A 54930-nucleotide genomic window follows, 5' to 3' on the forward strand; every position below is an offset into this window, starting at 1 on the left:
GGCTGTAGTAGCTCCAGTTCATGCCGAACTGGAATTCCATCACGATGCCGGTCGCGACGCCCATGGCGAAGTTGATGCCGAACAGCGTGCCCCAGAACAGCGTCATCCGGCGCCAGACCGGATTGCCGCTCATCACATAGACGCTCTCCATAATGGCGACCAGGATGGAGAGCCCCAGCGTCAAGGGCACGAAGATGAAGTGATACATGGCTGTCGCTGCAAATTGCAGTCGTGACAGATCGACAATGGTGAAATCAATCATAGACGCCAAACCCGGTCCAATACTGGCGTTGCGCCAGTTTCAAGTTTCCCTAAACGGGCAACCCGAGTCGGGCATTGATTGAAATCAATGCCCCAAGCAGCCCGCGGCGGCTAAAGATGGTGGGATTGTGCTTCGATTGATTTTGCTTTTTCAAGATAAAATCTAAAGTGCGCAACACTTTGTGCTGCAAGAAAAGCAATGGCTATACTGGCATCATTGGTGAACCATCGCAGCCAATGTTACTTCGGAATGTAAGATGAGGCTCGTGTGAAGCAGGCAGGCGAGACATCCGGTCCCCGGATCGCAGCAGGATCGAGCAGGGAAGATCGTTCCGCCCTTGCCACTCTCGCCGGTCATGCGCGGCGAGAACTGGCGATCGCCACCATCCTGCCGCTGGTCTCCGGGGCTCTCCTCGTCGCCCAGGCCTATCTGTTGGCTTCCGTGCTGCATCGGGCCGTGGTGGGAGGAGAGAGCATTGCGGCGCTCGGCAGTCCGATCCTCTTGGTCGCTGTTTTGATCGCCTCGAGGCTCGGACTGGGAGCCCTGGGCGAGCAGGCAGGCATCGTCGCGGCCGAGCGCATCAAATTCGATCTGCGCAGCCGGCTCGCCGCGAAATTGTCGGCCGGTTCGCTGGAATGGTCGGCATCCCGTTCTTCCGGCGCCTTGAGCGCTGCGGTCGTCGACCAGGTCGAGGCGCTCGACGGCTTCTTCGCCCGCTTCCTGCCCGCGAGCATACAGGCGGCCGTGCTGCCGCTGGCCTTTGCCGCGGCGGTGCTTCCGGTCGACTGGGTGGTCGGGTTGCTGTTCCTGCTCACGGCCCCGCTCATCCCGCTGTTCATGGCGCTGGTCGGCTGGGGAGCGGAGGCGGCGACCAAGGCCCAGGCCAATGCGCTTGTGCGGCTGTCTGGGCATTTCGCCGATCGCTTGCGCGGCATGACCACGCTGAAACTTTTCGGCCGGGCCGAGTTCGAGACCAGAGACGTCGAACGGGCGAGCGAGGATCTGCGCCGCCGGACCCTGCGCGTGCTGCGCATCGCCTTCCTGTCCTCTGCCGTGCTGGAATTCTTCGCCGCCCTCGGTGTTGCCGGCGTGGCGCTTTATGTGGGCCTGACCTATCTGGGGCTTGTGGACCTGCGTGGCTCCGCCCTTACCTTGCAGGCGGGCCTGTTCTGTCTGCTGATGGCGCCGGAAGTCTATCAGCCCTTACGCCTGCTCGCCGCCCATTATCACGACAGGGCTTCCGCCAAGGCGGCGATTGCCGAGATCGAGGCACGCTTCGCGGGACTGCCGGAGGCCACCACCGGCCCGGAGCGCCCAGCGCATCTTCCTGCGGCGTCCGGCGGATTGCCGCTCACTGTCGAGCACCTGACCATCGGGGTGCCCGACAGTGAGCGCATCCTGCTCGACGACGTCTCGCTGGAAATCGGAGCGGGCCGGCATCTGGCGCTTTTCGGTGAAAGCGGCATCGGTAAGTCAAGCCTGCTGGAAACGCTGGCCCGGCTGAGACCAGGCGACGGCATCCGCATCGCAGGGCTCGACCTCGCTGCGATCGACGAGGACAGCCTGCGGGCGGGCGTCGCCTTCATCAGCCAGCGCTCGCGCCTGTTCCATGGTTCGATCGCCGACAATATCAGGCTGGGCAAGCCTTCCGCCTCGGCCGCGGAAATCGCGCAGGCGGCGGAACAGGCATGCGTCCTGGATTTTGCCTCGAAACTGCCAGAGGGGCTCGATACCCCGATCGGAGAGGGAGGCGTCGGCCTGTCGGGCGGGGAGGGCCATCGGGTCGCCCTGGCACGCCTGTTCCTGCGTGACCCCGGCCTGATTCTCCTGGACGAGCCGACGGCGCATCTGGATGCCGCCACGCAGGCCCGCGTGCTCGAGGCGCTGGTCGATTTTGCTGCCGGACGCACCATGATCATCGCGACCCATTCGCCCGCCGTGGCCGCTCGGCTGGACGAAGCCTGGCGGCTGGCCGGCGGCAAGCTGCTGCCGATGCCGCATCCTCATGTCGACAGGCAGCAGAAACAGCCGAGGTGGACCGCATGATAGCCTTGCTGTCCTTCTGGCCGCTGTTCCGCCAGCATATCGGCCGCATGGGTCTGGCGCTGTTGTTGGCCGTGCTGACCCTGGCCGCCGGCGTTGCACTGCTCTGGGTCTCGGGCTGGTTCCTGACGGCAGCGGCTCTCACCACAGCAGCGGCGAGTTTCAACCTGTTCGGACCGTCCTCGCTGATCCGGGGGCTGTCCCTGGTGCGGATCCTTTCGCGCTATGGCGAAAGGCTGGTCGGGCACGACGCCACCTTGCGTCTCCTCTCGGCCCTCAGGGGCTGGCTGTTCGCCCGCCTATTTCCCCGTGTTCCCTTGCCCTCCCGCGATCTCAGGCATGGCGATCTCGTCAGTCGCCTCACGGCCGACGTCGATACGCTCGACACGGTCTTCCTGACGGCATTCGGCCCGATCCTCACCGCCTTGCTGATCGGGACCGGCATGACAGTCGGGCTTTTCATCCTGCTGCCGGCCGCTGCTCCGCTCTATGCCATGGCCATGATCCTCGCCCTTGCCGGTGTTCCCACCGTGCTGATCCTGTTCTCACATCGGCTCGGAGCGGAACTGGTGGAAGCCTCCGCCGCCTTGCGTATCGCCATGCTGGATCGCATCGACGGCCATGCCGATCTGGTTGCCTTCGGGGGACTTGCGGCGGCAGGGCAGGAATTCGACAAGGCGGCCAAACGCCTCGCCCGTGCCCGCAGGCGTTCGGCGCGCGCCGGCCTGCTGGCCGCAGCCTCCGTCCAGGCCCTGGCGGGGATCGCCCTTGTCGGTGTGCTCTGGTGCGGCATCGAGGCCTTGCGGCAGGCCGAAATCGGCGGTCCTCTGCTCGTCGGGCTGCTGCTTGCAGTGCTCGCCAGTTTCGAAGCGACGGCCATGCTGGTGCGCAGCGTCGCCAAATTCGGCTCTGCCGTCACATCGGCCGAGCGGGTGCGGGCGATCGCGCAGATGGCGCCGGCGATCAGCGATCCACACCGCCCCGTGATACTGCCGAATGGCGCGCTCAGCGTGAACCAGGTCACTTTCGGCTTCGACCCGGCGCGCCCGGTGCTGTGCGATCTCAGCTTGACCATCTCGGCCGGCGAGCGCGTGGCGATCATCGGCGAAAGCGGCAGCGGCAAGTCGACCCTGCTTGCCTTGCTGCTCAGGCTGCACGATCCCCAGGCCGGTTCGATCGCCATGGGCGGCACGGATATCCGCACCGTACGCCAGGCCGACCTCCACGCGCGGCTCGCCCTATTGAGCCAGAGCGCGCCCGTCTTTCTCGGCTCGGTGCGCGACAATCTGTCGATCGGCCGGGCAGAAGCGAACGACGCCGAACTCTGGGCGGCGCTCGAAGCCGCGCGGATCGCCGATTTCGTGCGGAGCCTTCCCGAAGGGCTCGATGCCTTCGTCGGAGAGGCGGGCCGCACTTTGTCCGTCGGGCAGGCGCGGCGGCTCTGCCTCGCCCGCGTCTTGCTGTCGCCGGCCGACATCCTGGTCTTCGATGAGCCGACCACCGGTCTCGATCGCGCCATGGAGACGGATTTCCTTGCCGATCTCGCAGCCGCCACCCAAGGACGCAGTGTCATCCTGGCTACTCACGCCGAGATCCCGGAAGGCGCGGTCGACAGGGTGCTTGCGCTCGCCGATGGCCGCCTGATGCCCGTGGAACTAACTGGCGGCTAGCCGAAGATGTTCGGGCGACAGGCCGATGCCGGCAATCTCGGCGAGCCGGCCCTCGTGCAGAATTTCGACCAGATGGGCTTCCGGCAGGCGGATCAGCCCCTGCGCCTTCAACCGGGTGAAACAACGGCTGACGGTCTCGATGGTCAGGCCCAGATGGTCGGCGATATCGGTGCGCGACATTGCCAGTTGCAGCCGCCGCCCATGGTGGGGGTGATGGTTGGTCCGGGCATCGAGCATGAGCAGGAAGCCGGCCAGCTTTTCGAGCGGTGCCAGCCTGCCCAGCATGAGCTGACTGTCATGCGCCTGGCGCAAGGCCGCCCTGGTCATGCGATGGAGCCGCTCCCGCAGACTCGGAAACTCGTCCATCAGCAGCTCCATCTGGTTGATGGGAAAGGCGCACAGGCTGGAGGCAACGACGGCTTCGGCCGATTGGGAATGGAAATCGTCATCCACCAGGCCGAGATAGTCGCCCGGCATCAGGAAATCGGTGATCTGGCGCCGGCCATCGGGCAGGTCGGTAAACAGCCGCAGCATGCCGGATGTCAGGCTGTAGACCTTGCGGCAGGGATCGCCCTGGCGCAGCAGCGCCTGATTGGGCTGGAGAAGCACCGGGCTCGTGATGTCTTCGAGGCGGTGAAGATGCTCGTCGGCCATGGCCGTGCAGAGGGCCTGGTGCCGAACCTCGCACGCGCGGCAGGCTCCACAGGCCTTGCGCACAAGCGTGAGAGAAGAGCGAAAACCGGCTGCTGCGCCCATGATGAGAACCAATCGCGTTGCGACCACGTCCATGGGGTAGCAGGTAGGTAGACGCTGAACGACTGGACATTTCGTCCAGTCGGATTGCTTATCAATCGCCTCCACAGGCAGGTTTTCGCATTGTCGGGGCGCCGACCGACCGTGATTGCAGCTACGCCGCTGCGCGCGGGCCGACGGCCTTGCCATGCAGCGAAAGCGCCGCCGTCTTCAGGCAATCGAGATAATGCTGGCGGTTGCGGATGCCGTCCTCGCGCGGGGTCACCAGGCAGAGCGTGGCGGTGCAGCGATCCTGTCCGTCGAAGACGGGCACGGCAAAGCAATGGGTGAAGCTGTCGACAATGCTGTTGAAGGTAAACTCGCCCGCGGCGGCGGCCTGGCGGACTTCGGCGATGAAGTGGCCCGGATCCAGCAGGCTGCCATTGGGCAGACGGAAATCACCGGGCGGAACGAAATCCCGGATCTCCTGGTCGCTCAGATGCGACAGCAGAAGGCGCCCCGACGCCGTCCAGGGAATCGGCACGGCACGCCCGACATCGGAGGAAATCCGGAAAGGCCTGACGCCCTCCTTCATGCGGACGACCGTATATTTGTTGCCATCCAACATGCAGAACTGGGCGGTCTCGCGCGTCTCCGCCGCAATCTGGGCCAGGACCTTGTCGCATTCGCGCATGAAATCGAAATGGTCCTCATAGGCCGCGCCGAGGAAATAGAGCTTGCGGCCGAGATAGACCCGGCCCTCGCCATCGGCATATTCGAGAATACCGTTGCGCAAGAGAAGGTTGACCAGTTCGTAGACCGATGAGCGCGGCGCCCCGATCCGGGCAGCGATCTCGTTGGGCTTGGTCGGCTCGCGCTTCATGCGCAGGAAATCGAGAATTTCGAAGGCACGATCAAGCCCGCGTGTGCGCCTGGCAATACCTTCGTCGCTGATTGAATCCATTTCCTATCCTACCTGACCCGCTCGAGCGGGCTGCCCGCCGCCGTTGTTTCACTGATGAACGTTACGGCACGCATCAATGCAAGCCTCAAACCGCTCGTTTCAGCAACGATATTTCGGATGGCGGCTGCAACGCCTTCAAAAATTTCGCCACCTGCTTGTCAGCCTCGAAAAACCACCTATAGTTCGCGCTGTCCGATATTGTGACCATATGTACAGTATATTGTACATCATGCAAGAGCCAAGGCTGCGAACAAGGCCCGCTGGCTCACAAGAGGGGAACGACATGATCAAGACTTCTTTGCTGCGGAAGCTTACCGATCGGCGCGCCTTGATGGCGGGAGTAGGGCTCGCCGTACTGGCCTTCGCGGCCACGGCCGGCGTGGCTCAGGCTGCCTCGAATTGCGTCAAAGGCGATCGCAAGGCGCCTTATCGCATCGGCTGGGCCAACATCTACTCCGTACCGACCTGGATGAAGCAGACGGAAGGCACCATCGTCAGCGAAGTCGACGCGCTCAAGAAGGAGGGGCTGGTCAAGGACCTGATGATCACCGACGCCCAGGGCAATGCCCAGACCCAGATCCAGCAGATCCAGTCGATGATCGACGCCAACCTCGATGCCATCATCGTCGAGGCCGGTTCGTCCACGGCGCTTGACCGCGTCGTCTCCGATGCCTGCGCCAAGGGCATTGCCGTGATGAATTTCGACAGCCTCGTCGACACCGACAATCTTACCGCCAAGATCAACACGGATTCGCTCGAATGGGGCAAGCAGGCCGCCGAATGGATGGTCAAGCAGCTCGGCGGCAAGGGCAAGATCATCATCATGAACGGCCCGGCCGGCGTCTCGGTCAGCGACGATCGCCGCAAGGGTGCCCAGCCGGTGCTCGACGCCAATAAGGGTCTTGAAATCATCACCGAGACCAATACCGAATACAATGTCGCACCGGCCCAGGAAGCGATGACCAGCCTGCTCTTCGCCAATCCGCAGATCGACGGGGTGCTGTCGCTCGGGGGCGCCCTGTCGGCCGGCTCGGTGCTCGCCTTCGACCGCCAGGGCCGCGACCAGGTACCGACCACCGGCGAGAACGCCCGCCAGTTCCTGGAACTGTGGAAGGAGAAGAAGCTGAAGGGCTGGGGCACCATGCAGCCCAATTGGCTCGGTGCCTTCTCGGTCTATGCGGCGGTCCAGGCCTTGCAGGGCAAGACCATCCCGGCCAAGGTCAAGGTGCCGCTGCCGGTGATCGACGACAGCAATATCGACTCCTATCTCGCCCGCGCCGACAAGTTCCCGGCGGATGGCTACATCTACTCCGACTATGACCGCGCGCTCTTCGACAAGCTGCTGGCGCAGTAGACGTCGAGGTTCGCACGGAGAGTTTGTTTCATGAGCGATCGTCCGCCTTTGCTGGAAGCCCGCCAGGTCCTGAAGGGCTTCTACGGCAATCCGGTACTGAAGGGTGTCAGCATCACGTTGCGCCCGGGCCGGGTCCATGCCCTGCTGGGCGAGAACGGCGCCGGCAAGTCGACCCTGATCAACCTGTTGTCCGGTGCCCTGGCACCGGACGGCGGCGAGATCGTGCTCGACGGCAAGTCCCTCACGCGTTTCAGCCCCGATCTCGCCCGCAAGGCCGGGATCGCGGTGGTGCAGCAGGAACTCAGCCTCACGCCGGAGCTTTCCATCGCCGAGAATATCGGCCTCGGCGCCTATCCCCGCCGTTTCGGCCTGGTGGACTACCAGGAACTGCAGCGGAGGGTCGCGGAGGTCTGTGGCCTTGTCGGCCTGACGGAAGCGCCCGACACCCTGGTCGGCGACCTCGCGCTCGGCCGCCGCCAGATGGTGGAGATTGCCAAGGCGCTGTTTCGCCGCCCGCGCGTGCTGATCCTGGACGAGCCGACTTCCTCGCTGTCGGGCCATGAGGCCGGCATCCTGGCGGGATTGATCGGCAGGCTGTGCGAAGAAGGGCTGGCGCTTCTCTACATCTCGCATCGCCTCAACGAGGTGCGGGCCCTGTGCTCGCATGTTACGGTGCTGAAGGACGGCGTTGTCACGGCCGACCAGCCGCTCGCCGGCGTCGACGCCGAGGGACTGGTACGCCTGATGGTGGGGCGCGATGCCGGCGACCTCTTCCCGGCCTGGACACCGCGGAGCATCGGCGAGGAACGCATCCACCTTCAGGGCTTTTCCGCCGGCATGGTGCGCGACGTCGATTTCAGCGCTCGCTCGGGCGAGATCGTCGGTATTGGCGGCCTGGTGGGGCAGGGCCAGGAGGATTTCCTGCTTGGGCTCTATGGCGCCATGCCTGCTTCGGCTCGCAGCGCCCATCTATGCGGCAGGTCGGGCCTGTTCACCACGGTGGGGGCCGCCAACGACGCGGGCCTTGCCTATGTGCCCGCCGACCGCAAGAAGGAGGGGCTGATCCTGCCCCATTCCATCGCCTCCAACCTGTTGCTGCCTTCGCTCGACCTGCAGGCGCGGCGCGGGCTGCGGGACAGCGGCCGCGAACGCTCGCTGGTCGCGGAGCTTGCCAGGCGCCTCACCATCAAGGGCGACACCGAGCGCCCGGTCCAGGCCCTGTCCGGCGGCAACCAGCAGAAGGTGGCACTGGCCAAATGGCTGCCGCTCGATCCTTCGGTGCTGCTGCTCAACGATCCCACGCGCGGCGTCGATATCGAGACCAAGCGGGAGATCTATCTGATGCTCCAGGGCTTCGCCGCCGACGGCAAGCTGGTGATCCTGTTGAGCTCGGATACGCCCGAACTCGTGCATCTGTGCGACCGGGTGGTGGTGTTCAGCGAGGGGCGGGCGGTGTCCGCGCTCGAGGGCGATGCCATTTCCGAGGAAGCCATCGTCGGCTCCGCCATGGGCGTCTCCAACCGGGAGGTCGCGGCATGAGCGGCACTGTCTCCTCATCCAAGCTCTATTGGGCAGTCCAGCGCCGCCGCAATCGCGGCCTCGGCGGTCTCTACGTGGTCGTCGCCGTCTTCCTGCTGCTCTATGCCTGGCTCTTTCCCGGTATTCTGAGCCTCGGTGGCTTTTCCAAATTCACCCAGAACTGGTTCCCGCTCGCTTTGGTCACCATGGCGCAGGCCCTGCTGATGCTGAATGGCGGCATCACCCTGGCGGTCGGGCCGATGGTGAGCCTCGGCGCCGTGATCGCCGCCACGACCATGGGCGGGCCGGCGGGCTCGGTCGGCGGCATCCTGCTGGTGGCCCTGGCCGGGCTGGCGATCGGCAGCCTGATCGGCGTGATCGTCGCCTATCTGCGCCTGCCGGCCATCATCGTCACGCTCGCCGGTTCCTTCATCATCACCGGCGTGGCCCTGCTGATCCTGCCGCGGCCCGGTGGCTTCGTGCCGCCCTGGTTCTCCGAATTCCTGGCCGGCGACGGACCGACGGCCTTCATCCTGCTCCTCATCGTGCTGGTGGCCTGGAAGCTGTTCCTGGCCACGCCGACCGGCCTCGGCATCTATGCTGCCGGCGACAATCCGGTCGGCGCCTATCGCTCGGGCGTGCCGGTGGAAAGGGTGAAGGTGATTTCCTTCGCCGTCTCCGGCCTCCTCGCCGTCCTCGCCGGCCTCTTCGTGGCAGCCCAGACCGGATCGGGCGACCCCGTCATCGGCAATCCCTTCACGCTGAATTCGATCGCCGGAGCGGTGCTGGGCGGCGTCGGCTTTCTCGGCGGCAAAGGCACCATGCGTGGCGCCATCTGCGGCAGCTTGCTGCTCTCGGTGATGATCAATGTGATGTTCTTCCTCGGCTTCCCCCCGGTCGCCCAATATGTCGCCCAGGGCCTGATCATCGTCGGGGCCGTGGCCATTCCCGAACTCTCCGCGCGCTGGAGGAAGAAATGAGCGGCCTCGTCACGACCGTCAGGGGGCTGTTCAGGAACCCGGCGCTGCTCACTTTGATCCTGGTGGCGCTGGTCTGGCTCGTCGCCAGCTTCAGCCTGCGCGGCTTCGGCGCCTATGGCCATCTGCGCTATCTCCTGGAACTGGCCGCCGTGATCGGAATCGTGGCGGCGGGGCAGACCTTGGTGATCATCATGGGCGGCATCGACCTCTCGGTCGGGGCCGTGATCACCGTCACCGCGATCATGCTGCCGCTGATCTCGCCGGGCTGGGACGCCACCGGGCTGATCGGCATCGTCGGCGCCTTGGCGATAGCCACCGGTATCGGCCTGGTGAACGGCGCCGGTGCCGCCTTCCTGCGCGTACCGCCGATCATCATGACCCTGGCGATGGCGACCTTCCTGCAGGGCCTGCTGGTGATCGTCGCCGGCGGCAGCGCGGTTTCCGTCACCAACAAGGCCGTGATCTGGCTGGGCTCGGCGCGGCCGCTGGGCATTCCCGCCGGCATCATCCTGTGGATCCTCGTCTCCGTCGCGGTGCTCATCCTGCTGCATCGCATGCCGATGGGCGTGCGTTTCCTGGCCCTTGGGGCCAATCCGGTGGCGGCGCGGCTGTCGGGCGTGAGCGTCACCCGCAACACGCTGCTGCTCTATGCTCTGTCCGGCTTCTTTGCAGGCCTCGCCGGCACGCTGATCCTCGGCATGAACCGGCAGGGCTATGTCGGCATCGGCGATCCCTATCTGCTGATGTCGATCGCCGCGGTGGTGCTCGGCGGCACCTCCATTCTCGGCGGCAAGGGCAGTTATGCCGGCACCATCCCGGGCGCCATCCTGCTGGTGACTACCACGGCGCTGATCACGGTGGTGAACGCCTCGCCTGGCTGGCGCTCGATCATGTTCGGTTCGCTCATTCTGGCCCTGCTGCTGATCTCGGGGCGTGAGGCGCGCCGATGACCGCTCTCTATGGCGGGCCGGTGATCGACCCGCATCATCACCTCTGGGATCTGTCGCTGGGGCGCCACCCCTGGCTGCGCCCGCCGGAACGGGAAGAAAGGGAAATGGTGTTCGGCAGCCTGGCGCCGATCCGCCGCGACTACGGCGTCGCCGACTATCGCGCCGATGCCGCCGGTCAGAACATCGTCGCCACCGTGCATGTCGAAGCGGGCTGGTCTTCCGAATACCCCTTGGAGGAAAGCCGCTGGCTCGAAAGCCTCGACAGGCGTTCCGGCGTGGCGCGGCGCATCGTGGCTCGCGTGCCACTCGATCGTCCCGACGCTGCGGTGCTGCTGGAGGCGGAAGCGGCAAACGACCTGGTCGTCGGCATCCGGGATATCGTCAGCTGGCACCCCGAACCCGCCAAGAGCTTTGCCCGTTCGAAGGACCTGATGGGCGATCCGCGCTGGCGCGACGGCCTGCGCCAGGCGACGCGGCTCGGCCTGTCCTTCGACCTCATGCTGTTTCCCTGGCAAATGACGGAAGCCCTGCGTCTGGTTGCAGATTTTCCCGATACGATCTTCGTGCTCGACCATTGTGGCAGCCCGGCTGACCGCAGTCCGGAGGGCATGACGCTGTGGCGGCGGGGCCTGCAAGCTTTGGGGCGAGCCGACAATGTCCTCGTCAAGATCTCGGATCTCGTTGCCTATGACAATGACTGGAGCCTCGACAGCCTGAGGCCGGTGATCGAACACTGCATCGCCTGTTTCTGTCCGGGGCGTGCCATGTTCGCCAGCGATTTCCCGGTTGCCGGGCTGCATGCCAGCTTCGCGGAGGTCTACGAGGCCTTTCGAACCGTTGCCTCCGAATTCAGCGCGGATGAACAGCGGGATCTCTTCTTTGCCACCGCCGACCGGGTCTACCGCCTCGGCCTCGATAAAGCTGCTACCAGCGAAACCTGATCCATGTCCGACCTTCATCTTTCCCTCGATGCCATCGATGACCGCATGCGCGGCTTTCCCGCCGGCCATGCTCCCTTGCCGCTCGCCGAAATCGGCCGGCAGGGCTGGAAGCCTTATGACGGCACCATGTCGCTGCCGCTGATGTCGCTCGACCGCCCGGCCTTCGATGGCAATGTCGCTTTGATGATGCGCTATGTCCGCGACCATGGCGTCGCCATCGCCCCTCATGCCAAGACGCCGATGTCGACTGATATCGCCAAGGAACTGCTCGAGGCCGGAGCCTGGGGTATGACGGTCGCCGATATCCGCCAGGCTTCGGTCCTGCTCAAGGCCGGTTTCGATCGGCTGATCCTGGCCAATGAGATTGGGGGCAAGGCCGCTGCTCGGCGGCTTGCGGCCTTGCTCGCCGGGCATCCGCAGGCGCAGATGCATGTTTTCGTCGACTCGGCCGAATTGGCTGACAGCCTGCTGGAGATCTGGCAGGCGCGGGATGACCTGCCACCCCTCGGCCTGCTGCTGGAGGTCGGTGCCGGACGGGCCGGAGCAAGGACGATCGAGGCCGCACAGGCCATTCTCGATGCGATCCTCGCCGGTGAGAATGCAGGCATCAGACTGAGCGGCATCGGTGCCTATGAAGGCGCCGCGGCGACGGCGGATCCGGAGGAAAGCATCCGCCGCATCGACGAATTGATGGCCCTGACGGTCGAGACCCACCACCTCGTCCGGAATCGTGTAGGAACGGAACGGCCGCTGATCCTGACGGCCGGCGGCTCGGTGTTCTTCGACCGGGTCATCGCGGGCCTCGGGCTGGCCTATAAGGGAGATGCCGCCACGACGCTGGTCCTGCGCAGCGGCGCGATCTTCTTTCACGATCACGGCGTCTATGAGCGCGGCCTCGCCGCCCTGGATGGCCGATCCGGCTTTGAACTCTCGGGAGAAACCATCAGCGCTTCCAGGGGCTTCAAGCCGGTTCTGCGCGTATGGGCTGAGGTTCTGTCACGCCCCGAGCCTGACCTGGCGATCTGCGGCATGGGCCTGCGCGACGTCGCCATCGACCAGGGGCTGCCTCGTCCATTGGCGCTCTATCGCGAGGGACGCCGTATCGGCGCCCTCGATGCGGCGGCAGTTGCCCGGCTCAACGACCAGCATGCCTTCGTCACGACCGGCGGTGGGGATCTGCGCATCGGCGATGTCATCGAGTTCGGCCTGTCGCATCCCTGCACCTGCCTCGACCGGCATGCCCTGGTCTATGGACTCGATGTCGATGGCACGGTGATCGGCGCTTTCGCCACCTCCTTCGGCTAGAACCTCGAAGGGTTCATATTTTTACGATCTTACAAAGGATTATGATAAAATGATCATGCGACATCAGAAGGGCTCGCGCATGAGCCAGGCCGTCAGCTATGCCGGTCTCGTCCATATTGCCGGCCAGGTCGCAGATGACCGCAAGGCCGGCATAGAAGCCCAGACGCTGGACGTGCTTTCCAAGATCGAGGCCCTGCTCAAGGAAGCCGGCACGGACCGCTCGCGCCTTCTGGCCGTCAATGTCTTCCTGCCGGCCATCGTCGACTTCGACGCCATGAACGGCGTCTATGATGCCTGGATCGACCCGGCCAATCCGCCGGCGCGCGCCTGCGTCGAGGCCCGGCTCGCCGATCCGGACCTGCGGGTCGAGATGACGGCCATCGCGGCCCTGTAGAAAGCACTCCGCCATGCATAGCGGCCTCGCCCATCCCCTCGATTTCGACGCCGATGGCCGCCAGAGCGGCTATCTGAGCATTCCCTATTCCGTCGATCGTTCGCCCTATTACCAGATCAGGATACCGATCCTGCGGGTTCGGAACGGGCCGGGGCCGAGCCTCCTCCTGATGGCCGGCAATCATGGCGATGAATATGAGGGCGAACTGCAGTTGGCGCGCCTCATGCGCCGTCTCGATCCGGCGGCGATGCGCGGCAGCGTCACCGTCCTGCCGGCGGCCAATCTTCCGGCGGTGATGGCGGCCAGGCGGTGCTCGCCCTTCGACGGCGGCAATCTCAACCGGGCCTTTCCCGGCGATCCCGTGGGAACGCCGACCGCCCGGCTCGCCCATTTCCTCGAGCATGAACTGTTCCCGCGCCACGAGGTGCTGCTCGACATTCATTCCGGCGGCACCTCCATGGCGCATCTCCACTGCGCCCTGATCGAGCGCCAGCCGGACGAGGAGCGCTCCACCCGCGCCAAGGCCCTGCTCAGGGCGATGGCGCCCAGCCATGCCTTCATCGCGGATAATGGTTCGCGCTCGCCGACATCCATGGGCGCCGCCATGCGGGCGGGCATCATCGGCCTCAGCGGCGAATTCGGCGGCGGCGGCACGGTGACGCCGGCCAGCATGGCGTTCACGGCACGAGCGATCGACAATCTGATGCTGGCGCTCGGCATCATCGACCGTCCCTTGCTGGGTGGCGATGTCACCGCCAAGCCTGGCTTGCAGCTGCTGTCGCTTTCGCGCCATAGCCAGGGCATCTATGCCACGCACCGCGGCTGGTTCGAGCCGGCCGTCGAGCTCGGGGCTCGGGTTGCGGCCGGCGACCTTGCCGGCTGGTATCACGATCTCGAACGCCTGGAACAGCCCGAGGAAGCCCTCCGCTTCGCCGAGGGCGGCATCGTGATTTCACATCGGCTGCATTGCGACAGCCAGGCCGGTGACTGCCTGATGCAGGTGGCCGAACCGATCGAGGATTGAAGCGTTTTGCGATTTGGCGGAATCGCCAAGAGGCGTAAACACGTCGAGGCAAAGGGCATAGGCAAGGTAGCGTTTCTTCCCAACGCTCCTTGCTCCAGAAAGGACCAGGCGTCATGGCCGATACACTCATCCGGGGCGCGCGCATCATCGACGGCACGGGAGCCCCCTGGTATCGCGGCGACGTGCTGGTTTCGGGCGGCGCCATTGCCCGCATCGGCCAGGACCTCAAGGCTGATGACGACGCCACGATCGTCGATGCGGCCGAGCGCTATCTCGCACCCGGTTTCATCGACGCCCATTGCCATGACGACCTCATCTTCCTGCGCGAGCGGAACCGGCCCGAAAAGGCGCTGCAGGGCGTCACCAGCATCGTGGTCGGCAATTGTTCCTTCTCGCTCTACCCGGCCGTGCCGGCTTCGCGCGAGAACCTGCGGCTGCATTTCTCCGGCCTGCTCGGCGAGACCCTGGACAGCGAGATCTTCGCCGACCTCGACGGCTATCGCCGGGCACTGACCGGGGAGGGTATCGCGCTCAACCTGGTGTCGCTCGTCGGCCATGCCGCGCTACGCCTTGCAGTGATGGGACATGAGCGCCGCCCGGCAAGCCCGGCTGAGATCGAGGCGATGTGTGCCCTGCTCGCCACCCAGCTCGACCAGGGCGCCGCAGGCCTGTCGCTCGGTCTCGTCTATCCGCCGAGCGCCTTTGCCGAAGAGGACGAACTCTTCGCGCTGGGGGACACCGTGCGCAGCCGCGGCAAGGTGCTCGCAGCCCATGTCCGTTCCTACGAGGCTGGCCTGATGGACGCCATCCGCGAGTTCGGCGGCATTCTCAGGCATTCCGGTTCGGCGGGCCTGCTGTCGCATCTGCAATCGGCCGGACGGCCGAACTGGGGCCAGATCCCCGCGGCGATCGAACTGCTGGAAGGCATGCGCTGCGAGGGCATCGACATCAGCTTCGACATGTATCCCTATCCGGCCGGCAGCACCTGGCTCCTGCAATTGCTGCCGCCCGCCGCCATGGATGGCGGGCTCGACGGCCTCAAGGCCCGGCTCGCCGATCCCGAAAAGCTCGCCACCCTCCGCGAATGGGTCGAACATGGCGGCCCGGCTTTTCATGGCCAGAGCAAGGTATCGCTGATCGGCTGGGGCAATGTCCGCCTATCCGCCGTCGGCAGCGCCGAGCTCAAACATCTGGAAGGCCTCGACATGGAGAAAGCGGCGGGTGAGCTCGGCGTCACGCCTTTCGACCTGATGCTGCGCTTCATCGAGGAGGACGACGGCCAGACCGGCATCATCCTGTTCCAGCTCGACGAAGACGATCTGCATGCCGCCTGCTGCCATCGCCTCTACATGGCGGGCTCCGATGGCCTGCCGCGCCCGGGTTCCAAGCCGCATCCGCGCGCCTTCGGCACCTTCCCGCGCATTGCCGGGCCGCTCCGGCGCGACAAGGACTGGTTCAGCCTGGAGGATGCCGTGCGCCGCATGACCTCCGTGGCCGCGCAGCGCTTCCAGCTCGCCGATCGCGGCCTGGTCCGCCCGGGGCTCGCCGCCGATCTCGTGCTGTTCGAGGACGCCATCACCGACCGGGCGACCTTCGAGAACTCGACGCAATTGCCGACCGGCATTTCCCATGTCTGGGTGAATGGGGGGACCGTGGTTGCCGAGGGCCGCCAGACGGGCGAGCGGCCGGGCAAGGTGCTCTAAGTCGTGCCGTCTTTCGACGCGATGGCAGTGACGGCAGCGCGAACCCAATCGAGCCTTTTCGCCGGTATCAGGCCGTAATTGTAGAAATTGATGCCTTCTGCACCGGCGGCTACGGCCGCCTCAACCCGCGCGACCAGGTCGGCGGCACCGCGGTTTTCCGGATAGAACACCCGGAAACCGGCCCCCAGGAACTTGCCGGGAGGCAGGGCCCTGCGGCCGGCGGCGAGCACTTCGCCGATCTCGGCGGGCGTCATGTCGTAGCAGCACAGAATGAGGCCATCGCATATCCCGCCCACGGCGGCATGGTCCACGCCGCCGAGCCAGCCATCCTTGAGGTCGATCAGCACGATCTTGGTGGCAGGATCGGCCTTTTGCCGGATCTCGCGGATCAGGCTGGTCACCGGTTCGCTGCGCCAAGTCAGGAAGGCGTGGAGATCGGGCCAGGCCCTGAAGGCATCGATGCCGGCAGCCGGAAAATCGGGAAATTGCCGCTCCGGGATTTCGCGTTCACAGAGGTCGGCGATGAAGCGCCGCACGATCTCGCGCGCCGCTCGCCCGTCGACGCCGTCGCGAGAGGCCCTTGCCAGGCAATGCTCGCAAAAGCACAGCGACAGCAGGAAGTCATCCTCTGCATTCAGGCCGACGCCGTCCTTCTCATGGTGGTATTCATGCGCAAACCCCATGAAGTTCGGGCTTTCGAGCTCCAGCATGTCCGGCTTGTAGTTGCGCGTGACGTCCTCGACCAAGGTCACCACATAGTCGCGCGCAGCCGGACTCGACGGGCAGAGATTGTAGTAATTGGGGTTGCCGAAGGCATTGCGCGTGACATGGCCGGGATGGAGCATGCCAAGCCTGGTATTGTGCAGGCACACCGTCCAGCAGGAGACGCGTGGACCGCCAAGGGCGCGCTGCTCGACCAGGGCTGCCAGCATGTCGCCGCGCTCGGCGAGGTTTTGCGCCATCAGCGGCCGGATTTCCTTGTCCTGCCAGAGCCGTTCATCCGGCCTGAAATAGACCGTGCCGTCCTCGGGGAAGTAGGCTTTTCCAACAGGGCTGCGTGGCTGCAGGAAGCGGCCGGCGTGATAGGATGTCGCCAGCGAGATCGTATTGAGCCCGGCGCGCTCCCTCAGATCCGCGACGGTGCCAGCCAGCCCCTGGTCCTGGATGTCCCAGGGATAGGTCCACATGGATAGATGCATGGTCGCTCCGCCATAACGCTCTGCGATTTGACGAATCTATCGGAAATCGCAAAGACATTTAAAAACAAACGGTTATGGCGTGATGCTCTTACCTTGATGCACGCCTTGTCCTGGATCGAATCGGTTCGTCTGACAATAGAATTCAGGCCTCGCGGGAACCAAGCGGAATATGCCGCCGGCAGCGAAACGCCGCAGGATTCCGAGAGCGCGGCAAGGCCGCATCGCGCCGCCCGCACGAACTCGATTGCTCAAGCCTTGGCCTGAGTCGATCGTTTCAGGAACGGGGGACACAGCAGATAGAGCAGGGCACCCACCAGCCAGGCCCAGCCGCTCCAGGACGCCAGGGAGGCGACGTAGATCGCGGTGAAGAGCAAGGGGCCGATGATGGACGTCAGGCTGGTAAGGGCAGACAGCGATCCCTGCAACTGGCCTTGATGGTTCTCGCCAACCTCCCGCGACAACATCGCCTGCAGGGCGGGGGCGCCGATGCCCCCTGCCGCCAGGGGGATCATGATGGCGAAAGCCATCCAGCTTTGCGAGGCGAAGGCCAGCAGCACATAGCCGAGCGCGTCGGCGGACATGCCGAGGATGACGGCGCGATTTTCGCCGAGCCGCTGGGCCAATGGGCCGGTCACGAACCCCTGGGCGATGGCGTGGAGAATGCCGAAGGCGGCCAGGGACAGCCCCACCGTGCTCGTATCCCAATGGAAGCGGCTTTCACCGAACAGGACCCAGATCGACCCAGGCACCTGGCCGACCAGTTGCATGACGAAGAACACCGCCATCAGGGCCATCACCACCGGCAAGCCATGCACCCAACGGAAGGAGGCGATCGGATTGAAGGCAGTCCGGGAGAGAGGCCGGCGCTCGCCTTGATGGGTTTCAGGCAGGAGCAGGAGAGCGAGCAGCCCGTTGAGACCGTTCAGGCCGGCAGCCATCAGGAAGGGGGCATGCGGGGAAAAGCCCCCGAGCAGGCCACCGAGGGCGGGGCCGCCCACCAGGCCGAGGCCGAAGAACGCGCTCATCAGGCCGAAGCGCCGTGCACGCCGATCTTCCGGCGTGATGTCGGCGATCGCAGCGCCAGCCACGGCCGCCGTCGCGCCGGTGATGCCCGCAACGGCGCGGCCGACATAGAGCACCCACAGGACGGGTGCCGTCGCCATGATGGCGTAGTCGATGGTCGCGCCCGCCAGCGAAGCAAGCAGCACCGGGCGGCGGCCGAAACGGTCCGACAGGGCCCCGAGGGCGGGCGAGCACAGGAACTGCATCAGGGCATAGATCGCCAGCAGCACACCATAATGTCCGGCTACCGCATCGGTATGGACGAGAGTGCGCAAGAGCTCGGGCAAGACCGGCATGACCAGGCCGATGCCGATGGCATCCAGGGCCCCGACGCCCAGTATGAGGGGCAAGGCGAATTTGCTTGTCATGGAAACAGACAATCGGTCCGGGTTAAAATTTATCAGTGATAAGTGATGCCATCAAACTTATCATTGATAAATAGTCAAGGCCGAATTTGCGCGCCGGCTTACTGAATCGGGACCGATGGGGTAGGTATCATGACTGCATCGCCGTGCGGGAGATGGAATCTCCTGAGATGGTGCATGGAAGGACGCCATGGCGAAACTACAGCGCGAGAAGGTCATCCGAGCTGCCCTCGATCTCCTGAACGAGGTCGGTGTCGATGGCCTGACCACCCGCAGGCTGGCCGACCATCTCGGCGTGCAGCAGCCGGCGCTCTATTGGCATTTCAAGAACAAGCGGGCGCTGCTCGATGCCCTGGCTCATGCCATGCTCGCCGAACGGCATACGCATGCGGTGCCGCGGCCCGAAGATGATTGGTGTTCCTTCATCACCGGTAACGCCCGCAGTTTCAGGCAAGCCTTGCTTTCCTATCGCGACGGTGCGCGCATCCATGCGGGTACCAGGCCCAACGGAGCGGAAACCGCAAACGCAGAGGCGCAGTTGCGCTGCCTGACCGAGGCCGGGTTCACCCCGGCCGACACCACCTATGCGCTGATGACCATCAGCTATTTCGTGGTCGGCTCGGTGATGGAGCAGCAGGCGGCGCATGCGGACAGGACCGAGCGCGCTGACCTGCCTCTTCCGGCAGCGACGTCGCCTTTGCTGGCCGAGGCCATGGAAACGTTCGATCGGGAGGGTCCCGACACGGCCTTCGAACGGGGACTGGGCTTCATCATTGCCGGGCTGAAGGAGAAATTGCAGCGATGAATGCGATCGAGCAGGGGCGTGCCCTGCGCCGGCTTCGCCTGCTCAAGGGTATCAAGCAGAGCCACCTCGCCGAATTGCTCGGTGTCGACCAGGCCAGCATTTCGCGTTGGGAAAGAGGGAGCGCGCCATTGGGGCAGGAGCGCTGGCTGGCCGCCCTGGATCTGCTGGCGGTATCCCCGACGCCGGCCGAAGATGCCGCCTTGAAACGCCTGGTGGCCTCCTCCGGCGCCAAGGTTCACCTGATCTGCGACCATAGTCATCGCCTGCTGGCGGCTTCCCTGCCGCGGCAGGGCGAATGGCACGCCGATTTGACCGAACTGCTCGGCAGGTCGCTGCTCCGCTATGCCTCCGATGACATCCTGGCGGCGGAAGAGGGGCTCGCGGCCCGCGGCTGGCATGAAGGCTGCCTTTCTTCGCTGACGCTGGAGACCGGAGCCAATCACGACCCCGTCCTGCCGATCGAGCCGAGCCTGGTGCTATGGGAGCGGGTGACGCTGGCCGATGGCAGGGCCGGACGGCTGGTCACCACCATCGGCTGATATGCCCCTGCATATTTTATGCATGGCCGGGACAGCCTGCGATCACTAGTCGTAAGGCCGAATTGTTAAGGGCGGGTGGCCACGATGACGATCCTGGTAACGGGCAGTGCCGGACATCTGGGCGAGGCCCTGATGCGTACCTTGCGCATAGCGGGCCAGCCCGCCATCGGGCTCGACATCAAGGCCTCACCCTTCACCGATGCCGTGGGTTCGATCGGCGATCGCGATTTTGTTCAGCGCCTCCTGCCGGGTGTGCGCTCGGTTCTCCACGCGGCCACGCTGCACAAGCCGCATGTGGCGACCCATGCCTATCAGGATTTTCTCGGCGTCAATGTCCAGGGAACGCTCGCGCTGCTCGAGGCTGCCTCAGCCGCCAGCGTCGAATCCTTCGTCTTCACCAGCACGACCAGCACCTTCGGCTCGGCCCTGACGCCGGCAGCGGGCGAACCGGCGGCCTGGATCACCGAGGACGTTATCCCGATCCCCAAGAACATCTATGGCGCCAGCAAGGTCGCGGCGGAGACGCTGTGCGAGCTCTTTGCCCGACGTCATCGCCTGCCCGTCATCGTGCTGCGCACCTCGCGCTTCTTCCCGGAAGCCGATGACGATGCTCAGATGAGGCAGCGTTACGGCACCGACAACGCCCAGGCCAACGAATTGCTCAACCGGCGCTGCGACATCCAGGATGTGGTCGATGCCCATCTGGTGGCGGCGGAGAGGGCGTCCTCGCTGGGCTTCGGCCGCTACATCGTCTCGGCGACGACGCCTTTCGGGCCGGAGGATTGTGCGGCGCTGCGGGCGGATGCGCCGGGGCTCGTGCATCGCCTGTTTCCCGATTGCGCCGAGCTCTATGCTGCCAGGGGGTGGACACTGTTTCCGCAGGTGGATCGCATCTATGTCAATGCCCGAGCACGGGCGGAGCTCGGCTGGCATCCGCGCTACGATTTCCGGCACATGCTCGACTGCCTGCGCGAGGGCCGGGACTTCCGCAGCCCGCTCGCCAGCGAGGTCGGCAGCAAGGGCTATCACGACAGGGATTTTTCGGAAGGGCCGTATCCGGTCCATGATTGAGCGGCCGGACAGACGAGGCTCTTCCGGAGGCGCGAATGACCACGCCTCCGGAAAACGGTCTCTACCAAGCCACTACAAGCCGGCGAGCCAGGCCTTGGCCTGCTGGACATCGGCCTGCGTCAGGCCATGGCCGGTGGGTAGGGTCTCGTGGCGCACGGCCGCACCGCGTTCCCTCAGAAGAGCGGCCAGCGTACCGGCATCGGCAGCCGGCACGATCGGATCGGCCGCACCGGAAAGCATCAGCACCGGCTTGCCCGCCAAATTCGCCGGCGGAGCCGACCGCAAGGGCGTCATCGGTCGGAGCAGCGCCGCCCCGGCCAGGGCCTGCGGGTGCAGCAGCAAGAGCGCCGCGGCGATATTGGCACCATTGGAAAAGCCCAATGCGACCGGCGCCCCGAGGCCGTAAGCCTCACGCGCCTCCGCAATGAAGCCAGCCAGCTCGGCTGCCCGCCGGCGCAGATCCTCTTCATCGAACACGCCTTCGCTCAGGCGCCGGAAAAACCGGGGCATGCCGGCTTCCAATACCTTGCCGCGCGGGGAGATGAGGGCGCTGCCGGGCGCGACCAGCTCGCCCAGGCCGATGAGATCGTTCTCGTCGCCGCCGGTGCCGTGCAGCAGCAGGAGAGGCGGGCGCTTCGTGTCCAGTCCCGGAACGAAGCGGTGGATATGCGACAATTGGGTTGTCGTGGTCATGGCGATTGCCTCCTCGATCGAGGGTGATGGGGATGTGCGACGCTCCTGCCCTACCGAGACAGGGCGTCGCGGGAAAAGTGCTTTAGGTCGCGCTTGGCTCGAGGCGTGGCAGGGTGGCTTCCAGGGCCGAACGACGGGCTTCGAGGAAGGAAGGCAGTTTCAGGGCTTCGCCGAGCGTCGACGCCGGCTCGTCCACGGCAAAGCCGGGGACATCGGTCGCGATCTCGAACAGGACATGGCCGGGTTCCCGGAAATAGACCGAGCGGAAATAGTTCCGGTCCTTCTGCTCCGTGGTGCGGATGCGGTGGTTCTGGGCAAGCTTGCGCACCATTGCAGCCTCCTCGGCATCATCGGCTGCACGAAAGGCGATGTGATGCACCGAGCCGCCACCGAGGCGGGCCGGCAGGTAACCGCCTGCCTCATTGATATCGACGATGCTGCCGGCTCCACCGTCTGGCACGCGATATCGCACCAGGCTGCCCTCGCGCCCGACCTCGCTGAAGCCGAAGACATCGGTGAGGATGGCGCCGGTCGGAGCTGCCTGCGCCAGCAGGAGGTTGACACCGTGGAACCCGCGGATGGCGGCATCGGCGGGTATGCCGGCACCATTCCATCCAGCTTCGTTCTCGATGCCGGGCACGGCGACGAGCGCAAGGCGCATGCCGTCCGGGTCCTGGAAGGACAGCAGCGGCTCGCCAAAGCGACGGGTCAGCGGCTGATGGGCAACGCCGTTCTCGACGAAGCGCCGCGTCCAGTAGTCGATCGAGCCTTCCGGCACCCGAAACACGGTTTCCTGCGTCTCGCCGAGGCCGATACGGCCTGGCGCGACATGCTCCCAGGGAAAGAAGGTCAGGATGCTGCCCGGATGGCCGGCTTCGTCGCCATAATAGAGATGATAGGTGCCGGGATCGTCGAAATTCACGGTCTTCTTGACCAGGCGAAGGCCAAGTATGCGGGTGTAGAAATCGAGATTGCGCTGGGCGGGGCCTGCAATGGCCGTGACGTGATGGATGCCTTTACCGCTCATGGCGAAACTCCTTTCGGTTGGGAACGCCGGTTCCCTCGCCAATGAGATAGGTCCGATAGGGTGGGAATTGCCATTGCGCTGGCGCAATGAAATGGTTGGGCGCAGCGCTATTGAATTGTCGAAGCGAAACGTAATATAGCTGGGAAATGGGTTGAAGGTGTCGCCAGGGAATTTGTGGTGGGGGACGGTTTTCCGAATTTAGCCTGGGACGATTTGCGTCTGGTGAAGGCGATCGCCGATACGAGGAATCTGCCGGCAGCAGCCGCGCGCATCGGCATCGACCATTCGACGGCCTTCCGGCGATTGCGCCAGATCGAACAGACGCTGGGCGTCACCCTGTTCGAGAAACACCGTACGGGCTACACGCTGACTTCGGCGGGCGAGGAAGTGGCGGGGCTGGCCGACCGCGTCGACGAGGACATCGTCTCGGTCCTGCGCAGGCTTGCCGGCAGCGAACTCGACCTTGCCGGCGAACTGCGCATAACCACCAACGACACCTTGCTCGTCGAATTGCTGACGCCGCTGCTCGCCCGGTTCACACAGGCCTATCCGGGCATGCGGCTCGATATGATCCTGTCGAATGCCGCGTTGAATTTGTCGAAACGGGACGCCGATGTCGCCATTCGTGCCTCCGACGCACCGCCGGACACGCTGGTCGGCCGACGCGTCGCCCGCATCGGCTGGGCACTCTATGGCAGGGCTGAGGATTTCCCCGAGCCCGGCCTGCCGGATCTGGAGACACTGCATCGCCGGCGCTGGGTGGCGCTCGGCGACAATCTCGCTACGCTCAAGGCGGTGCGCTACGTCAAGTCTCACATCGCGCCGGAGCGTATCGTCTATCGCGTCAACTCCGTGCTCGGCCTCGCGGAAGCCGTCGAGGCGGGCATCGGCATCGGTCATCTGCCCTGTTTCATCGCCGGAACCCGGCCGGGGCTGCGGCGTATTGGACCGGTCAATCCGGAGTTCGGGGCGGACCTCTGGCTGCTTACCCATCCCGATCTGCGCGATGCCCCGCGCATCCGGGCGTTCCTCGATTTCCTCGCGGCCGATATCGTGCGGCGGCGTGCTTTCATTGAAGGCGGCTGACACCGCGGCAGTGATTTGGCCAAGACATCGGGCTGGCGTCATTGCAGCGTTAAAACGTCCTCTCGAAGGATGGGAGTGGCAGCCTCCGACTGACATCTCGAAAGCCAGGCACTTGCAGTCCGATAAGATGTCGGCCAGAGGCTGATACGCCGCATATCCTGCGCTCCCTCCTGCAACCGCAACCGTCGTGCTACGTCCTGGTAATCGAGACACCGCCGTCGGCCAGCAGGGCCGTTCCCGTCACGAAGCTCGACAGGTCCGAGACCAAATAGAGCGCGGAACGGGCGATCTCCTCGGGGGTGGCCAGGCGCTTGAGGGCGTGCAATCCTTCGACGAAGGCGCGCGCTTCCGGCGTGTTGGAGACGCTCCGTCCCATTGGCGTATCGGTGCCGCCAGGCAACAGCGCATTGGCCCGAATGCCCTTGGCGCTGTATTCGGCGGCGATCACCTGGGTGAGGCCGACCAGGCCGGCCTTGCTGGCGGCATAGGCGGCCATGCCGGGAAAGCCGACGGTATGGCCGACAAAGGTCGAGGTGAACACCAGGGCACCGCCACCGCGCCCCAGCATGGCGGGAATCTGATGCCGGGCCGCGAGGAAGGCACTGGTCAGGTTGACCTCGAGCGTATCGCGCCAGCTTTCCAGGGAGATTTCAGTCAGCGGTGCCATATCGCCGGTGGTGCCGGCGTTGTTGAAAGCGATGTCGAGCCCGCCGAAACGCTGCTGGGCGGCCTCGACCAGGGCGATCTGGTGGTCCTCGTCCTGGATGTTGCCGGGCACCGCAACAGCTTTTCCGCCGGCAGCCGCGATTTCGGCCGCGACCTTGTCGAGAGCATCCCGACGGCGACCCGACAGGATGACGGCGGAACCTTCGGCGGCAAACAGGCGTGCCGCCGCTTCGCCGATACCCGAGCTGGCACCGGTGATGATCGCAACCTTGTTTTCGAGTGCAGACCTCATGTCTTGAACCTCCAATTCGCTTGGGAGGTTCTTGTTGTCCGCACATGGCCCAATCGCGACCCGTTTTCTCTGGTCTGGCGGAGTTCGGCCAGTTCGTTGTTTCCTGGGAAATCGCCAAGCGAAAGAACGAGCGGCAAGAGTGGTTGCTTCCATCCACCCATCGGCATACTCCCGCCGATGCGATCAAAGCCCGAGAATGAACCCATGGCTTCTCTTCACTGCCAACTCAGACGGATCGGTGCCATCCTGCTTGCGGGTCTTGCAGGCGGATTGTCGGCCACTTCCGTCCTTGCGAGCGGACAATTGCCGCCGCGTCCGGTTCCGGCCCAACATTTCGCTGACTTCGAGACCTGCCTCGAGCATTTGAAGGCCGTTCAGAGGGCCGATATGGCGGGAATGGCCGAGGGAGCGGTTGCCGATGGCGAAAACCGTACGCGCCAGAAACTGGTCGACGGCAACGGCATCGTGCGTGTCGGGGAGCAAAACGCACGCTACCAGGCTCGTGTCGGCAACCAGTTCCGCGTCACCGACCGCCAAAAGGGCGTCATCGAGACGACTTTCAGCTATGAAGACACCACCCTCGAATGCCGGGGCGGCGAACTCACGGGAAGTGTGACCTCGGGCTATATGTTGCCGGGCATGGAACCATTGCCCGACGCCGCCAAGCCGCAGTGATAGCGCCCCAGGGTAAATAGCGCATCGACCGAGGCGCTATTTACCCTGGGGTCACTGGCGCAAGGCCGTACCTTCGGCGGCCTTGCTCGCAGCCTCCTCTCGCGAGGCAACATTGAGGACGCGCAGCAGCAGCGAGACATGGTTGCGCACCGTGAAGGGGGAGATGGCCAGCGCCCGGGCGATCTCCTTGTTCGACTTGCCCTGGACGATCAGGTCCAGGATGTCCTGCTGGCGTGGGGTGAGCACCGGGTTCAGGTGCAGGGTCTGGTCCGGGCCAGCCCAGGTCTCGAGTGCCGAGACCACCTGCTCGGCCGAAACCAGCTTGCCGTCCACACCGCCCGGCTGGGCCGTCAGCAGGAAGATCGTGGCATTGGGGAAGTGTCGGCGCAACTGCGCCAGCGCATCCTCGCCATCCATTTCAATGATCGCCATGACGGCGCGGCGGATATCGACGGGCGGGGCGGAGGAGGAAGACGTCAAAGCAATGTGTCTCAATCGAAATGTCCCAGTCATCGGGGTGCGGCGATTTCGGTGAAGCGATTTCCTGACGGCTGCCGAACCTGCGACCTTGCTTGCTCTCCTTCTGTCATGCCTCCACATGGCCGTCTGTTCCGCACGTGACTCGGGAACAGACCTATCGCCCTGCCGTCTCAGCCCGGCCTTTGCGCCGAGTTGGCGATCAATGGCTCAATCGTCGTTTTCGGAAGTGAGTTCCTCCGGCCGAAGGCCGGATTGGCGCGCCCCGCGGCGCAGGCGCAGGCCCGGCCCGCTGCCATCGTCGTCGAGGAACTGGATGCCCGCTTCTTCAAAGGCAAGGCGCATGGCCGCCAGGTCCTGCCTCTGCGGTACCCGTCCGCCCTTTTCAAACTCGGCGATGATGACTTTCGGCACACCGGACCGTTTCACCAGATCGGCAATTTCGAAATCCAGGAGAGCGCGGGCGGCGCGGCTGAGGGAAGGGGTGAGGGACATCGTGAACGCCTCATGCGGATGAACAGGCCAATATTTGGCAACAAGCGGCCTTAACAGGAGATGTAGGAAACAGCGAGGCGTTCGGCCAGTTCATCCCTCAAGATCGCAGGGAAGTGTTTCCGCGGCGGATGCGATTCCTGAATCGGATTCGATGCTGTAGAGGAGGGCCCCGACTTTTCAAGGAAGGACACTCCCATGGTCAAGCGTCTCCATCCCGGCGCGCGTTTCTGCAAGGCGGTCGTCGCCAACGGCATCGTCACCACCGCCGGCATCACTGCTGCCGACACCAGCGGCGACACCAGGGCACAGACCGCCGACATCCTGGCGCAAATCGATGCCCTGCTGGCCGAGGCCGGCAGTTCCAAGGCAAACCTGCTCACGGCCAGCATCTGGCTGCGCGACATCGCTCATTTCGGCCAGATGAATGCCGTCTGGGACAAGTGGGTCGACATGAACAACCTGCCTGTCCGCGCCACTGTGGAAGCCCGCCTGGCCACGCCGGAACTGCTGGTCGAGATCCAGGTCACCGCGACGGCCTGATCGTCCTGTCCAAGGCGCGCCGTGCAATGACGAGCGCGCCTTGGCAATTTCAGGCATATCCAGTCGATAAAGCAACCGAACCGGATCGAGCTTCTAGCTCCGTGCCACGCGGGCATAGGCGTCCGCGGGCATCCATTCGCCATTCTCGATGGGCAGGCCCAGGAAGGCCCTGAAATAGCGTTTCATGTCCGTCCTGTCACTCGCGTCGGGATGTTCGGCCAGCAGGCGCCAGGCCTGCATGATGTGGCCATGCGTGAAAATGGCGATGCGATCGAGCCCGAGCGCTTCAATATGGCGGGCCGTGGCCCTGACGCGCTCCAGCATCCGGGCGAAGGATTCGGCGCCCGGACCGTCGACCAGCTCGGGATCGGCGAGGCGCCAATAGGCGTCCACCAGCGGGCGGCGCTGCTCCATCGTGGTGTTCGCGCAGCGAACGGGCGACAGATAGGTGAACTCCTGCACAGGCCAGGTTTCGATCGGCACCGCCGCGAAACGTTCCGCCGTCGGCGCGGCCGTCTGGCGCGCGCGCAGATAGGGTGACACCACGATCAATTCCGGGGCACGTTCGAACCTGGCCGCCACTTCACGGGCCTGCAGCCAGCCGGTTTCGGTAAGCGGAGCCGATGAGGCGTCCTTGCTCGCAGCGCCGGCATTGGCCGTGCTTTCGCCATGGCGGATCAGCCAGAGCTCACGCGCCATGCCGCCTCCGGCCAACCGGCAAGGGGCCTCTCACTGGAATACCTCTCACTCGAACGTCTCAAACGGACGTCGAAGCCGATCTTCCCGAGTGACTTGGCGCGCGTTGAGCTTGAGCTCGCAGCCATCGCAAATATCCGGGCGAGCCGTGAAGGCCTTGGATGCCTTGTCCTGGGCATCCGGAGCCCATTGTGAGGCGGGATTTCCCAAAGCGGGCGCCTTGGCGGCCACAGGCGCCGGTTTCTTGTGTCGGGGTTGCTCCACCGTCAGATCCGGCAGTGCGAATTCCTCTGCCAGGACGGAGGTGCCCAGCAGCGGCAGGAGGAGGAGAGCGGTGCAGGCGGACAGCTTCATCGGGGAGCCCCAGCGTCAGGCATTGCCGGCACGACAAGGTCGGGCGAGTCGGTGGCAATATTCCAGCATAACACGCCTTCGACAAGGGGAAGAACGCTCGCCGAGAGAGCAACTTCGATACGGTTCTTGCCTTGGCCCCGGCCTTGTGGCTTGCTCCGCGGCGAAAAATGACGAGGAGCGATCCATGCCTGATCCGACACTCTGGGGACTGTTCGTTCTCGCATCGGTCACGCTGCTGCTGACGCCTGGACCGGCGGTGCTGTTCATCGTGGCGCGCTCGGTCGAACGCGGCAAGGTCGCAGGCCTGGTTTCCGTCCTCGGCATTCATCTGGGCACCATCGTCCATATCGTCGCTGCCGCGGTTGGGCTTTCGGCCTTGATCGTCTCCTCGACCCTGGCCTTTTCCGTGGTCAAATATCTGGGCGCGGCCTATCTGATCTGGATCGGCGTCCGCACGCTGATGGCGCCGGACCTGCCGCCGGAGATCTCGGCCAAGTCGAGCAAGCCGCTGCACCGGCTCTTTCAGGAAGGCTTCATCGTCAACCTGTTCAACCCGAAGACGGCGATCTTCTTCCTGGCGTTCCTGCCGCAATTCGTCGATCCGGCGCGCGGCGCCCTGCACTGGCAGATCCTGGTGCTCGGCTTCACCTTCATGGGGCTCGGCATGCTGAGCGATGCCATGTTCGCGGTGGCGGCGGGCACCGCCGGGGATTTCCTGCGCCGCAGCCGCCGCTTCCTGCGCTTCCAGCGCTGGTTCGCCGGCCTGTCCTTCATCAGCCTGGGCGTGACGGCCGCACTGGTTTCACGCAAATAGGAACGCCTTGGCGATACCGTGCCTGAGAGGCGCCCCGGCGGCGCTTCTCGGATCGAATAACAAGCTGCGCCGGTCGTTGGGAAGCGAGGTCGAGGATCGCCTCCTGCAACCCGAACGGAACTGGCGAAGGCCGACGATATTGGCGTGCCGGCAATGCGAGATCGCCCGCGATCATGTTTGCCAGATGCCGCTTCAGGCCAGCTTGCGGGATCCCTCTTATCGATTTCATCGATAGATAGGTTCTACGGAACTCGACTATTCAGCTGGGTCGCCCCGTGCCAGCATTGTCTCCACCGGCGCCGCCTGCTCATTGCCAGGGGCGGATTGGACAAGCGCGAGGCTGTATCATGGGCGAGTTGATCGACGGGCAATGGCATCGTACCACCTCGGCAAAGCTGACGGCCGACGGCCGGCTGAGGCGCCCGCCCTCCGTCTATCGCAACTGGATCTCCTACCAGGCGGACACGCCTTTCAAGCCCGAGGCCGGACGCTATCACCTCTATGTCTCGCTGGCCTGTCCCTGGGCGCATCGCACCCTGATCATGCGCAGCTTGAAGGGGCTGGAGACATTGATCGACATCTCCATCGTCAACTGGCTGATGGGAGAAGAGGGCTGGACCTTCGAGCCCGGACCGGGCGTGGTGCCAGACAGCGTGAACGGCGCAACCAGGCTTCACCAACTCTATACACTGGGCGATCCCCGGGCCACCACACGCGTCACCGTGCCCGTCCTGTGGGACAAGCAGACCCGGCGCATCGTTTCCAACGAATCCGCCGAGATCATCCGCATGTTCAATTCGGCCTTCGATGGCATCGGGGCGAGGGCGGGCGACTTCTATCCGGGCGAGCTCCGCACCGAGATCGACGCCCTCAACGAGCGCATCTATGAGAGCTTGAACAACGGTGTCTACAAGGCAGGCTTCGCCACCACGCAGTCCGCCTATGAGGAGGCCGCACGGGGCGTCTTCGAGACCCTGGATTGGCTCGAGCATCGGCTCGAAGGCCAGGCCTTCCTGCTGGGCGGGCGCATGACGGAGGCCGACATCCGGCTTTTCACGACATTGCTGCGCTTCGACCCGGTCTATCATGGCCACTTCAAATGCAATCGGCGCATGATCGCCGGCTACCCGGCGCTTTGGGACTATACGCGGATGCTTCATCAGCATCCGCTGATCCGGCCGACCATCGCCATGGATCATATCAAGGGGCATTATTATGCCAGCCATCCCTGGATCAATCCGAGCCGCATCGTGCCTCTCGGTCCCGACATCGACTATGATGCGCCACTGTCGGGCCTGCGTGCCTCGGCGGCCCGCGCAGCGTAAAATCTCAAGGAGCCTAGAGGTTGATCGCCAGTTCATCCGGCATCGCAGCGAAGGCTTCACGCAGGTGATCTGCCAGCATGATGCCCGCCCGCGTTGGATCCGGCGCGACGTGAAGCCGGATCTCGGCGCCGGGCAAGGCTGGCAACCTGTCCCTCGGGGACAGGCCACGCAAGCTGCGCGGCAGAAAACTCGATTTCACCACCGTGACCGCCAGCCCCTGGGTCGCAATGGCTTCCACCGTCGCCAGATTATGCGACACGAAGGCCAGTCGCCATGGCCGCTCCGCAGCGTCGAGGGCCTCGATCGCCCATTTGCGGAAAAGGCAGCCCGGCGGATAGAGCGCCACGGGGAGAGGATCGAGCAGCCAGGCCCGGTGCTCCGCACTGCCTGCCCATACCGGTCGTTCGAACCGCAGCAAATCCCCGCTCTCGCAACCCTCGCCATGCATGGCAATGACAAGCTCATAGCTCTCGCCGATACGGCTGAGCATGGGGCCGGTCAGGCCGGTTTCCATCTCGACGTGAATGCGGGGATAGAGCGCGAGAAAACGTGCCAGCACGGCGGGCAGAACGTGGCTCCCGTAATCATCCATCACGCCAAGGCGCACACGGCCCTCCAGCCGATGCTCGCGAAGCTTGCCGACCGCCTCCTCGTTCAAGGCGAGGATACGCCGTGCATAGGTGACCAGGCTTTCGCCGGCCAGGGTCAGCTCGACCGTGGTGGTGTTGCGGCGGAACAACTCGGCGGCAACCCGCATTTCCAGGCGCCTGATCTGCATGCTCACAGCCGACTGGGTACGATTGAGCCGATTGGCCGCGCGCGTGAAGGAGCGGTGATCGGCCACGGCCAGGAAGGCTCGCAGGAGATCAGGATCGAGCATCGGCAATGTCATCACACATCATGATGATGTTCCTGGCCGAAATGCAATTTCCTTATGAGCATCCTCTGCCTATCGAGGGGCATGGCCCTTTGTGCCGGCAGTGCGTGGGAGGTCGTGTCTCAAAGATCCGTTCCACCGGGCCTCTACGCCTGCACGACAGCAATGAGCAGAGGAGGCCTCCTTGTGCCCCTGACAGCTGGGATTTCCTCATTCCACCTTCCATAGGGTAAGGAAGCCGCCTTGATAATTCGTTCGGAACTCGGGATAAACTCGTCGAGACGGCTGAATTTCTGGAAAGGAAAGCCATGGACGGAGCATATTTATCGGCTTTGGCGGCTCTTGCCGGATCGAGCATCGGAGCGTTCGCCTCCTTTGCCACCACTTGGCTCAATCAGAGCTATCAGCAAAGGGTTCAGCGTCTATCCAATGAAATGTCACGGCGCGAAAGAATATTCGGAGAATTCATTGACGAGGCATCGAAAGTATACGGTGACGCCATGGAAAGCAATTTAACCGACACAGCGAAATTGGTTAAGCTCTATTCCATTAAAAATCGAATGAAACTGTTTTCGGGAGATGAGGTCATCGCGAGGGCCGAAGAGGTCCTGCAACTGATCGTCAAGAGATATTCGTCGGAAAAAGTGGACTTTTCTCACTTCGACGCCAACTCTCTTCGAGAATCCGATCTCTTGTATGGTTTTACGGAAGCCTGCCGGAAGGAAATCATTCGGTACTGAGTGTCGAACGGGCAGGCGGCGGCTGACTCACCCAATCCACTTGGATCGAACCCTGGATCAAGCCGCTGCTGCCAATCGTTCATCACGCATCGTGATAGCGTTCATCAACAAAATGCAATTCCCTCCAGAACCCAGCCTCCGCTAGCCTGTTCCGGCGAAGATCGAGATGGGGCAGGGGCGATGTGGGGTGTTCTGGCGGCTGTCCTTTCGAGCGGTATCGGAGGCACTGCCGTGGTCGCCACACGCTCGCTCTCGAAGGTGGTCGACCCGATCACTTTGGGCGCATTGCGCTTCGGCCTTGGCTTCGTGTTCCTGCTGCCGGTGGCGTGCCTGCGCCGCGAAGCCTGGCCGACGCGCCGCGACTGGCCGGGCGTGGCTGGGCTGGGCCTGCTGTTCTTCGGGCTGTTTCCGATCCTGTTCAATGCCGCGCTCTATTTCACCACGGCGGCACGTGGCGCCATTGCGCTTTCGGCCCTGCCGGTGCTGACCATGCTGGCGGCCTCGGCCTTGCGCGCCGAGACCATGACGGGACGCAAGGTCCTCGGCGTGCTGGTCACCATGACCGGTGTGGCGCTGGCGCTGCTCTCGGGCCTCTCCACGGCACCGCCGGGCGCCTGGCGCGGAGACCTCCTGATGCTCGGGGCGGCTCTGGTGATGGCACTCTACACGATCTGGTCCCGGCCTTTTGTCGCCCAGTCAGGGCCGGTTCGCTTCACTCTGACGGCGATGGGTATCGGGGCGCTTTGCCTCGTTTCGGTGGTGGCGATCGGCGGAGGATTGGCGAGTGTGCGCGGGCTTGCGCCGGAAGCCTGGCTGGCTGCCGCCTATCTCGGCATCATCGGCAGCGCGCTGGTCTTTTTCCTGTGGTCTTTCGCGGTCACCCATACGACGCCGACGCTGGTGGCGATCGCAGTGGCCGTCAATCCGATCACAGCCAGCCTGGCGGGGGAGGTGTTTCTCGGAGAAAGGCTGGGCTGGAACTTTGCGGCGGGTCTCGGCATGGTCTGCCTCGGCATCGTCATCGCGGCAACCAGGCCCGGTTTGCGTTCCGAACAGCCGTTCAGCGAGAAACGTCGGTTTCGCCTCCGAATACGACCCCGCGGTTGAACTGGTAATTATAGCCCGCATGCGCCCCGAAGGTGGAGCCGAGGTCCGAAGACGACCGGCTGGCACCGTCCGTGCTCCATTTCGACTGCCCCTGGGACAGGCCGGCGTGGCCGCCGACATAGAACCCCGTCCAGTCGTGGGGACCGGATGCTTTCTTGGAATCCAGGGGCGGCGGCGCGAATTTGTTCTGCTTGGGAGGAGCAAGCCCGTCGGCAAAAGCGGTACCGGTCAGCAGGAGCAGTGCGCCGGCGGCGATGGCGAGGATCTTCATGGTCGACTCCGGCAATTTCCGCAGATTGACCGCCGAATCTACAGAAGAATGCGACCGAATGAAGATCACGCGGCATGCCCCTCGCAATGCTCCGCCGCCACGGCTTCGGAAGAAGGTCGGCTTGTTCCCCACGCATCGCCTCAGGCGCGTCGATGCGTGATCCAGCCGCCCCAGAACAGGCTCGAGAAGAACAAGGTCGGCTCCTCGAAACCGGCCTGGGTCAACAATCGAGCGACCTCCTGGTCGGAAGCGGGCGGATCGGCGCCCTGCCGGATCTTGCCGAGCTTTGCAGCGATCTCGTTGGACGAAGCGCCCTGCATGCGCCAGCGCTCGCCCCAGGCGGCGAGAAAGAGCGGCTTGCTGGCATAGGCATGCCGGTTGCCGGCCAGGATGAGCGGCGCCCCAGCCTTGAGGCGGGCCGCCAATGCCGCGAGAACGGCCTGCTTGGCGGGGAGGCCGGGCAGGTGATGCAACACGCCGATCAAGGTCGCGGCATCGTAGATCGGCTCTTCCGGCAGATCCGCAACCTCGCCCAGCACGGGCGTCGTTCGTGCCGCCAGGCCTGCTTCGCCAACCGCCGCCATGGCGAGTTCGAGCATGGGGGCGGATGGATCCACGGCGGAAAAGTGCCAAAGCGGCTCGAGGCGGGCCGCCGAGAGGATTTCCTGGGCGGTACCGCCTGCTCCCGCCACGAGAATCCGCGCGGCGCGGCGCGGGCCGAGGTCGGCGGCGAGCAGGCAGGCGGCGAGTTCGTGGCACGCGTCATAGCCCGCCAGGGCGATACGGCTCTGGACCGCATATTCGGCGGCCCTGCCGGCGTCGAATTTTCCGGCCGCCCTGTTCTCAGTCTCGGTCATGGTCTTCTCCTGAACACCGCTCCTTTGCTGGCAAGAAACGATGTCGGGAAGGCCGGTTCTTATGCTGGTATAAAAATTATCTCTTAAAGATGCGCGCACCGCTTAAAAAGATGCGCGCACCGCTTAAAATCTTGCCAAATTACGCCGGGTCGCGCTGCCCCTCACCGTACCTCTCCCCGTAAGAACGGGGAGAGGGGGGCACAGACGTTGCAATTTGCCCGTCGATCCTTTCATCTCGCCCGACCGTTGAGCGAGGTGAGAGGTCCTCAGCATGAAACGCGACGTCAAAGTCTCCTCGCCCCGTTCTTACGGGGAGAGGTGCGGTGAGGGGCAGCGCGACCTTAACGATGTGCGGAGGAACGACAGCCAAACAATGCCAAACGCCCGAAGTGATCGAGCCTGAAAGCTGACCGCCGTCGGTTTACTTCAGTTCTTGGCAAAGCTCTCGGCCAGCCAGGACCGCATCATCGCATAGGATCTCGCCGCAGCCTTGGCATCATAGCGGCAATTGCCGGTCTTGCCGGTGGCCTCGGTTTCCGTGAAGCAATGCACGGCGTGGCCGATCTCGACGAATTGCCAATCAGCCGGGCTGCTGCGCATCTCCTCGGTGAATTTGGGCACGTCCGGGATGGTGGCGGTATCGTCGGCCCCGTTGATGGCGAGTACGCGTGCCTTGATCGACTTGGCCAGGGCCGGATCGTCGGTGCCGAGGCCGCCATGGAAGGAGATCACGGCCTTGGCGTCCGAACCGCTGCGGGCCAGGTCGAGCACGGCGCTGCCGCCGAAGCAGAACCCGATCGCCGCCAGCCGGGACTGGTCGATCGGCGCGTTGGTGGTGTTGATCTTCAACTGCTCGAAGGCCTTGTCGATGCGCTTGCGCATCAGGGCGCGATTGCCATAGAGCGGCCCGATGGCAGCCTTGGCCTCATCGTCGTTCTTGGGGCGGACCCCCTCGCCATACATGTCCGTGAGCAGGATGACGTAATCCTTGCCGGCGATCTTCTTGGCCTTTTCGACGGCGGTGTCGCCCACGCCATACCAGTTGGGCACCATGACCAGGCCGGGCCGCTTTACCTTGGCGGCATCGTCATAGATCAGCAGGCTCTTGAAGGTCGTGCCGTCCAGGGTCCAGTCGACCGGCTTGACCACCATCTTGGCAAAGGCGGGCGTGACAGCGAAAAGCGCGAGCAAAGGCAGGATGAGGCGGGCGAGGCGCATGGGATTTCCTCTCGACGGCGGATGAAACCTGGTCAGGCCCTCATGCTACCAGACAAAAGCAGCTTTCAAACCTGACGAGCGATGGTACCGATCACATTGACGAGAAGCCGTGCTGCTGTCAGCGCCGAAAGGCCGCTTTCATCGGCGGGCGGATAGAGTTCGACAAGATCGAAGCCCGCGATCCTCGCCCGTTTGCCGAGGCCCGCGATCAGGTCGATCACCTGGGTATAGCTGAGGCCGCCCGGCGTGCGGGCTGCCACGCCGGGCAGGACGCCGGGGTCGAGGCCATCGCAATCGAGGGTGACGACGACCTGCGCTCCAGCAGGAATGTGCCGAAGCGCCGCCTCGATACCCCCGGCGTGGATCTCGCGGGCAGTCACCAGATGGCTGCCATAGGTTCGGGCCGCCTCGATTTCCGCCAGGCGCGCGCTGCCGACGCCGCGCATGCCGACCTGCACGATGCCGGCCACATGCGCCATTTCGCTCGCGCGGCGCATCGGGCTGGAATAGCCCTGGCGCTCGCCATGCAATTCGTCGCGCCAGTCGATATGGGCATCGATCTGCAGGATCCAGACGGGGCCATGATCGGCAAAGCCGGCAAGGAAGGGAATGGGGACGGAATCATCGCCGCCGAGCAGGAGGGGGACGGCGCCCGCCGCCAGGATCTCGCGCGTCTTCGCCTCGATCCCATGCCGATTCCCGGCATTGTCACGCATGACGGTCTCGATGTCGCCGATGTCGATGCAGGAAGCAGGCCTGCCGTCGAAGAGCGGACCGCCGAGGTCGAAATCCCAATGCTCGACCAGGCCGGCATCCTCCTGGCTGGCGGCACGGATGGCATTCGGTGCCAGGGCGTAGGGGCTGCTGTCCTTGGCGGGATAGGTGCTGCCATGACCGGCCCCGAAGATCACCATGCGAGGCTTGCTGTCGCCGGCAAGGCGGGTGGGAAAATCCAGAAAGGTGGGCAGGGCGGTCATGGGGTTTCAATCCTGTCGGCGACAACTCAGGAGACGGAGGCCTCGACGATTTCGAGTGGGAACCCGGTCTGCTTGATGGTCTTGGTGACGATATAGGTGAAATAGCGGTCGATGCCGATCTCGGCCTCGAGCAGGCCGTCCATCAGCCGCTGGTAGGAATCGATGTCGGTGGTCACCACGCGCAGCAGATAATCGATGCCGCCTCCCACGGCGTCGCAGGCGACGATGGCCGGCTCACGCATGATGGCGGCTTCGAAGCGCTGGAAATCCGCCTGGCGGTGACTCTTGAGGGTGATCTCCACCAGGACCGTGGCAAAGCGCCCCAAGCGGGCGGCGTCGATGACGGCGCCATAGCGGGCGATCGCACCGGCCTTTTCCAGGCGGCGCAGCCGCTCCCAGCATGCAGCGGCCGACAGGCCGGCCTCGGTGGCGAGGTTCAGCTTGGTGATGCGGCCATCGCGCTGCAGGGCAGCGAGGATCTTCAAATCGATCTTGTCGAGTTTCAACATGGCGCCGACGAATGGATTGGTATAATACGGATAGGCTTCGGTATTGTATCAGGACAATTACATGCCACTCTCCAATTCTGATCGTTTCGGGCGATTTGTCGAATCGCGGGCGCCTCTCGCGGCGGCGGCAGAATGGCGGCCAGTCCTACCGCGCCGCAAGGGCGTGACCAAGCACAAGCTCCTGACCGACCTGATCATCGCCGATGTCGAGGCCGAGATCCTGAAGCCCGGCACGCGCATGCCGACTCATCGCGACCTAGCCCACGCCCTCAAGGTTTCGGTGCAGACGGTCAGCATCAGCTACAAGGAAGCGGAAAGGCGGGGGTTCCTGCGCGGCGAAGTCGGGCGGGGCACCTTCGTGCGCGACCGGGTGACCGAGCGCGCCGAGCGTTTCATGCTCGACCGCTCCCCCGGCCAGACGGCCGACCTGTCCATCATCCGCGCCGTCTATACCGAAGCGCATGAGCGCGCCTCGCGGCAGGCGATGGCGCGCCTGGGCGACGGCGACAACAGCGCCTTCATGCGCCCTTGCCGCCCGATCGCCGGCCTCGACCGGCACCGGACGGCCGCCAGATCCTGGCTGCGCGGGCTCGGCGTTGAGGCGGAGGCCGAGCGCGTCCTGATCACCAATGGCGCAGCCCATGGCCTCTTCCTGGCCGTGGCCTCGGTGGTCCATCCCGGCGACCTGGTGTTGACCGAGAACCTGACGGATCACGGCATCATCGGCCTGGCCTCGTTGCTGGGCTTCACCCTGCGCGGCTTGCCGACGGACACGCAAGGCATCCTGCCCGAAGCGTTTGAAGCCGCCTGTGCGGCCGGGGGCGTCAAGGCGCTCGTCCTCATTCCCTCGCTCGGAAACCCGACCAGCCACGTCGCCGGCGCCGAACGCCGGCGGGAGATTGCCGACATCGCTGCCCGGTATGGCATCTTCGTGATCGAGGACGAGGTCTACAAACCCCTGCTCGACGAGCCTTTGCCTTCGATCGCCCAGATGCTGCCCGAACTCGGATTCTTCGCCACCTCGATGACCAAGTCGGTGATGACGGGTTTGCGCGTCGGCTACCTCGTGGTGCCGCCGGCCTATTCGATCCGCGTCGGCAGCATCATGCGGGTCACGAGCTGGAGCGCCACCAACCTGCCGGCGGAGATCGCCTCGCTGTGGATCGAGGACGGCACGGCGCAGGCCCTCGTCGACCTGCAGCGCCAGGAAGCGCGCGCCCGCCAGGCCATCGTCGCGCAGGTGCTCGGCGACATCGTCGCGTCCAGCCATCCCCTGTCGCTCTGCGCCTGGCTGAAAGTGCCGCCACGCTGGACGGAGGAGGGGCTGGTGCGCGCACTTGCCCAGCGCGCCATCGCGGTGACGCCCTCCGATCCCTTCGTAGCCGGAGAAGTCCGCCCGGGGGGAATCCGCATCTGCCTGGGCGGACGGCTGTCGCATGCCGCCCTGGCGGAGACGCTCGCATCGGTGCGCGCCACCTTCGAGCAGTTGCCGCCGGTGTTCGACGCCCGTCTCATCGCATGACCGTGCTCTGTATCATTACAATATAATAATTGACATGATTTTTGTATCGTAACACCATCCCTCCCAAGCCAGGAGGGATGGGTTCGATGCCGGTCGCGGTCACCATCGACGAGATCAGGGCCGCCCATGCGCGGATCGCAGGGCACGTGGTCCGAACGCCGCTGCGTCCAGCACTCTCCCTGTCGCGGGATGGTTCGCCGGTTCATCTCAAGCTGGAGACGCGCCAGACCACCGGCTCGTTCAAGCTGCGCGGCGCCACCAATGCCGTTCTGTCACTGGATGCATCGGCCCAAGGGGGCGCCGCGGGGGTCGTCACCGCCTCGACGGGAAACCACGGCCGCGCGGTCGCGCACGCCGCCAAGGCCCGCGGCATCCGGGCGGTGGTCTGCATGTCGCAACTGGTTCCGGCAAACAAGGTCGAGGCCGTCCGCGCGCTCGGCGCCGAGGTGCGCATCGTCGGCTGCTCCCAGGATGACGCGCAGAACGAGGTCGACCGGCTGGTGGCCGAGGGAGGCCTTGCCGAAATCCCGCCTTTCGACCACCCAGCCGTGATCGCCGGGCAGGGAACGATCGGGCTCGAAATCATCGCCGACCTCCCGGACGTCGAACTCGTGCTGGTGCCACTCTCCGGCGGCGGACTGGCAGGCGGGATCGCAGCAGCCGTCAAGGCGCTCCGCCCCCAGGCCAAGGTCGTCGGCATCTCGATGGCCCGGGGCGCTGCCATGCATGCCAGCCTGTTGGCCGGCAAGCCGGTCGAGGTCGAGGAATTGCCGACGCTGGCAGATTCGCTCGGCGGCGGTATCGGCCTCGCCAATCGCTACAGCTTCGCCCTGTGCCGCGACTTCCTCGACGAGGTCATCCTGCTGAGCGAGGAGGAAGTGGCGGCCGGGATCCGGCATGCCTTCAGAGCAGAAGACGAAATCGTCGAAGGCGCCGCAGGCGTCGGCATCGCCGCCTTGCTGGCCGGCAAGCTCAGGCCGTCGGGACCGACGGCGATCGTGGTGTCCGGCCGCAACATCGATCCGGAGCTGCATCGCCGCATCGTGGAAGAGGGAGTGGCGGCATGATCGTGCTGACAGAAGCCGAATTGCGCCGTTGCGTGGCGCTCGACGCAGATGCCGTCGATTGTGTCGAGCAAGCCTTCCTGGCCCTCGCAACCGAAGCGGTGGCCATGCCGCCGATCCTCCGGCTCGACATTCCCGAGCATCGCGGCGAGGTGGACGTCAAGACCGCCTATATTCCCGGTGTCGAGGGCTTCGCCATCAAGATCAGCCCGGGCTTCTTCGACAATCCCAAGCTCGGCCTGCCCAGCCTCAACGGCCTGATGGTGCTGCTGAGCAGCCGGACGGGCCTGGTCGAAGCCCTGCTGCTCGACAATGGCTATCTCACGCAGATCCGCACCGCCGCAGCGGGCGCCGTCGCCGCCCGCCACCTGGCCAGGGCCGATGCACGCATCGCCGCCATCATCGGCGGCGGCGAACAGGCCCGTCTGCAGCTCGAAGCTCTACGCCTGGTCCGGCCGATCGACCGGGCCCGGCTCTGGGCTCGCGATACCGCCAAGGCCGTGACGACGGCAGAGGACCTGTCGCAACGCCTGGGTATTCCGGTCGCGCCGGCCGCCAGCGTCGAGGCGGCCTGCGCCGGGGCCGACATCATCGTCACCACCACGCCGGCCGAACGCCCGGTTCTCAAAGCCGAATGGCTGGCACCCGGACAGCATGTCACGGCAATGGGCTCGGATTCCGAGCACAAGAACGAAGTGGATCCGGCCGTGTTCGGCAAGACGGTCTATGTCGCCGACAGCCTTGCCCAGACAAGGCGGCTCGGCGAACTCGCCCACGCCATCAAGGCGGGAACCGCAGCGGCCGATGCGGTGTTTGCCGAACTGGGACAGGTGATCGCCGGCAAGGCCGAGGGGCGCCGGAGCGATGCCGACATCACCCTTTGCGACCTGACCGGCACCGGCGTGCAGGATACCGCCATCGCCACGCTCGCTTTTCGCCGGGCCGCCGCCACCGGGGCGGGCCAGACTTTCGAGACAATCAAGGGAAAGTGACGCAATGATTGCGCCCACGCTCAATTTCAGCCGCGAGGAATATGCCGAGCGCCTGGCCAAGACGCGAGCCGCCATGTCCAAGGCGGGCATCGATCTGCTCGTCGTCACCGACCCTTCGAACATGCACTGGCTCACCGGCTATGATGGCTGGTCCTTCTATGTCCATCAATGCGTTCTCGTCGCGGGCGAGGGAGAACCGGTCTGGTTCGGCCGGGGACAGGATGCCAACGGTGCCAAGCGTACCGCCTGGCTCGCTCACGACAACATCGTCGGCTACCCCGATCACTATGTGCAATCTACCGAACGCCATCCGATGGATTACCTCTCGGGCATCATCGAGCAGCACGGCTGGGCCAAGGGCACGATCGGCGTCGAGATGGACAATTACTGGTTCAGCGCTGCGGCCTATGCCTCGCTGGTCCGGCATCTGCCCAATGCCCGCTTCAAGGACTGCCTGTCGCTGGTCAACTGGCAGCGGGCGATCAAGAGCCCGACCGAGATCGACTATATGCGCAAGGCAGGCCGCATCGTCGAGGCGATGCACCGGCGCATCCTCGACAAGGTCGAGCCCGGCATGCGCAAGAGCGATCTCGTCGCCGAGATCTACGATGCCGCCATTCGGGGCGTCGACGGCTTTGGTGGCGACTATGCCGCCATCGTGCCGTTGCTGCCGTCGGGCGAGGAGGCCTCCGCGCCGCATCTGACCTGGAACGACCTGCCGATGAAAACCGGGGAGGGCACGTTCTTCGAGATCGCCGGCTGTTACAGGCGCTATCATTGTCCCCTGTCGCGCACCGTCTTCCTCGGCAAGCCGACCCAAGCCTTCGTCGACGCCGAGAAGGCCACAGTGGAGGGAATGGAGGCCGGCCTCGCGGCGGCCAGGCCCGGCAACACCTGCGAGGACATCGCCAACGCCTTCTTCGCCGTGCTGAAGAAGTACGGCATCGTCAAGGACAACCGCACCGGCTATCCGATCGGCCTGAGCTATCCGCCGGACTGGGGCGAGCGCACCATGAGCCTGCGGCCGGGCGATCGCACCGAGCTGCGGCCCGGCATGACCTTCCATTTCATGACAGGCCTCTGGCTTGAAAACATGGGCCTGGAGATCACCGAAAGCATCCTGATCACTGAAAAAGGCGTGGACTGCCTCGCCAATGTGCCGCGCCAACTCTTCGTGAAAGCATGAACGCCGCTCCGAACCCGCGCCCGTCACCGATCAGCGCCAGCGTCGATTTCGACGCTGACGGCATTCAGCACGGCCATCTGCGCCTGCCCTGGAGCCGGGATGACTCCGCCTGGGGATCGGTGATGATCCCCGTCACCGTGGTGAAGCAGGGCGAGGGGCCGACGGCTCTGTTGACCGGTGCCAATCACGGCGACGAATATGAAGGGCCGATCGCCCTGTTCGACCTCGCCCGCACGCTGCGGGCGGAGGCGGTGAGCGGGCGCGTCATCATCGTGCCTGCCTTGAACTACCCCGCCTTTCGGGCCGCCAGGCGCACCTCGCCGATCGACAAGGGCAATCTCAACCGCAGCTTTCCCGGGCGCCCCGACGGCAGCGTCACCGAGAAGATCGCCGACTATGTCACGCGCTGCCTGCTGCCTCTGGCCGACATCGTACTCGACTTTCATTCGGGCGGGCGGACGCTCGATTTCCTTCCCTATGCCGCGGCCCATGAACTGCCTGACAAGGTGCAGGAAGATCGCTGCTTTGCCGCCGTGGCGGCTTTCTCGGCACCCTGGTCGATGCGCATGATCGAGATCGACGCCGTCGGCATGTTCGACACCATCGCCGAGGCGGCGGGCAAGGTCTTCGTCACCACCGAGCTTGGCGGCGGCGGCACCGCGACGGCACGCTCGGCCGGCATCGCCAAGCGCGGGGTCGCCAATCTGCTCAAACATGCCGGCATCCTGGCCGGGCAGCCCGAGATCGGCGAGACACGCTGGCTCGACATGCCCTCGTCGGATTGTTTCGGCTTCAGCCCGGAAGAGGGACTGGTCGAGTTCCTCAAGGATCTCGGCGAGCCCATCGCCAGGAACGAAGTTATCGCCCGTATATATCCAATCGGCCGTACCGGTTCCTCGCCCTATGAACATCGGGCAGCGCTGGATGGCCTGCTGGCGGCCCGCCATTTCCCCGGCCTGATCAAGGCCGGTGACTGCCTCTCGGTGATCGCAACCATCGAGGACCACGCCTGACAATCGACAAGGACCTGCCGGAACCAACCGGGCAGGCAATCACACCAGACAGGAGAATGAGATGATGAAACTGCCCCGACTTGCCGGCCTCGCCGGATTGGCTCTCGCCATGAGCGTGGCCAGCGTTCAGGCCACCACCCTCGAAGAGGTCAAGAGCAACGGCTTCGTCCGCGCCGTTACGGCCAACGAGGTTCCCTACGGCTTCACCAAGGAAGACGGCACGGCCGCCGGCATCGGTCCGGAAGTGGCCATTGCCGTTCTGAAAAAGATGGGCGTCAGCGAGATCGCCTGGACGGTCGCGCCCTTCGGCACCCTGATCCCCGGCCTCAAAGCGCGGCGCTATGATTTCGTGGCGGCCGAGCAGAACATCTCCCCCGATCGCTGCAAGCAGGTCGCCTTCACCGAACCCAATTCCAGCTATGGCGAAGGCCTGCTGGTCAAGGCCGGCAATCCCAAGAAGCTGACCACCTATGCCGACATCGCCAAGGATCCCTCGCTGAAGGTCGCGGTGGTCTCGGGCGCCAACAATATCGACTTCCTTCGTGCCGTCGGGGTCAAGGACAGCCAGGTCGTCTTCATCCAGGCCAATGCCGACGCCATCGCCACCGTGAAGAGCCGGGCTGACGCCTATGCGGCCACCGAGCTGACGGTCGCCAGCCTCGCCAAGGGGCAGACGGAGGTGGAACAGGTCAAGCCCTTCACCGACCCGGTCGTCAACGGCAAGCCGGTGCGCAACTATGGCGGCTTTGCCTTCCGCCCGGAGGACAAGGACCTGCGCGAGGCCTACAACGCCGCGCTGGTGGAGTTCCGCAAGAGCGACGAATACAAGGCGATCCTCACCAATTACGGGCTGAGCGAGGCCAGCATCAAGGCCGCTGCCGAAAAGAAGGTCGCGGATCTCTGCGCGGGTAAATGACGACTGAACCGTCCAGCCCATCTCCGAGAGTTCGCCAATACACGTAGAACGATCGCCAGATGAGGTGCGTAATCCTTCCCCGGTTTCGGGGAAGGTGTCGCTGCACAGCAGCGACGGAAGGGGGAGAGTGGCACTGAGAGGGCCATTGACCCGTAAGGCCGCACCACCCACCCCCATCCGGCCCGGCTTTGCCGGTCCACCTTCCCCGAAGTCGGGGAAGGATTCTCGTGCTCTATCTTGAGAGCTGAGCCTTCGCGCGCACGCTGGCCCGTGGAGGCAATGGCAAGGCCCATGAGTCCGGGCGTACAAAACCGACGAGGGAGCCTCATGCACTGGATCTCCTATCTGCCTGCCCTTGGCCGGGGGGCGCTGATCACCGCCGAGATTACCCTGGCCTCGCTGGCGATCGGCGCCTTCCTGGCCTTCCTGGCCGGGATCGTCAGGGTCGAGGGCGGCCGCATCCTGTCCATCATCGCGCTTTGCTATACCGAGCTGTTCCGCGGCACCTCGCTCTTGGTGCAGTTGTTCTGGTTCTATTACGCCCTGCCTCTCGTCGGTTTTTCCTTCTCCCCGGTGTCCACGGGCATTCTCGTGCTCTCGATGCATGTCGGCGCCTATGGCTCGGAAATCGTGCGGGCCGGCCTCAAATCGGTGCCGCAACAGCAACATGAGGCAGCGCGGGCCCTGAATTTCGGTCCGGTGCACAAATTGCTGCACATCACGCTGCCCCAGGCCATCGTCGAGATGATGCCGGCCTTCGGCAATCTCGCCATCGAGACCTTGAAGCTCTCGTCACTGGTGTCCTTCATCTCGATCGCGGACATGACCTTCCGCGCCCAGACCCTGCGCAACCTGACCCAGGACAGCACGACGATCTACACCCTCACTCTCGTCGGCTACTTCCTGATGTCGCTGGTGATCATGGTTGCCATGCGCTTCCTGGAACGCCTGGTGCGCCGCGGCGGCGCCTTTCCGAAGGCGGTGCACTCATGATGTACGGTTTCGAATGGGATCCCTCGACGCCGCTGACCTATGCGCAGTCGATCCTGCCGATCCTGCTCATCGGCCTCACCGTGACGCTGCAGGCCGCTGCCGCAGGTTTTGCCATCGCCCTTGTCCTCGGCCTCGTCTTCGCCCTGATGCGGCGCAGCCGCTTTGCCGTGGTGAGCTGGGGGACCGCCTTCGTCGTCGAGTTCCTGCGCGATACGCCCCTCCTGGTGCAGCTCTTCTTCCTCTATTACGTCCTGCCCGACTACGGCATTGCCTTGCCGGCCTTTCTGACGGGCGCTATAGCGCTCGGCCTGCAATATTCGGCCTATACCTCGGAGGTCTACCGCGGCGGCATCGAAGCAGTGCCGCGGGGCCAATGGGAGGCCGCCACCGCGCTCAACATGTCGCGCTGGCAGCTCTACCGGAACGTGATCATCCCGCAGATGGTGCCGCGCATCCTGCCCACCATGGGCAACTACCTGATTGCCATGCTGAAGGAAACGCCGGTGCTCTCGGTGGTGACCGTGCTGGAAATGCTCGGCCTCGCCAACATGATCGGCGAGAATACCTTCGAATATCTGGTGCCGCTGAGCATGGTCGGCATCCTCTTCCTCATCCTTACCCTGGTCTGTTCCGCCGGCGTCCATCGGCTGGAAAGGGCCTTGCCGAAAGCAGGGATACCGATGCGATGACCGCAAACGCCCAATCCGACATCATCCGCTTTTCCAATGTCAGCAAGCGCTTCGGCACGCTGACAGTTCTGCAGGATTTCGACTTCACCGTCGCGCCGGGGGAGAAGGTTTCGCTGATCGGCCCCTCGGGATCGGGCAAGACCACGGTGCTGCGCATCCTGATGACGCTAGAACCCTTTCAGGACGGCACGCTGGAGCTCGGCGGCATCGGCTATCACGAGCCCGGCGGCCACGGCCCCTTCAAGGCCAGCGAGCGGCATCTGCGCCAGATCCGCACGCAGGTCGGCATGGTGTTCCAGAGCTTCAACCTGTTCCCGCATATGACCGTGCTGCGCAATGTGGTGGAAGCGCCCATCGCCGTGCTCGGCCTGAAGCGGGAGGAAGCGGAGTGCCGGGCCCTCGATCTGCTCGGCATGGTCGGCATGGCGGACAAGAAGGATCATTTCCCCAGCCAGCTTTCCGGTGGCCAGCAGCAACGCGTGGCCATCGCCCGGGCCCTTGCCATGCGCCCCCGCGTCCTGCTGTTCGACGAGCCGACATCGGCCCTCGATCCGCAGCTCGTCGGCGAGGTCCTCGGCGTGATCCGTTCGCTGGCCAGCGAGCACGATCTCACCATGCTGCTGGTGACCCATGAAATGCGCTTTGCGCGCGAAGTCTCCGACCGTGTCTGCTTCTTCGACAAGGGACGCATCGTCGAGCAGGGCGAGCCCGAGCGCATCTTTTCCAATCCCGAACAGGCGCGGACGCGCGAGTTCCTGCAGTCGGTGCTGTGAGCGGCGTCTCAGGATGATAGGCCCCAAATTTGAGCGGCGTCAGTCCTTCACCCTCCCCTGCAGGGGGAGGGTCGGCCTGCAAGGCCGGGGTGGGGTGAAAATACACCGACTTCTGGAATGTGAGCGGCCCTAATTGTTGCGAGAGGGACACCCCACCCCGACGCTTCGCGTCGATCCACCCCTCCAGGGGAGGGTAAAGGCCATAGTCGAAAGAAACGGCCGATAATCTATCGGTGCGGCCCAGCAAATACCGAGGCTTTGACGGTGAGGAAGGGGGCGAAGCGAGACATTCTCACGGCGGCTCGGGCTAGCCTTGCAGACATGACGCCACCGGAGTTTCTTCGATGATCGCCACCGCTCTGAAACAAATCGGCCATCCTGCGCTCGGCCGGCTGAACGACCGACGACTACTCAGGGAACTCGCCTATATCGACGGCCGCTGGGTCGGGGGACGGCAAGCCGCGAGCTTCGAGCTGAAGGATCCCGGGTCGGGTGCCATTCTTGCCCATATCGCCAGCTTGAGGCCTGAAGAGACGGGCAGGGCTGTTGATGCCGCCGCCCGAGCCTTCCCGGCCTGGAAGGCCTTGCCACCTCAGGAACGCGCCGCCCGCCTGCGCGCTTGGCACCAGCTCATCCTCGCCGCCCGTGAGGACCTGGCTTTGCTGATGACGCTGGAGCAGGGCAAGCCCCTGGCCGAAAGCCGCGGCGAGATCGACTATGGCGCTTCCTTTGTCGAATGGTATGCGGAAGAAGCCAAGCGCGTGAATGCCGAGAGCGTGACCAGCCACCTTCCCGGGGCGCATATGCAGGTTTCCCGCGAGCCGCTCGGCGTGGCGGCCCTCATGACGCCCTGGAACTTTCCCTCGGCCATGGTAACGCGCAAGGCCGCGGCGGCCTTGGCGGCCGGCTGCACGGTCGTGCTCCATCCCTCCTCCTATACGCCGCTCTCCGCACTGGCGCTCGCCGAGCTCGCCGAACGGGCCGGCTTGCCCGCAGGCGTCTTCAACGTCGTCACCGGCGAGGCAGCTCCGATCGCCAGGCGCCTATGCGAGGATACCCGCGTGCGGGTGGTCAGCTTCACAGGCTCGACCGAAATCGGGCGCCTGATCGCGGCGCAATGTGCGCCCAGCGTCAAGCGCCTGGTGATGGAACTCGGCGGCAATGCGCCTCTCATCGTCTTCGGTGACGCCGATCTGGATCGTGCAGTCAAAATTGCCGTCGATGCGAAATTCGCGACCTCCGGCCAGGATTGCCTGGCGGCCAATCGCATCTTCGTGCAGCGCTCGCTCTATCCGGCCTTCTGCGAGGCGTTCAGCCACCGCGTCGCCGCGCTCAAGCTCGGGCATGGCCTCGAAGAGGAAACTGACATAGGTCCGCTCATGCATGAACGGGCCGTCGCCCGCACCAAAGAGCGCATTGCCGATGCCTTGCAGCGAGGTGCTCGCAAGTTGACGGGTGGCGACATTGAGGCCGGATCACTCTTCGTGTCACCGACCGTCCTCGCCGACGTCCCCGATGACGCCCTGATCATGCGCGAAGAGGTCTTTGCGCCGGTTGCCAGCATCACGCCCTTCGACGACGAGGACGAAGTGGTGGCGCGCGCCAATGCCACGGAGTACGGCCTCGTCGCCTATGTCGTTACCGAAAATGCCGGCCGAGCCCTGCGCCTCAGCCGCGTGCTGGAATACGGCATGGTGGCCGTCAACCGCGTGAAACTGACGGGTGCGCCCATCCCCTTCGGCGGCGTCAAGCAGTCCGGCATGGGGCGCGAAGGCTCACGCCATGGCCTCGAAGCTTTCACCGATCTCAAATATACCTGTCTCGACCTCGCCTGAAAGGAGCCGACATGCTCGACCGCGCCGTTTCCGACAATGAACTCACCGCCTGGGATCGCGATCACTTCTTCCATCCCTCGACTCATATGGCCCAGCATGCCCGCGGCGAAACGCCGAACCGCATCATCACCGGTGCCGAGGGGGTCTACATCACCGATCGCAACGGCAAGAGCAGCCTCGACGCCTTTGCCGGCCTTTATTGCGTCAATGTCGGCTACGGCCGCACCAAGATCGCCGAGGCGATCGCCGAGCAGGCGGCGCAACTGCCCTATTACCATGCCTATGTCGGCCATGGCTCCCAACCCTCGATCACCCTGGCCAAGATGATCATCGACCGGGCCCCCAAAGGCATGAGCCGGGTCTTCTTCGGCCTGTCGGGCTCGGATGCCAACGAGACCAACATCAAGCTGGTCTGGTACATCAACAATGTACTGGGCCGCCCCGAGAAGAAGAAGATCATCTCGCGCTGGCGCGGTTATCACGGCTCGGGTTTGATGTCGGGCAGCCTGACAGGCCTTGCCGCCTTCCACAATCTGTTCGACCTGCCCAAGCCGCCGATCCTGCACACGGAAGCGCCGTATTATTTCCGCCGGGAGGACCGTTCGCAGAGCGAGGAGCAATTCGCCGATCATTGCGCCGCCAAGCTCGAGGAACTGATCCTCGCCGAGGGGCCGGATACGATTGCCGCTTTCATCGGCGAACCCGTGCTCGGCACCGGCGGCATCGTGCCGCCACCGCGCACCTATTGGGAGAAGATCCAGGCCGTCCTCACCAAATACGACATCCTCCTGATCGCCGACGAGGTCATCACCGGCTTCGGCCGGCTCGGCTCGATGTTCGGCTCGGATCATTACGGCATCAAGCCGGACCTGATCACCATCGCCAAGGGGCTGACGTCGGCCTATGCACCTCTTTCCGGCGTGATCGTCTCGGAGAAAGTCTGGCGCATCCTCGAAAAGGGCTCGGACGAGTTCGGCCCGATCGGCCATGGCTGGACCTATTCTTCCCACCCGCTCTGCGCTGCGGCGGGCGTCGCCAATCTCGAACTCGTCGACGAGCTCGACCTGGTCGCCAATGCCGGCAGCGTCGGCGCCTATTTCAAGCAGGCTCTCACCGACGCGCTTGGCGCGCATGCCCATGTCGGCGAGATCCGGGGTGAGGGGTTGATGGCGGCCGTCGAATTGGTCAGGGATCGCGACGACCGCGTCTTCTTCGACGTGTCCGAGAAGGTCGGCCCCCGCGTGGTCGCTGCCATGCTGGAGAACGGCGTGATCGGCCGCGCCATGCCGCAGGGCGACATCATGGGCTTTGCGCCGCCGCTCTGCCTCACGCGCGAGGAGGCCGACGTCGTGGTGTCGGCGGCGGCCAAGGCCGTGAAGTCGGTGCTGGGCTGAACACGCCTGAAACCGGAGGACGTTTCCTGGCCCGCAGGCGTCTCGCCTGCATCCTGGAAACGTCGCACTTGTGGGGGAGGGAGATGCAGGCGAGACGCCTGCGATCCCAGGGATCATTCCGGGAACTGATAGCCCGGCGTCGACTTCGAAAGCGCGATCTCCTCGGCATCCATTTCCGCCTCGATGCCATCGAACAAGGGTGTCGTCATATAGCGCTCGCCGGTATCGGGCAGCATGCAGAGGATGACGGAGCCGGCGGGCGCCTTCTCGGCGATCTGGCGGGCGACGGCAAAGGTGGCGCCGGCGGAAATGCCGACAAAGATGCCTTCCTTCTGGGCCAGGGCCTTGGCCCATTTCACGCCTTCGGCACCGGCGATCGGAACGAGCTCGTCATAGAGCTTGTTGTCGATCCCTTCCTGCAGCACCTTGGGGATGAAGTCCGGCGTCCCGCCCTGGATCGGATGCGGCTCGAATGCAGGATGGCCAACGGTCGGCGAACCATCGGCATCGCGTTCCTGCTTCTGGCCGCTGCCGACCAATTGGGCATTGGCGGGTTCGCACAGCACGATACGGGTATCGGGGCGTTCCCGGCGCAGCACGCGCCCGACGCCAACGGCGGTGCCGCCGGTGCCATAGCCGGTGACGAAGACGTCGAGCCGCTTGCCGGCGAAATCGTTGATGATCTCGCGTGCCGTGGTCGCCTCATGGATGGCGGCATTGGCCTCGGTCTCGAACTGATGGGCCAGGAACCAGCCATTGGCCTCGGCCAGTTCCACCGCCTTGCGATACATGCCGAAGCCCTTCTGGGCACGTGGCGTCAGCACCACCTTGGCGCCGAGCATGCGCATGAGCTTGCGGCGTTCGATCGAGAAGCTGTCCGCCATGGTGACGACCAGCGGATAGCCTTTCTGCGCACACACCATGGCAAGGCCGATGCCGGTATTGCCGCTGGTCGCCTCGACCACGGTCATGCCCGGCTTGAGCGCGCCGGTGCGTTCGCCATGCTCGATGATGCTCAGCGCCAGCCTGTCCTTCACCGAAGCGGCCGGGTTGAAGAACTCCGCCTTGACGTAGATCGTGGCATGATCAGGGGCGATGTTGTTGATCTTGATGACGGGTGTGTCGCCCACCGTCTCCAGGATGCTGTCGAAAAGGCGGCCGCGGCCGGATGTCGTTCTGGACTGGGACTGTTGGGTCATCTCACCTGCTCCTTGGCTTTCGGTTCGTCGCTTTTTGCAACCGCGTGATAGCATCGAGGCGTGAGCCGCTCGTGAAGAGGTCGAGAAAGCTCCGGAAAAGTGCTGATGTTTTCTCCGGTACCGGCTCAGCGCCCAGCGGATATGATCACCATCATCGGCCGATCGCGCTCTTCCGCAAGCGCGGAGTGCTGTGCCACCTGTTCTTCCGTCGGGCTCCATTCCACGACGCGCCTGATCGCGAAGCCGACGTCGATCAGGGTATTCAGCGTCGTCCCGAGGGTGCGATGATATTTGACGACGCCCTTGGCCAGCCAGTCGGTGGTGCGCTCGCCCTCCACGGAATAGCGATCGAGCGGCCAGATCCTCCGGCCCTCCTCATCGTGCTGCCAGCCCGGATGGCTCGGAGCCATGTAGATCGGGTGTTCGATGGAAAAGACGAAGCCGGAACCTGGCCGCAAGCTGTCATAGATAGTTTTGGCCAGGCGGCCGAAATCCACGACATAGTGGAAAGCCAGCGAGCTATAGGCGAAATCGAAATCGGCCGCCGGCAGTTCGAGGGTTTCGAGGTCGGCAATCCGGTATTCAGCCCTGGAACTCGCCGTCATCTCCCGGGCTCGCGCGAGCATTTTCTCGGAGAGGTCGAAGCCAAGCGTGCTCGCCGCCCCGTGATCGAGGGCCCATCGGCTGAACCAGCCGAATCCGCAGCCGAGATCGACCACGCGCTCGCCGGCGAGATCGGGGATCAGGGCTCGAATGTCCGGCCATTCCGGCGCTCCCGACAGGCCGTGGACCGAGCGAGGCAATTGGCTGTATCCGTCGAAAAATTCCTGACGGTCGTAAATGTTCTGCGCCATCCCAATCTCTTCCTTCAATATTCCTTGCAGGTGGCCGCTGCTCCATGCGCGTCGGAAAAGAAAGCGATGCCAGGACGGCTTCAGTTGCCGCTTTCGACCTCTGCCACGCAATTGGCCAGCAATTCGACGCCCCTCCTGATCTGGCGCACATCCAGGCTGCCATAGCCCATCACCAGGCCGGCTTGATCCGGCCTCGTCGCGCTGCCCGCGGCATAGAGTGGCGTCAGGGGGTGGAGACCGAGCCCGACCTGGCCGGCTTTCCGGATCAGTTCCCCCTCCAGGGCCGCCGGAATATGGCGGAACCATGCGATGATGTGAAGGCCCGCCTTGGCTCCCTCGACGGCAAGCCTGTCGCCGAAACACTGCCGCAGCCCTTCGAGCAGGGTATCGCGGCGTTCGGCCATGCGCCGGCGAATGCGCCGGATATGGCGTTCATAGGCCCCGGTCTCCAGGAGAGTGGCGAGGGCTTCCTGCTCCAAGGCCGGGCTGTGCCTATCCATGATCTGCTTGGCGTGCGTGAAAATGGCAGCGAGGCCGGAAGGGACCACCAGATAGCCGATGCGCAGGGTTGGGGACATGGTCTTCGAAACCGTGCCGAGATAGAGGACGTTCCGGCCGTGGCCCAGGCCATGAAGCGGCGGCACCGGATTGATGTCGTAGCGATACTCGCTGTCGTAATCGTCCTCGATCAGATAGGCGTCGCGCTCCTGGGCCCAGGCGAGCAAGCGGTGACGCCTGGCGATCGACAGCACGCTGCCGAGCGGAAACTGATGCGAGGGCGTGACATAGGCGAGCCGTGCCGCGGCGTTGTCGAGCCGCGAGGTGTCCAGTCCGTCCTGATCGGCCGGAATTGGCATGACCCTGGCACCGGCCGCGGCGAAAATGTCCCGAGCCATCCGATAGCAGGGATCTTCCACGATCGCACCATCACCGGGATCGAGCAGGAGGCGGCTGCACAGATCCAACCCCTGCTGGGATCCGTTGACGATGATGATCTGCTCGGCCTCGCAACGCAGCGCACGCGCCCGCCAGAGATAACCCTGCAGGGCCCGCCGCAATCGGAGCGAGCCGGCCGGATGGCCATAGGAAAGGCGATCCGGCCTTTGCGCCAGCGCCCCCAATATGGCGCGTCGCCAGATCGGCGTGGGAAAGTCCGACGCGGCAAGGTCGCCATAACGGAAATCGACGGCAGGCCGCGCTGCTGACGGAGGAGAGGCCGGTTGCTGGGCGAGGCGCGCGCCATAGCTCGACAGCGGCGGGGGCGCAGAGCTCGTCAACGCCGGCGATGACGGCGGTGTGCGGTCGAGAAGGGCGGCTACTTTCGGCCTGGCGCCCTGGCGGCTGCGAATGAAACCTTCTGCCGACAACTGCTCATAGGCCGAGGTGACGGTCGCGCGGGCTACGCCGAGTTCGGATGCCAAGGCGCGCGAAGAGGGCAGGGCACCCGCATCCCCATAGGTTCCCGCCAGGATCTGAGCCCGCAGCACGTCATAGATCTGCCTGGCTCCCGGACCCCGGACCTGTCGATCTTGCGTCATGACAACTGGTCTAGCCAAAATCACCCGAACTGGACGTTCTTGTTAAGCCAGTTTGCTCCTATCTTGACTGGAAACCAAGTCGAGTTTTCACGAGCCGAATTTTCACGAGTCCCCTACGATGTACATACCGCCCGCCTTCCGCGAAGACGATCCGGCCATCCTGCTTCGGCTGATGCGGGATACGCGCCTGAGCACCCTGGTGACCGCAACCGCCAACGGCCCGATCGGCACGCCCCTGCCACTGCTCTTCGACCCGGACGAAGGAGAGCATGGCACGCTCTATGGTCATCTTGCCCGGGCCAATCCGCAATGGCAGGCCGAGCCGATCGGCGACGCCATGGCCATCTTCATGGGCGCCGACGCCTATGTCTCGCCCAGTTGGTATGCCGCCAAGCGCGAACATCACAAGGTCGTGCCGACCTGGAACTACGAAGCCGTCCACGCCTATGGGCCGGTGGAATTTTTCGAAGATCCCGTGCGCCTGCTCGAGGCCGTCACCCGCCTCACCAATCTGCGCGAGGGGGCGATGGCCACGCCCTGGCAGGTTGCCGATGCGCCGCCGGCATTCGTCCAGGCACAACTGCGCGGCATCGTCGGGGTGCGGCTGGCAATCCGTCGCCTGGAAGGCAAGCGCAAGCTGAGCCAGAACCGGCCGGCTGCCGATCGGGACGGCGTGGCGCGCGCGCTCGCCGACAGCCCCGATCCGGCCGATCGCCGGATCGCCTCACTCATTCCCCTCGATCCGCTTTGATACGGCGGCGCGATACGAGACTGGATGCTTGAAATGAACGAACTTCACGCCGATGCGGCCGCTCTCGGCGAGACCGACATTGCCCGCTTCGGCCCCGATCCAAGGGCAAGTTTCGCTGCCAATCTCACCGAGGTCGAACGCAGGATCGAGGCGGCCAGCCTGCGCGCGGGCCGGCAGCCGGCCGCGGTGCGCCTTCTTCCCATCACCAAGACCGTGCCGGCTCCCGTGCTGCGGCTCGCCTTCGCCGCCGGTATCCGCGACTTCGGCGAGAACAAGATCCAGGAGGCGCAGAGCAAGCGCGACGACCTCGCCGACCTGCCGATCGCCTGGAGCATCGTGGGGCATCTGCAGACCAACAAGGTGAAATATCTCGCCCGTTTTGCCCGCGAGTTTCACGCCCTCGACAGCCTGCGCGTCGCCGAGATGCTGGACAGGCGCCTCGCCATCGAGGATCGCTTCCTCGACGTCTACGTCCAGGTCAATACCTCGGGCGAGGAGAGCAAGTTCGGCCTGCATCCCGATGCCATGCTCGATTTCGTCGACCGGCTCGAGGGCTTCGCGCGCTTGCGCCCCCGCGGGCTGATGACATTGGCGCTGTTCAGCGACGACATGGCCCGCGTGCGCCCCTGCTTTCGCTTGCTGCGGGCCCTGCGTGATCGAGCGGTAAAACGCAATGCGGCCTTGACAGAGCTCTCCATGGGCATGTCCGGCGATTTCGAAGCCGCGATCGAGGAGGGGGCCGACGTGGTTCGCGTCGGCCAGGCCATCTTCGGCAAACGCCCGACTCCCGACGGGCATTATTGGCCCGGCTTCGCGCCAGGCTAAGACATCGCGTCGAAAAGCGAGCACCGGTTCTCGGCAGGAAGGATCAGGCAACCGAATCTACACCGTTCGGGGCGTGAATCCGTCTATCTCAAGACGGAGTTCGAACATGCCTGCAGCGCTCGCCATCGCCCAAACCTATGTGGGCCCCTTTGCCGAGGAATTGGCCAAGCTCCAGAAAACCAATCCGATTGGCGACGCCAAACGCTGGCAGCAGGCCAAACATGACGCGATCGAGTTCCTGACCGATTGGGGTGACCAAGTGGCCGAACTCGGCTGGAGCGCCGATGACCTCTTCGGTCTGCACCCGACGGCACCGCTTGTACGTTATGACGTGATGGGGCTGATCTGGTTGCTGCAGGGACAGGCCGTGAGCGAGGTCACCGACCGGAGCGCCAGCCTCGGTGCGACGACCTTTTACAGGGCGGTACGATAGAACAGAGGACCTCTGGAATCACGCCGAAGTCACAGGCCGTCGACACACTCGCGCCAGTCAACGGCCACGACGATGAGGAGAGGTCGGCTGACGATAGTACCCCAATAGAACTCGCCCGGCGCATGAAGCGTCGGGCTTTTTTGTCGGGTGACTTGATTGGCGACATTGCTGCCGCGCGCAGACGATCACCAACGGTGATGCCGGCCACCATGCCTGCGCCAGCCGTCATGCCCGTGCCGTCCGCCATGCCGGCGCCAGCCTTCATGGCGACCGCGCCTCCAGCCCCGATGCAGGCCATTGTCGTGGTGCCGGCGCCAGCCATGCTTCCCCCAGCCATGCCAGCCGACCTGCTCGGCCTGCGTTGCGGCGGGAGTGC

The 54930-nt window shown here is 64.6% G+C and carries 57 protein-coding genes (1 of these 57 only partly in view); 35 read left to right on the top strand and 22 right to left on the bottom strand.

Translation table 11 applies throughout. The annotated features are described in order from the left end of the window. The coding region (locus QM672_RS20640) for a cytochrome ubiquinol oxidase subunit I (protein ID WP_415084786.1) at positions 1-262 on the bottom strand (262 nt) is incomplete at its 3' end. Positions 263-529: 267 nt separating this feature from the next. Between QM672_RS20640 and cydD the strand changes: the two genes are divergently transcribed. Continuing rightward, positions 530-2308, top strand: coding sequence for a thiol reductant ABC exporter subunit CydD (gene cydD / locus QM672_RS20645; protein WP_415084788.1), 1779 nt, complete (start codon positions 530-532; stop codon positions 2306-2308). Continuing rightward, positions 2305-3975 (top strand): thiol reductant ABC exporter subunit CydC, encoded by a 1671-nt coding sequence (cydC, locus tag QM672_RS20650; protein ID WP_415084790.1) that lies wholly within the window; start codon positions 2305-2307, stop codon positions 3973-3975. Before cydD ends, cydC begins: the two co-directional genes overlap by 4 nt. Here the strand turns inward: cydC and QM672_RS20655 are convergent. Further along, positions 3961-4731: a helix-turn-helix domain-containing protein gene (locus QM672_RS20655; RefSeq protein WP_311938301.1), complete on the bottom strand. Its 771-nt coding sequence runs from the start codon at positions 4729-4731 to the stop codon at positions 3961-3963. The two genes, cydC and QM672_RS20655, sit on opposite strands and share 15 nt — an antisense overlap. A 151-nt stretch (positions 4732-4882) precedes the next feature. Next, positions 4883-5671 carry an IclR family transcriptional regulator gene (locus tag QM672_RS20660; protein WP_311938302.1) on the bottom strand — a complete coding sequence of 263 codons (789 nt, stop codon included), beginning with the start codon at positions 5669-5671 and terminating at the stop codon, positions 4883-4885. A 283-nt stretch (positions 5672-5954) separates the two neighbouring features. Here QM672_RS20660 and QM672_RS20665 point away from each other — a divergent pair, with 283 nt between their 5' ends. From QM672_RS20665 to QM672_RS20705, 9 genes are all read left to right on the top strand, one after another. Beyond that, positions 5955-7025 (top strand): ABC transporter substrate-binding protein, encoded by a 1071-nt coding sequence (locus QM672_RS20665; protein WP_367622662.1) that lies wholly within the window; start codon positions 5955-5957, stop codon positions 7023-7025. 30 nt (positions 7026-7055) lie between these two features. Beyond that, the gene (locus tag QM672_RS20670) at positions 7056-8564 is read left to right on the top strand and encodes a sugar ABC transporter ATP-binding protein (RefSeq protein ID WP_415084794.1); all 1509 of its coding nucleotides are present in this window, start codon (positions 7056-7058) and stop codon (positions 8562-8564) included. Further along, the gene (locus QM672_RS20675; RefSeq protein WP_415084796.1) at positions 8561-9523 is read left to right on the top strand and encodes an ABC transporter permease; all 963 of its coding nucleotides are present in this window, start codon (positions 8561-8563) and stop codon (positions 9521-9523) included. The genes QM672_RS20670 and QM672_RS20675 overlap by 4 nt, the downstream gene beginning before the upstream one ends. Further along, on the top strand, positions 9520-10473 hold the full coding sequence (locus QM672_RS20680) for an ABC transporter permease (protein WP_415084798.1): 954 nt from the start codon (positions 9520-9522) through the stop codon (positions 10471-10473). The genes QM672_RS20675 and QM672_RS20680 overlap by 4 nt, the downstream gene beginning before the upstream one ends. Beyond that, positions 10470-11414 (top strand): amidohydrolase family protein, encoded by a 945-nt coding sequence (locus QM672_RS20685; RefSeq protein WP_415084800.1) that lies wholly within the window; start codon positions 10470-10472, stop codon positions 11412-11414. Before QM672_RS20680 ends, QM672_RS20685 begins: the two co-directional genes overlap by 4 nt. 3 nt (positions 11415-11417) lie before the next feature. Then, entirely contained in the window at positions 11418-12719 is a 1302-nt protein-coding gene (locus QM672_RS20690; protein ID WP_415084802.1) for an alanine racemase, read from the top strand. Between the two features lie 49 nt (positions 12720-12768). Next, entirely contained in the window at positions 12769-13113 is a 345-nt protein-coding gene (locus QM672_RS20695) for a RidA family protein (protein ID WP_415084804.1), read from the top strand. A gap of 13 nt (positions 13114-13126) precedes the next feature. After that, the gene (locus QM672_RS20700) at positions 13127-14137 is read left to right on the top strand and encodes a succinylglutamate desuccinylase/aspartoacylase family protein (protein WP_415084806.1); all 1011 of its coding nucleotides are present in this window, start codon (positions 13127-13129) and stop codon (positions 14135-14137) included. Positions 14138-14250: 113 nt separating this feature from the next. Then, the gene (locus QM672_RS20705; RefSeq protein ID WP_415084808.1) at positions 14251-15840 is read left to right on the top strand and encodes an N-acyl-D-amino-acid deacylase family protein; all 1590 of its coding nucleotides are present in this window, start codon (positions 14251-14253) and stop codon (positions 15838-15840) included. Here the strand turns inward: QM672_RS20705 and QM672_RS20710 are convergent. Further along, positions 15837-17039 carry a hypothetical protein gene (locus QM672_RS20710; RefSeq protein WP_415084810.1) on the bottom strand — a complete coding sequence of 401 codons (1203 nt, stop codon included), beginning with the start codon at positions 17037-17039 and terminating at the stop codon, positions 15837-15839. The genes QM672_RS20705 and QM672_RS20710 overlap by 4 nt on opposite strands. Before the next feature lie 248 nt (positions 17040-17287). Next, the gene (gene tet, locus QM672_RS20715) at positions 17288-18469 is read right to left on the bottom strand and encodes a Tet(A)/Tet(B)/Tet(C) family tetracycline efflux MFS transporter (protein WP_415084812.1); all 1182 of its coding nucleotides are present in this window, start codon (positions 18467-18469) and stop codon (positions 17288-17290) included. A 187-nt stretch (positions 18470-18656) separates the two neighbouring features. Here tet and tetR point away from each other — a divergent pair, with 187 nt between their 5' ends. The 3 genes from tetR to QM672_RS20730 all read left to right on the top strand — a co-directional run bounded on the left by tetR (position 18657) and on the right by QM672_RS20730 (position 20881). After that, positions 18657-19271, top strand: a complete 615-nt coding sequence (gene tetR, locus QM672_RS20720; protein ID WP_415084814.1) for a tetracycline resistance transcriptional repressor TetR — start codon at positions 18657-18659, stop codon at positions 19269-19271. Beyond that, complete coding sequence (locus tag QM672_RS20725; RefSeq protein ID WP_415084816.1) at positions 19268-19810, top strand: helix-turn-helix domain-containing protein; 543 nt, start codon at positions 19268-19270, stop codon at positions 19808-19810. Before tetR ends, QM672_RS20725 begins: the two co-directional genes overlap by 4 nt. Positions 19811-19894: 84 nt before the next feature. Continuing rightward, complete coding sequence (locus QM672_RS20730) at positions 19895-20881, top strand: NAD-dependent epimerase/dehydratase family protein (protein ID WP_415084818.1); 987 nt, start codon at positions 19895-19897, stop codon at positions 20879-20881. A gap of 72 nt (positions 20882-20953) precedes the next feature. On the opposite strand, the gene QM672_RS20735 is transcribed toward QM672_RS20730, so the two are convergent. Together QM672_RS20735 and QM672_RS20740 are read right to left on the bottom strand one after the other, a co-directional pair. After that, positions 20954-21574: an alpha/beta hydrolase gene (locus QM672_RS20735; RefSeq protein ID WP_311938325.1), complete on the bottom strand. Its 621-nt coding sequence runs from the start codon at positions 21572-21574 to the stop codon at positions 20954-20956. An 82-nt stretch (positions 21575-21656) separates the two neighbouring features. Continuing rightward, positions 21657-22601: a ring-cleaving dioxygenase gene (locus QM672_RS20740; RefSeq protein WP_415084820.1), complete on the bottom strand. Its 945-nt coding sequence runs from the start codon at positions 22599-22601 to the stop codon at positions 21657-21659. A 177-nt stretch (positions 22602-22778) separates the two neighbouring features. Here QM672_RS20740 and QM672_RS20745 point away from each other — a divergent pair, with 177 nt between their 5' ends. Then, a complete protein-coding gene (locus QM672_RS20745; RefSeq protein ID WP_415084822.1) occupies positions 22779-23687 on the top strand; it encodes a LysR family transcriptional regulator in 909 nt (302 codons plus the stop codon). 190 nt (positions 23688-23877) lie between these two features. Here the strand turns inward: QM672_RS20745 and QM672_RS20750 are convergent, their stop codons facing one another. Next, positions 23878-24645 (bottom strand): SDR family oxidoreductase, encoded by a 768-nt coding sequence (locus QM672_RS20750; protein ID WP_415084824.1) that lies wholly within the window; start codon positions 24643-24645, stop codon positions 23878-23880. A 204-nt stretch (positions 24646-24849) separates the two neighbouring features. Here QM672_RS20750 and QM672_RS20755 point away from each other — a divergent pair, with 204 nt between their 5' ends. Beyond that, positions 24850-25320, top strand: a complete 471-nt coding sequence (locus tag QM672_RS20755; RefSeq protein WP_415084826.1) for a hypothetical protein — start codon at positions 24850-24852, stop codon at positions 25318-25320. Between the two features lie 51 nt (positions 25321-25371). On the opposite strand, the gene QM672_RS20760 is transcribed toward QM672_RS20755, so the two are convergent. After that, positions 25372-25800, bottom strand: coding sequence for a response regulator transcription factor (locus QM672_RS20760; RefSeq protein ID WP_311938330.1), 429 nt, complete (start codon positions 25798-25800; stop codon positions 25372-25374). 207 nt (positions 25801-26007) lie between these two features. Continuing rightward, a complete protein-coding gene (locus QM672_RS20765; protein ID WP_311938331.1) occupies positions 26008-26292 on the bottom strand; it encodes a transcriptional regulator in 285 nt (94 codons plus the stop codon). A 195-nt stretch (positions 26293-26487) separates the two neighbouring features. Here QM672_RS20765 and QM672_RS20770 point away from each other — a divergent pair, with 195 nt between their 5' ends. Next, positions 26488-26832, top strand: coding sequence for a RidA family protein (locus QM672_RS20770; RefSeq protein ID WP_311938332.1), 345 nt, complete (start codon positions 26488-26490; stop codon positions 26830-26832). A 93-nt stretch (positions 26833-26925) separates the two neighbouring features. Here the strand turns inward: QM672_RS20770 and QM672_RS20775 are convergent, their stop codons facing one another. Together QM672_RS20775 and QM672_RS20780 are read right to left on the bottom strand one after the other, a co-directional pair. Continuing rightward, positions 26926-27531 carry a histidine phosphatase family protein gene (locus QM672_RS20775; protein WP_415084829.1) on the bottom strand — a complete coding sequence of 202 codons (606 nt, stop codon included), beginning with the start codon at positions 27529-27531 and terminating at the stop codon, positions 26926-26928. A gap of 45 nt (positions 27532-27576) precedes the next feature. Beyond that, complete coding sequence (locus QM672_RS20780; RefSeq protein WP_311938334.1) at positions 27577-27882, bottom strand: hypothetical protein; 306 nt, start codon at positions 27880-27882, stop codon at positions 27577-27579. Positions 27883-28066: 184 nt separating this feature from the next. Between QM672_RS20780 and QM672_RS20785 the strand changes: the two genes are divergently transcribed. Next, positions 28067-28696 carry a LysE family translocator gene (locus QM672_RS20785; RefSeq protein WP_415084831.1) on the top strand — a complete coding sequence of 210 codons (630 nt, stop codon included), beginning with the start codon at positions 28067-28069 and terminating at the stop codon, positions 28694-28696. Positions 28697-29043: 347 nt separating this feature from the next. Next, on the top strand, positions 29044-30021 hold the full coding sequence (locus QM672_RS20790; protein ID WP_415084833.1) for a glutathione S-transferase family protein: 978 nt from the start codon (positions 29044-29046) through the stop codon (positions 30019-30021). A gap of 13 nt (positions 30022-30034) precedes the next feature. Here the strand turns inward: QM672_RS20790 and QM672_RS20795 are convergent, their stop codons facing one another. Beyond that, positions 30035-30913 carry a LysR family transcriptional regulator gene (locus tag QM672_RS20795; RefSeq protein WP_415084835.1) on the bottom strand — a complete coding sequence of 293 codons (879 nt, stop codon included), beginning with the start codon at positions 30911-30913 and terminating at the stop codon, positions 30035-30037. Between the two features lie 293 nt (positions 30914-31206). Here QM672_RS20795 and QM672_RS20800 point away from each other — a divergent pair, with 293 nt between their 5' ends. Beyond that, positions 31207-31638, top strand: a complete 432-nt coding sequence (locus QM672_RS20800; protein ID WP_311938339.1) for a hypothetical protein — start codon at positions 31207-31209, stop codon at positions 31636-31638. Positions 31639-31818: 180 nt separating this feature from the next. Continuing rightward, the gene (locus QM672_RS20805; protein WP_415084838.1) at positions 31819-32745 is read left to right on the top strand and encodes a DMT family transporter; all 927 of its coding nucleotides are present in this window, start codon (positions 31819-31821) and stop codon (positions 32743-32745) included. Here QM672_RS20805 and QM672_RS20810 read toward each other — a convergent pair. The 5 genes from QM672_RS20810 to QM672_RS20830 form a co-directional block, all read right to left on the bottom strand. Then, entirely contained in the window at positions 32699-33016 is a 318-nt protein-coding gene (locus tag QM672_RS20810) for a hypothetical protein (RefSeq protein ID WP_311938341.1), read from the bottom strand. The two genes, QM672_RS20805 and QM672_RS20810, sit on opposite strands and share 47 nt — an antisense overlap. Positions 33017-33156: 140 nt before the next feature. Next, positions 33157-33873 (bottom strand): class I SAM-dependent methyltransferase, encoded by a 717-nt coding sequence (locus QM672_RS20815; RefSeq protein ID WP_415084840.1) that lies wholly within the window; start codon positions 33871-33873, stop codon positions 33157-33159. A gap of 426 nt (positions 33874-34299) precedes the next feature. Beyond that, entirely contained in the window at positions 34300-35091 is a 792-nt protein-coding gene (locus QM672_RS20820) for a dienelactone hydrolase family protein (protein ID WP_415084842.1), read from the bottom strand. A gap of 65 nt (positions 35092-35156) precedes the next feature. Further along, on the bottom strand, positions 35157-36068 hold the full coding sequence (locus tag QM672_RS20825; RefSeq protein ID WP_367622687.1) for an agmatinase: 912 nt from the start codon (positions 36066-36068) through the stop codon (positions 35157-35159). Between the two features lie 26 nt (positions 36069-36094). After that, positions 36095-36574 (bottom strand): Lrp/AsnC family transcriptional regulator, encoded by a 480-nt coding sequence (locus tag QM672_RS20830; RefSeq protein WP_367623418.1) that lies wholly within the window; start codon positions 36572-36574, stop codon positions 36095-36097. 64 nt (positions 36575-36638) lie between these two features. Here QM672_RS20830 and QM672_RS20835 point away from each other — a divergent pair, with 64 nt between their 5' ends. The 11 genes from QM672_RS20835 to QM672_RS20885 all read left to right on the top strand — a co-directional run bounded on the left by QM672_RS20835 (position 36639) and on the right by QM672_RS20885 (position 48954). After that, positions 36639-38099: a PLP-dependent aminotransferase family protein gene (locus tag QM672_RS20835; protein WP_311938345.1), complete on the top strand. Its 1461-nt coding sequence runs from the start codon at positions 36639-36641 to the stop codon at positions 38097-38099. Between the two features lie 86 nt (positions 38100-38185). Continuing rightward, positions 38186-39166 carry a hydroxyectoine utilization dehydratase EutB gene (eutB, locus tag QM672_RS20840; protein ID WP_311938346.1) on the top strand — a complete coding sequence of 327 codons (981 nt, stop codon included), beginning with the start codon at positions 38186-38188 and terminating at the stop codon, positions 39164-39166. Beyond that, a complete protein-coding gene (eutC, locus tag QM672_RS20845; RefSeq protein WP_415084845.1) occupies positions 39163-40155 on the top strand; it encodes an ectoine utilization protein EutC in 993 nt (330 codons plus the stop codon). Before eutB ends, eutC begins: the two co-directional genes overlap by 4 nt. Before the next feature lie 7 nt (positions 40156-40162). Continuing rightward, complete coding sequence (gene doeA / locus QM672_RS20850; protein ID WP_415084910.1) at positions 40163-41341, top strand: ectoine hydrolase DoeA; 1179 nt, start codon at positions 40163-40165, stop codon at positions 41339-41341. After that, positions 41338-42354, top strand: coding sequence for a N(2)-acetyl-L-2,4-diaminobutanoate deacetylase DoeB (doeB, locus tag QM672_RS20855; RefSeq protein ID WP_415084847.1), 1017 nt, complete (start codon positions 41338-41340; stop codon positions 42352-42354). The genes doeA and doeB overlap by 4 nt, the downstream gene beginning before the upstream one ends. A 64-nt stretch (positions 42355-42418) precedes the next feature. Further along, on the top strand, positions 42419-43270 hold the full coding sequence (gene ehuB, locus QM672_RS20860; RefSeq protein ID WP_367623420.1) for an ectoine/hydroxyectoine ABC transporter substrate-binding protein EhuB: 852 nt from the start codon (positions 42419-42421) through the stop codon (positions 43268-43270). 327 nt (positions 43271-43597) lie between these two features. Beyond that, entirely contained in the window at positions 43598-44263 is a 666-nt protein-coding gene (gene ehuC / locus QM672_RS20865; protein WP_311938349.1) for an ectoine/hydroxyectoine ABC transporter permease subunit EhuC, read from the top strand. Further along, positions 44260-44952 (top strand): ectoine/hydroxyectoine ABC transporter permease subunit EhuD, encoded by a 693-nt coding sequence (gene ehuD, locus QM672_RS20870; RefSeq protein WP_311938350.1) that lies wholly within the window; start codon positions 44260-44262, stop codon positions 44950-44952. Before ehuC ends, ehuD begins: the two co-directional genes overlap by 4 nt. After that, positions 44949-45725: an ectoine/hydroxyectoine ABC transporter ATP-binding protein EhuA gene (ehuA, locus tag QM672_RS20875; protein ID WP_149255168.1), complete on the top strand. Its 777-nt coding sequence runs from the start codon at positions 44949-44951 to the stop codon at positions 45723-45725. Before ehuD ends, ehuA begins: the two co-directional genes overlap by 4 nt. A gap of 344 nt (positions 45726-46069) precedes the next feature. Further along, positions 46070-47560: an NAD-dependent succinate-semialdehyde dehydrogenase gene (locus tag QM672_RS20880; protein WP_415084850.1), complete on the top strand. Its 1491-nt coding sequence runs from the start codon at positions 46070-46072 to the stop codon at positions 47558-47560. Positions 47561-47571: 11 nt separating this feature from the next. After that, on the top strand, positions 47572-48954 hold the full coding sequence (locus tag QM672_RS20885) for an aspartate aminotransferase family protein (protein ID WP_311938353.1): 1383 nt from the start codon (positions 47572-47574) through the stop codon (positions 48952-48954). Positions 48955-49067: 113 nt separating this feature from the next. On the opposite strand, the gene QM672_RS20890 is transcribed toward QM672_RS20885, so the two are convergent. The 3 genes from QM672_RS20890 to QM672_RS20900 form a co-directional block, all read right to left on the bottom strand. Next, positions 49068-50153 (bottom strand): PLP-dependent cysteine synthase family protein, encoded by a 1086-nt coding sequence (locus QM672_RS20890; protein ID WP_415084852.1) that lies wholly within the window; start codon positions 50151-50153, stop codon positions 49068-49070. Positions 50154-50278: 125 nt separating this feature from the next. Continuing rightward, positions 50279-51007, bottom strand: coding sequence for a class I SAM-dependent methyltransferase (locus QM672_RS20895; RefSeq protein WP_415084854.1), 729 nt, complete (start codon positions 51005-51007; stop codon positions 50279-50281). 80 nt (positions 51008-51087) lie between these two features. Continuing rightward, positions 51088-52545: a PLP-dependent aminotransferase family protein gene (locus tag QM672_RS20900; protein WP_415084856.1), complete on the bottom strand. Its 1458-nt coding sequence runs from the start codon at positions 52543-52545 to the stop codon at positions 51088-51090. A gap of 118 nt (positions 52546-52663) precedes the next feature. Between QM672_RS20900 and QM672_RS20905 the strand changes: the two genes are divergently transcribed. The 3 genes from QM672_RS20905 (at position 52664) to QM672_RS20915 (ending at position 54554) form a co-directional block, all read left to right on the top strand. After that, positions 52664-53296, top strand: a complete 633-nt coding sequence (locus tag QM672_RS20905) for an FMN-binding negative transcriptional regulator (RefSeq protein WP_415084858.1) — start codon at positions 52664-52666, stop codon at positions 53294-53296. Between the two features lie 33 nt (positions 53297-53329). Then, complete coding sequence (locus QM672_RS20910; RefSeq protein ID WP_415084860.1) at positions 53330-54121, top strand: YggS family pyridoxal phosphate-dependent enzyme; 792 nt, start codon at positions 53330-53332, stop codon at positions 54119-54121. 106 nt (positions 54122-54227) lie between these two features. Further along, positions 54228-54554 (top strand): hypothetical protein, encoded by a 327-nt coding sequence (locus QM672_RS20915; protein WP_415084862.1) that lies wholly within the window; start codon positions 54228-54230, stop codon positions 54552-54554. Positions 54555-54739: 185 nt separating this feature from the next. Here QM672_RS20915 and QM672_RS20920 read toward each other — a convergent pair whose 3' ends face one another. Next, on the bottom strand, positions 54740-54930 hold the 3' portion of the coding sequence (locus QM672_RS20920; RefSeq protein ID WP_311938362.1) for a hypothetical protein. Its footprint extends 91 nt past the window's final position; the window shows 191 of its 282 coding nt (coding positions 92-282); its start codon lies off the right edge, out of view; it ends in the stop codon at positions 54740-54742.

This window comes from Labrys sp. (in: a-proteobacteria) (assembly GCF_047605565.1).
Classification (GTDB): Bacteria; Pseudomonadota; Alphaproteobacteria; order Rhizobiales; family Labraceae; genus Labrys; species Labrys neptuniae.

What these genes read in the sequence shown, in the direction of transcription:
- cydC (WP_415084790.1), top strand. Translation starts at nt 2,305, where the DNA reads ATGATAGCCTTGCTGTCCTTCTGGCCGCTGTTCCGCCAGCATATCGGC.
- QM672_RS20655 (WP_311938301.1), bottom strand. Translation starts at nt 4,731, where the DNA reads ATGGGCGCAGCAGCCGGTTTTCGCTCTTCTCTCACGCTTGTGCGCAAG.
- QM672_RS20660 (WP_311938302.1), bottom strand. Translation starts at nt 5,671, where the DNA reads ATGGATTCAATCAGCGACGAAGGTATTGCCAGGCGCACACGCGGGCTT.
- QM672_RS20665 (WP_367622662.1), top strand. Translation starts at nt 5,955, where the DNA reads ATGATCAAGACTTCTTTGCTGCGGAAGCTTACCGATCGGCGCGCCTTG.
- QM672_RS20670 (WP_415084794.1), top strand. Translation starts at nt 7,056, where the DNA reads ATGAGCGATCGTCCGCCTTTGCTGGAAGCCCGCCAGGTCCTGAAGGGC.
- QM672_RS20675 (WP_415084796.1), top strand. Translation starts at nt 8,561, where the DNA reads ATGAGCGGCACTGTCTCCTCATCCAAGCTCTATTGGGCAGTCCAGCGC.
- QM672_RS20680 (WP_415084798.1), top strand. Translation starts at nt 9,520, where the DNA reads ATGAGCGGCCTCGTCACGACCGTCAGGGGGCTGTTCAGGAACCCGGCG.
- QM672_RS20685 (WP_415084800.1), top strand. Translation starts at nt 10,470, where the DNA reads ATGACCGCTCTCTATGGCGGGCCGGTGATCGACCCGCATCATCACCTC.
- QM672_RS20690 (WP_415084802.1), top strand. Translation starts at nt 11,418, where the DNA reads ATGTCCGACCTTCATCTTTCCCTCGATGCCATCGATGACCGCATGCGC.
- QM672_RS20695 (WP_415084804.1), top strand. Translation starts at nt 12,769, where the DNA reads ATGATCATGCGACATCAGAAGGGCTCGCGCATGAGCCAGGCCGTCAGC.
- QM672_RS20700 (WP_415084806.1), top strand. Translation starts at nt 13,127, where the DNA reads ATGCATAGCGGCCTCGCCCATCCCCTCGATTTCGACGCCGATGGCCGC.
- QM672_RS20705 (WP_415084808.1), top strand. Translation starts at nt 14,251, where the DNA reads ATGGCCGATACACTCATCCGGGGCGCGCGCATCATCGACGGCACGGGA.
- QM672_RS20710 (WP_415084810.1), bottom strand. Translation starts at nt 17,039, where the DNA reads ATGCATCTATCCATGTGGACCTATCCCTGGGACATCCAGGACCAGGGG.
- tet (WP_415084812.1), bottom strand. Translation starts at nt 18,469, where the DNA reads ATGACAAGCAAATTCGCCTTGCCCCTCATACTGGGCGTCGGGGCCCTG.
- tetR (WP_415084814.1), top strand. Translation starts at nt 18,657, where the DNA reads ATGGCGAAACTACAGCGCGAGAAGGTCATCCGAGCTGCCCTCGATCTC.
- QM672_RS20725 (WP_415084816.1), top strand. Translation starts at nt 19,268, where the DNA reads ATGAATGCGATCGAGCAGGGGCGTGCCCTGCGCCGGCTTCGCCTGCTC.
- QM672_RS20730 (WP_415084818.1), top strand. Translation starts at nt 19,895, where the DNA reads ATGACGATCCTGGTAACGGGCAGTGCCGGACATCTGGGCGAGGCCCTG.
- QM672_RS20735 (WP_311938325.1), bottom strand. Translation starts at nt 21,574, where the DNA reads ATGACCACGACAACCCAATTGTCGCATATCCACCGCTTCGTTCCGGGA.
- QM672_RS20740 (WP_415084820.1), bottom strand. Translation starts at nt 22,601, where the DNA reads ATGAGCGGTAAAGGCATCCATCACGTCACGGCCATTGCAGGCCCCGCC.
- QM672_RS20750 (WP_415084824.1), bottom strand. Translation starts at nt 24,645, where the DNA reads ATGAGGTCTGCACTCGAAAACAAGGTTGCGATCATCACCGGTGCCAGC.
- QM672_RS20755 (WP_415084826.1), top strand. Translation starts at nt 24,850, where the DNA reads ATGGCTTCTCTTCACTGCCAACTCAGACGGATCGGTGCCATCCTGCTT.
- QM672_RS20765 (WP_311938331.1), bottom strand. Translation starts at nt 26,292, where the DNA reads ATGTCCCTCACCCCTTCCCTCAGCCGCGCCGCCCGCGCTCTCCTGGAT.
- QM672_RS20770 (WP_311938332.1), top strand. Translation starts at nt 26,488, where the DNA reads ATGGTCAAGCGTCTCCATCCCGGCGCGCGTTTCTGCAAGGCGGTCGTC.
- QM672_RS20775 (WP_415084829.1), bottom strand. Translation starts at nt 27,531, where the DNA reads ATGGCGCGTGAGCTCTGGCTGATCCGCCATGGCGAAAGCACGGCCAAT.
- QM672_RS20780 (WP_311938334.1), bottom strand. Translation starts at nt 27,882, where the DNA reads ATGAAGCTGTCCGCCTGCACCGCTCTCCTCCTCCTGCCGCTGCTGGGC.
- QM672_RS20785 (WP_415084831.1), top strand. Translation starts at nt 28,067, where the DNA reads ATGCCTGATCCGACACTCTGGGGACTGTTCGTTCTCGCATCGGTCACG.
- QM672_RS20790 (WP_415084833.1), top strand. Translation starts at nt 29,044, where the DNA reads ATGGGCGAGTTGATCGACGGGCAATGGCATCGTACCACCTCGGCAAAG.
- QM672_RS20795 (WP_415084835.1), bottom strand. Translation starts at nt 30,913, where the DNA reads ATGACATTGCCGATGCTCGATCCTGATCTCCTGCGAGCCTTCCTGGCC.
- QM672_RS20800 (WP_311938339.1), top strand. Translation starts at nt 31,207, where the DNA reads ATGGACGGAGCATATTTATCGGCTTTGGCGGCTCTTGCCGGATCGAGC.
- QM672_RS20805 (WP_415084838.1), top strand. Translation starts at nt 31,819, where the DNA reads ATGTGGGGTGTTCTGGCGGCTGTCCTTTCGAGCGGTATCGGAGGCACT.
- QM672_RS20810 (WP_311938341.1), bottom strand. Translation starts at nt 33,016, where the DNA reads ATGAAGATCCTCGCCATCGCCGCCGGCGCACTGCTCCTGCTGACCGGT.
- QM672_RS20815 (WP_415084840.1), bottom strand. Translation starts at nt 33,873, where the DNA reads ATGACCGAGACTGAGAACAGGGCGGCCGGAAAATTCGACGCCGGCAGG.
- QM672_RS20820 (WP_415084842.1), bottom strand. Translation starts at nt 35,091, where the DNA reads ATGCGCCTCGCCCGCCTCATCCTGCCTTTGCTCGCGCTTTTCGCTGTC.
- QM672_RS20825 (WP_367622687.1), bottom strand. Translation starts at nt 36,068, where the DNA reads ATGACCGCCCTGCCCACCTTTCTGGATTTTCCCACCCGCCTTGCCGGC.
- QM672_RS20835 (WP_311938345.1), top strand. Translation starts at nt 36,639, where the DNA reads ATGCCACTCTCCAATTCTGATCGTTTCGGGCGATTTGTCGAATCGCGG.
- eutB (WP_311938346.1), top strand. Translation starts at nt 38,186, where the DNA reads ATGCCGGTCGCGGTCACCATCGACGAGATCAGGGCCGCCCATGCGCGG.
- eutC (WP_415084845.1), top strand. Translation starts at nt 39,163, where the DNA reads ATGATCGTGCTGACAGAAGCCGAATTGCGCCGTTGCGTGGCGCTCGAC.
- doeB (WP_415084847.1), top strand. Translation starts at nt 41,338, where the DNA reads ATGAACGCCGCTCCGAACCCGCGCCCGTCACCGATCAGCGCCAGCGTC.
- ehuB (WP_367623420.1), top strand. Translation starts at nt 42,419, where the DNA reads ATGAAACTGCCCCGACTTGCCGGCCTCGCCGGATTGGCTCTCGCCATG.
- ehuC (WP_311938349.1), top strand. Translation starts at nt 43,598, where the DNA reads ATGCACTGGATCTCCTATCTGCCTGCCCTTGGCCGGGGGGCGCTGATC.
- ehuD (WP_311938350.1), top strand. Translation starts at nt 44,260, where the DNA reads ATGATGTACGGTTTCGAATGGGATCCCTCGACGCCGCTGACCTATGCG.
- ehuA (WP_149255168.1), top strand. Translation starts at nt 44,949, where the DNA reads ATGACCGCAAACGCCCAATCCGACATCATCCGCTTTTCCAATGTCAGC.
- QM672_RS20880 (WP_415084850.1), top strand. Translation starts at nt 46,070, where the DNA reads ATGATCGCCACCGCTCTGAAACAAATCGGCCATCCTGCGCTCGGCCGG.
- QM672_RS20885 (WP_311938353.1), top strand. Translation starts at nt 47,572, where the DNA reads ATGCTCGACCGCGCCGTTTCCGACAATGAACTCACCGCCTGGGATCGC.
- QM672_RS20890 (WP_415084852.1), bottom strand. Translation starts at nt 50,153, where the DNA reads ATGACCCAACAGTCCCAGTCCAGAACGACATCCGGCCGCGGCCGCCTT.
- QM672_RS20895 (WP_415084854.1), bottom strand. Translation starts at nt 51,007, where the DNA reads ATGGCGCAGAACATTTACGACCGTCAGGAATTTTTCGACGGATACAGC.
- QM672_RS20900 (WP_415084856.1), bottom strand. Translation starts at nt 52,545, where the DNA reads ATGACGCAAGATCGACAGGTCCGGGGTCCGGGAGCCAGGCAGATCTAT.
- QM672_RS20905 (WP_415084858.1), top strand. Translation starts at nt 52,664, where the DNA reads ATGTACATACCGCCCGCCTTCCGCGAAGACGATCCGGCCATCCTGCTT.
- QM672_RS20910 (WP_415084860.1), top strand. Translation starts at nt 53,330, where the DNA reads ATGAACGAACTTCACGCCGATGCGGCCGCTCTCGGCGAGACCGACATT.
- QM672_RS20915 (WP_415084862.1), top strand. Translation starts at nt 54,228, where the DNA reads ATGCCTGCAGCGCTCGCCATCGCCCAAACCTATGTGGGCCCCTTTGCC.